This is a genomic window from Bifidobacterium sp. AGR2158 (assembly GCF_000424225.1).
GTDB lineage: Bacteria > Actinomycetota > Actinomycetes > Actinomycetales > Bifidobacteriaceae > Bifidobacterium > Bifidobacterium anseris.
The window spans coordinates 144,407-202,077 of record NZ_KE384151.1; the positions used below are offsets into that span (position 1 = coordinate 144,407).

The 57,671-nt window shown below is 62.3% G+C and carries 43 protein-coding genes and 1 pseudogene (2 of these 44 running past the window's edge); 11 read left to right on the forward strand and 33 right to left on the reverse strand.

Annotated elements, in window-relative coordinates:
• Nucleotides 1–898, reverse strand: the 5' portion of a protein-coding gene (locus G606_RS10530; protein WP_231371483.1) for a glycosyltransferase. 77 nt of this gene lie to the left of the window's left edge; the window shows 898 of its 975 coding nt (coding positions 1–898); the start codon lies at nucleotides 896–898; its stop codon lies off the left edge, out of view.
• A gap of 272 nt (nucleotides 899–1,170) precedes the next feature.
• Here G606_RS10530 and G606_RS0108910 point away from each other — a divergent pair, with 272 nt between their 5' ends.
• Nucleotides 1,171–2,319: a quinone-dependent dihydroorotate dehydrogenase gene (locus tag G606_RS0108910; RefSeq protein WP_026645651.1), complete on the forward strand. Its 1,149-nt coding sequence runs from the start codon at nucleotides 1,171–1,173 to the stop codon at nucleotides 2,317–2,319.
• Between the two features lie 252 nt (nucleotides 2,320–2,571).
• On the opposite strand, the gene G606_RS0108915 is transcribed toward G606_RS0108910, so the two are convergent.
• The 12 genes from G606_RS0108915 to G606_RS0108975 form a co-directional block, all read right to left on the reverse strand.
• Nucleotides 2,572–3,696 (reverse strand): NADH:flavin oxidoreductase/NADH oxidase, encoded by a 1,125-nt coding sequence (locus G606_RS0108915; RefSeq protein WP_026645652.1) that lies wholly within the window; start codon nucleotides 3,694–3,696, stop codon nucleotides 2,572–2,574.
• Between the two features lie 273 nt (nucleotides 3,697–3,969).
• Nucleotides 3,970–6,246 (reverse strand): transglycosylase domain-containing protein, encoded by a 2,277-nt coding sequence (locus G606_RS0108920; protein ID WP_442852250.1) that lies wholly within the window; start codon nucleotides 6,244–6,246, stop codon nucleotides 3,970–3,972.
• A gap of 136 nt (nucleotides 6,247–6,382) precedes the next feature.
• Nucleotides 6,383–7,093, reverse strand: a complete 711-nt coding sequence (locus G606_RS0108925; RefSeq protein ID WP_051198812.1) for a Crp/Fnr family transcriptional regulator — start codon at nucleotides 7,091–7,093, stop codon at nucleotides 6,383–6,385.
• A gap of 134 nt (nucleotides 7,094–7,227) precedes the next feature.
• Complete coding sequence (locus G606_RS0108930; RefSeq protein ID WP_026645655.1) at nucleotides 7,228–8,451, reverse strand: lipoate--protein ligase family protein; 1,224 nt, start codon at nucleotides 8,449–8,451, stop codon at nucleotides 7,228–7,230.
• Nucleotides 8,452–8,463: 12 nt separating this feature from the next.
• A complete protein-coding gene (locus tag G606_RS11455) occupies nucleotides 8,464–9,291 on the reverse strand; it encodes a TM2 domain-containing protein (protein ID WP_051198814.1) in 828 nt (275 codons plus the stop codon).
• A gap of 842 nt (nucleotides 9,292–10,133) precedes the next feature.
• Nucleotides 10,134–11,171, reverse strand: a complete 1,038-nt coding sequence (locus G606_RS0108945) for a 3-isopropylmalate dehydrogenase (RefSeq protein ID WP_026645656.1) — start codon at nucleotides 11,169–11,171, stop codon at nucleotides 10,134–10,136.
• 141 nt (nucleotides 11,172–11,312) lie between these two features.
• Nucleotides 11,313–13,748: a S9 family peptidase gene (locus G606_RS0108950; protein ID WP_026645657.1), complete on the reverse strand. Its 2,436-nt coding sequence runs from the start codon at nucleotides 13,746–13,748 to the stop codon at nucleotides 11,313–11,315.
• A 433-nt stretch (nucleotides 13,749–14,181) separates the two neighbouring features.
• The gene (locus tag G606_RS0108955; protein WP_026645658.1) at nucleotides 14,182–15,615 is read right to left on the reverse strand and encodes an App1 family protein; all 1,434 of its coding nucleotides are present in this window, start codon (nucleotides 15,613–15,615) and stop codon (nucleotides 14,182–14,184) included.
• Between the two features lie 58 nt (nucleotides 15,616–15,673).
• Nucleotides 15,674–16,075: a glycine cleavage system protein GcvH gene (gcvH, locus tag G606_RS0108960; protein ID WP_026645659.1), complete on the reverse strand. Its 402-nt coding sequence runs from the start codon at nucleotides 16,073–16,075 to the stop codon at nucleotides 15,674–15,676.
• A 99-nt stretch (nucleotides 16,076–16,174) separates the two neighbouring features.
• Nucleotides 16,175–17,245 (reverse strand): NAD(+) diphosphatase, encoded by a 1,071-nt coding sequence (gene nudC / locus G606_RS0108965; RefSeq protein ID WP_026645660.1) that lies wholly within the window; start codon nucleotides 17,243–17,245, stop codon nucleotides 16,175–16,177.
• A gap of 182 nt (nucleotides 17,246–17,427) precedes the next feature.
• The gene (locus G606_RS0108970; protein ID WP_026645661.1) at nucleotides 17,428–18,297 is read right to left on the reverse strand and encodes an alpha/beta fold hydrolase; all 870 of its coding nucleotides are present in this window, start codon (nucleotides 18,295–18,297) and stop codon (nucleotides 17,428–17,430) included.
• A 107-nt stretch (nucleotides 18,298–18,404) separates the two neighbouring features.
• On the reverse strand, nucleotides 18,405–19,040 hold the full coding sequence (locus G606_RS0108975; RefSeq protein ID WP_026645662.1) for an NUDIX hydrolase family protein: 636 nt from the start codon (nucleotides 19,038–19,040) through the stop codon (nucleotides 18,405–18,407).
• A 169-nt stretch (nucleotides 19,041–19,209) separates the two neighbouring features.
• On the opposite strand from G606_RS0108975, the gene G606_RS0108980 reads away from it, so the two are divergent.
• Nucleotides 19,210–19,608 (forward strand): thioredoxin family protein, encoded by a 399-nt coding sequence (locus tag G606_RS0108980; protein ID WP_026645663.1) that lies wholly within the window; start codon nucleotides 19,210–19,212, stop codon nucleotides 19,606–19,608.
• A gap of 357 nt (nucleotides 19,609–19,965) precedes the next feature.
• Complete coding sequence (locus G606_RS0108985; RefSeq protein WP_026645664.1) at nucleotides 19,966–21,021, forward strand: G5 domain-containing protein; 1,056 nt, start codon at nucleotides 19,966–19,968, stop codon at nucleotides 21,019–21,021.
• Nucleotides 21,022–21,154: 133 nt separating this feature from the next.
• Here the strand turns inward: G606_RS0108985 and G606_RS0108990 are convergent, their stop codons facing one another.
• From G606_RS0108990 to rfbB, 5 genes are all read right to left on the reverse strand, one after another.
• Nucleotides 21,155–21,628 carry a hypothetical protein gene (locus tag G606_RS0108990; protein ID WP_026645665.1) on the reverse strand — a complete coding sequence of 158 codons (474 nt, stop codon included), beginning with the start codon at nucleotides 21,626–21,628 and terminating at the stop codon, nucleotides 21,155–21,157.
• A 318-nt stretch (nucleotides 21,629–21,946) separates the two neighbouring features.
• Nucleotides 21,947–23,875 (reverse strand): DUF4012 domain-containing protein, encoded by a 1,929-nt coding sequence (locus G606_RS10540; RefSeq protein ID WP_051198816.1) that lies wholly within the window; start codon nucleotides 23,873–23,875, stop codon nucleotides 21,947–21,949.
• A 167-nt stretch (nucleotides 23,876–24,042) separates the two neighbouring features.
• Nucleotides 24,043–24,933, reverse strand: coding sequence for a glucose-1-phosphate thymidylyltransferase RfbA (rfbA, locus tag G606_RS0109000; RefSeq protein WP_026645666.1), 891 nt, complete (start codon nucleotides 24,931–24,933; stop codon nucleotides 24,043–24,045).
• Nucleotides 24,934–24,944: 11 nt separating this feature from the next.
• Nucleotides 24,945–26,393, reverse strand: a complete 1,449-nt coding sequence (locus G606_RS0109005; protein WP_026645667.1) for a sugar nucleotide-binding protein — start codon at nucleotides 26,391–26,393, stop codon at nucleotides 24,945–24,947.
• A gap of 90 nt (nucleotides 26,394–26,483) precedes the next feature.
• Nucleotides 26,484–27,503, reverse strand: coding sequence for a dTDP-glucose 4,6-dehydratase (rfbB, locus tag G606_RS0109010; protein ID WP_026645668.1), 1,020 nt, complete (start codon nucleotides 27,501–27,503; stop codon nucleotides 26,484–26,486).
• A 108-nt stretch (nucleotides 27,504–27,611) separates the two neighbouring features.
• Between rfbB and G606_RS0109015 the strand changes: the two genes are divergently transcribed.
• A complete protein-coding gene (locus G606_RS0109015; protein WP_026645669.1) occupies nucleotides 27,612–28,580 on the forward strand; it encodes a glycosyltransferase family 2 protein in 969 nt (322 codons plus the stop codon).
• 2 nt (nucleotides 28,581–28,582) lie between these two features.
• Here the strand turns inward: G606_RS0109015 and G606_RS0109020 are convergent, their stop codons facing one another.
• The 9 genes from G606_RS0109020 to G606_RS0109060 form a co-directional block, all read right to left on the reverse strand.
• Complete coding sequence (locus tag G606_RS0109020; protein WP_231371484.1) at nucleotides 28,583–30,001, reverse strand: flippase; 1,419 nt, start codon at nucleotides 29,999–30,001, stop codon at nucleotides 28,583–28,585.
• Nucleotides 30,002–30,084: 83 nt separating this feature from the next.
• Nucleotides 30,085–30,978, reverse strand: a complete 894-nt coding sequence (locus G606_RS0109025; protein ID WP_034524157.1) for a glycosyltransferase — start codon at nucleotides 30,976–30,978, stop codon at nucleotides 30,085–30,087.
• Nucleotides 30,975–32,063, reverse strand: coding sequence for a glycosyltransferase family 2 protein (locus G606_RS10545; RefSeq protein WP_051198818.1), 1,089 nt, complete (start codon nucleotides 32,061–32,063; stop codon nucleotides 30,975–30,977). Before G606_RS10545 ends, G606_RS0109025 begins: the two co-directional genes overlap by 4 nt.
• Nucleotides 32,060–32,956 (reverse strand): glycosyltransferase, encoded by an 897-nt coding sequence (locus G606_RS0109035; protein WP_026645672.1) that lies wholly within the window; start codon nucleotides 32,954–32,956, stop codon nucleotides 32,060–32,062. Before G606_RS0109035 ends, G606_RS10545 begins: the two co-directional genes overlap by 4 nt.
• Nucleotides 32,957–33,005: 49 nt before the next feature.
• Entirely contained in the window at nucleotides 33,006–33,770 is a 765-nt protein-coding gene (locus G606_RS0109040; RefSeq protein ID WP_026645673.1) for a DUF4422 domain-containing protein, read from the reverse strand.
• 11 nt (nucleotides 33,771–33,781) lie between these two features.
• The gene (locus tag G606_RS0109045) at nucleotides 33,782–34,666 is read right to left on the reverse strand and encodes a glycosyltransferase (RefSeq protein WP_026645674.1); all 885 of its coding nucleotides are present in this window, start codon (nucleotides 34,664–34,666) and stop codon (nucleotides 33,782–33,784) included.
• Nucleotides 34,667–34,933: 267 nt separating this feature from the next.
• A complete protein-coding gene (locus G606_RS0109050) occupies nucleotides 34,934–35,848 on the reverse strand; it encodes a capsular polysaccharide synthesis protein (protein ID WP_051198820.1) in 915 nt (304 codons plus the stop codon).
• Nucleotides 35,849–35,948: 100 nt separating this feature from the next.
• A complete protein-coding gene (locus tag G606_RS0109055) occupies nucleotides 35,949–37,193 on the reverse strand; it encodes a nucleotide sugar dehydrogenase (RefSeq protein ID WP_026645676.1) in 1,245 nt (414 codons plus the stop codon).
• 46 nt (nucleotides 37,194–37,239) lie between these two features.
• Nucleotides 37,240–38,775: a sugar transferase gene (locus tag G606_RS0109060; protein ID WP_026645677.1), complete on the reverse strand. Its 1,536-nt coding sequence runs from the start codon at nucleotides 38,773–38,775 to the stop codon at nucleotides 37,240–37,242.
• A gap of 332 nt (nucleotides 38,776–39,107) precedes the next feature.
• Between G606_RS0109060 and G606_RS0109065 the strand changes: the two genes are divergently transcribed.
• Together G606_RS0109065 and G606_RS0109070 are read left to right on the forward strand one after the other, a co-directional pair.
• Nucleotides 39,108–39,590: a hypothetical protein gene (locus G606_RS0109065; protein WP_442852251.1), complete on the forward strand. Its 483-nt coding sequence runs from the start codon at nucleotides 39,108–39,110 to the stop codon at nucleotides 39,588–39,590.
• Between the two features lie 101 nt (nucleotides 39,591–39,691).
• A complete protein-coding gene (locus G606_RS0109070; RefSeq protein ID WP_442852252.1) occupies nucleotides 39,692–41,311 on the forward strand; it encodes an MDR family MFS transporter in 1,620 nt (539 codons plus the stop codon).
• A 40-nt stretch (nucleotides 41,312–41,351) separates the two neighbouring features.
• Here G606_RS0109070 and G606_RS0109075 read toward each other — a convergent pair whose 3' ends face one another.
• The 4 genes and pseudogenes from G606_RS0109075 to G606_RS0109090 all read right to left on the reverse strand — a co-directional run bounded on the left by G606_RS0109075 (nucleotide 41,352) and on the right by G606_RS0109090 (nucleotide 46,099).
• A complete protein-coding gene (locus tag G606_RS0109075) occupies nucleotides 41,352–42,704 on the reverse strand; it encodes an Nramp family divalent metal transporter (RefSeq protein ID WP_026645680.1) in 1,353 nt (450 codons plus the stop codon).
• 91 nt (nucleotides 42,705–42,795) lie between these two features.
• Nucleotides 42,796–43,542, reverse strand: coding sequence for an HNH endonuclease family protein (locus tag G606_RS0109080; protein ID WP_026645681.1), 747 nt, complete (start codon nucleotides 43,540–43,542; stop codon nucleotides 42,796–42,798).
• A gap of 49 nt (nucleotides 43,543–43,591) precedes the next feature.
• Nucleotides 43,592–44,702, reverse strand: a pseudogene (locus G606_RS10550) (LacI family DNA-binding transcriptional regulator).
• The gene (locus tag G606_RS0109090) at nucleotides 44,702–46,099 is read right to left on the reverse strand and encodes a Maf family protein (protein ID WP_026645682.1); all 1,398 of its coding nucleotides are present in this window, start codon (nucleotides 46,097–46,099) and stop codon (nucleotides 44,702–44,704) included. The pseudogene G606_RS10550 and the gene G606_RS0109090 overlap by 1 nt, the downstream one beginning before the upstream one ends.
• Before the next feature lie 189 nt (nucleotides 46,100–46,288).
• Between G606_RS0109090 and G606_RS0109095 the strand changes: the two genes are divergently transcribed.
• From G606_RS0109095 to pdxT, 3 genes are all read left to right on the forward strand, one after another.
• Nucleotides 46,289–47,725, forward strand: a complete 1,437-nt coding sequence (locus G606_RS0109095; RefSeq protein WP_231371485.1) for a flippase — start codon at nucleotides 46,289–46,291, stop codon at nucleotides 47,723–47,725.
• 160 nt (nucleotides 47,726–47,885) lie between these two features.
• Nucleotides 47,886–48,761 (forward strand): pyridoxal 5'-phosphate synthase lyase subunit PdxS, encoded by an 876-nt coding sequence (gene pdxS, locus G606_RS0109100; protein WP_026645684.1) that lies wholly within the window; start codon nucleotides 47,886–47,888, stop codon nucleotides 48,759–48,761.
• A gap of 12 nt (nucleotides 48,762–48,773) precedes the next feature.
• Nucleotides 48,774–49,424: a pyridoxal 5'-phosphate synthase glutaminase subunit PdxT gene (pdxT, locus tag G606_RS0109105; protein ID WP_026645685.1), complete on the forward strand. Its 651-nt coding sequence runs from the start codon at nucleotides 48,774–48,776 to the stop codon at nucleotides 49,422–49,424.
• A 74-nt stretch (nucleotides 49,425–49,498) separates the two neighbouring features.
• On the opposite strand, the gene G606_RS0109110 is transcribed toward pdxT, so the two are convergent.
• Nucleotides 49,499–53,083, reverse strand: a complete 3,585-nt coding sequence (locus tag G606_RS0109110; protein WP_026645686.1) for an ABC transporter ATP-binding protein/permease — start codon at nucleotides 53,081–53,083, stop codon at nucleotides 49,499–49,501.
• 249 nt (nucleotides 53,084–53,332) lie between these two features.
• Between G606_RS0109110 and G606_RS0109115 the strand changes: the two genes are divergently transcribed.
• The gene (locus G606_RS0109115) at nucleotides 53,333–55,153 is read left to right on the forward strand and encodes an AMP-dependent synthetase/ligase (protein ID WP_026645687.1); all 1,821 of its coding nucleotides are present in this window, start codon (nucleotides 53,333–53,335) and stop codon (nucleotides 55,151–55,153) included.
• A gap of 115 nt (nucleotides 55,154–55,268) precedes the next feature.
• On the opposite strand, the gene G606_RS0109120 is transcribed toward G606_RS0109115, so the two are convergent.
• Nucleotides 55,269–56,948, reverse strand: coding sequence for a DUF4012 domain-containing protein (locus G606_RS0109120; RefSeq protein WP_026645688.1), 1,680 nt, complete (start codon nucleotides 56,946–56,948; stop codon nucleotides 55,269–55,271).
• Between the two features lie 420 nt (nucleotides 56,949–57,368).
• Between G606_RS0109120 and G606_RS10840 the strand changes: the two genes are divergently transcribed.
• Nucleotides 57,369–57,671, forward strand: the start of a protein-coding gene (locus tag G606_RS10840; RefSeq protein ID WP_026645689.1) for a glycosyltransferase family 2 protein. Its footprint extends 672 nt past the window's final position; the window shows 303 of its 975 coding nt (coding positions 1–303); it begins with the start codon at nucleotides 57,369–57,371; its stop codon lies off the right edge, out of view.

The following is a 57,671-nucleotide window of genomic DNA, read 5'->3' on the forward strand; positions in this document are numbered from 1 at the left end:
CGGCGCGGCGTTCGAACTCGCGTTCGCGCGGGTCGTGCAGCTGCCGATGCATGCGCGAGAAGCCCCACTTGGTCACCTTGCGCATCGCCTCGTGTACGATCGCCCCATCCATCTTCGAAACGCCGAGCGCACGTTCGGGGAATACGATCGGCACTTCGACGACGACGCCGCCGGCCGCCACGACGCGGCGCGTCATGTCGATCTGGAACACGTAGCCGTTGTCGTCGATGCCGTCGAGGTCGATCCTGCGCAGGATGCGAGCACGGTAGGCGCGGAAGCCGCTCGTCATGTCGCGCACCTTGAGACCGAGCATGAAACGCGCGTAGGAGGAGCCAGCGCGGGAGATGACGTCACGGTACCACGGCCAGTTCTGTGTCATGCCGCCGGGGACGCGCCGCGACCCGAGCACGAGGTCGACGCGCTCGTCGCCGTCGATGCGCGCCAGGATGCGCCGCAGGTCGTCGGGGCGGTGCGAGCCATCCATGTCCATTTCACAGATGATGTCGTAGCCGCGCGCGAGCGCCCATTTGAAACCATCGATGTATGCCGAGCCGAGGCCGAGCTTGCCGGCGCGGTGCAGCACGTGCAGCTTCGAGCCGGTCGTCGTCGCGTTGACGCGGTTCGCGATCTTGAGGTCGGCGGTGCTCACGTTCGCATCGGAGAGCAGCGCCGCGTCGTCGCCGTCCTTGTAGAACGAGACGTCGTGCGCGATGTCGTTGCTCTTGGCCTCGACGCTCAGCCCCGGCGTCATATGCGTGGCCTTCGCGATGACGTCGGCGAGCTGGCCGGTGCCGTCGGGCGAGTCGTCGTCGACGATGAGCACGTCGACGTCGGGGTTGAGTTCGAAGACGCCGCTGAGCGTCGGTTCGAGGTTCTCACGCTCGTTGTACGTCGGCATGACCACGCATACACGACCCGTCATATCCGCCTCCCGTCCGTCGGCCGCCGGTCGTCTGCACCCGACTTTACCGCATGACGCACGGCCGCATGGCCGCACAGTCGGGTCGGCCTTCGGCTCCCGTACCGACTGTAGTCAGCGACCCCGGCGCGCGCACATCGTGCAGCCATCGGCAAAACCTGCCGGGCGTGTGTCTTCGGCCATATGCTTCGCGCGTTGCGGCGGCAAGCATGGGCACCAAGCATGGCCGGCGTGCATGGCACAATGGAACAATGGCTTACGTTTCCGAAAACAGCTTGCATGACGCGATCAACAAGGCGACGACCGACTTGTTCACCTGCGCGTACAAGCACGTCATCAAACCGCATTTCGTCTTCAACAAGCCGCCGGACCAGTCGCACGCCCAGATGATCGAGTTCTGCAAGGTCACGCGCAACATCCCGCCGCTGATGTGGCTGCTGCGCCAGATGCTCGACTACACCGACCCTATCCTCGAAACCTCGGTCATGGGCGTCGACTTTGCCAACCCCTTCGGCTTGTCCGCCGGTCTCGACAAGGACTGCGAGATGGCGACGCTGCTCGACAACGCCGGATTCGGCTTCGAGACGGTCGGCTCGACGACGGCGCGTCCCTGCGCCGGCAATCCGCGCCCGTGGTTCCATCGGCTGCCCGAATACGATTCGATGATGGTGCACGTCGGGCTCGCGAACGAAGGCTCGGACAAGATCATCGCGAAGACCGAGCAGGCGTGGCGCCGTACGCGCACGATGCAGATGTCAGTGTCGATCGCCCGCACGAACGACGATCTCGTCGGCGGTATCGACGAAGGCATCGAGGACTATTGCATCTCGATGCGGCGCGCCGCCGGCCGCACGGCGATGGTCGAAGTGAACATCTCGTGCCCGAACACGAAGGTCGGTGAACCGTTCAACGAGGATCCGAACGCGCTAGACCGCCTGTTCACCGAACTCGACAAGATCGAGCGCCCGCAGCCGACGCTCGTCAAGATGCCGCTCAACAAGACGTGGGAAGAGTTCCGCGAGCTCATCGACGTGCTCGCCGAGCACAACGTGCAGGGCCTGTCGATCGCGAACCTGCAGAAGGACCGCAGCGGCATGACGATCCCGCCGTCCTGGCTCGGAGGCCTGTCGGGAGGCCCCTGCACCGTCGAAAGCACCGAGCTGATCCGCCGCGTCTACCGCGACTACGGCAACCGCTTCGCAATCGCCGGCATCGGCGGCGTCTTCACGCCGCAGCAGGCGTATGAGAAGATCCGCGCCGGCTCGTCGCTTGTCATGTTCATCTCGGCGCTGATGTACCGCGGGCCGCAGCAGATCAGCGTGCTCAAGCGCGGGCTCGCCGAGCTGCTGCGCCGCGACGGCTTCGCGCATGTGGCCGACGCCGTCGGCGTCGACGCCTGATTCGCGCGTGAAGGGCGTATGCGAAGGCCCCGGCAACCGCCGGGGCCTTCGCATACGCCCTTCACAAGGCACCAGGCACCGTTTCGGCACCTGTCCACGTTGTATCTGCGTTGAGGGAGAGCAACATCTTGGATTGGGCCAAGTAGCGCCACGGTATTATGCGGGTTTCAGGCCCTGATACTCGGCCATATCGCCGAAGAGGCACTCCCTCAGTGCAGATAGGCTGGAGAGACGGCTGGAAATACGCCTAGCTCACCACTGTTCGCCGTCGCGCCATGCTCCGCGCACAAGCTGCGGCGGGTAGTCGATGCACTCGCGCGGCATGCCGAGCTTCGCGGCGGCCCGCAACGGCCAGTACGGTTCGCGCAGGGCTGCGCGGCCGATCTCGACGGCATCGGCCTGCCCGTGCGTAAGGATCTTGAGTGCCTGACGCGGCTTCGTGATCAGGCCGACGGCCGTCGTCGCGATGCCGGCTTCATTGCGCACCCGGTCGGCGAAGGACACCTGATAGCCGGGACGCACCGGAATCGTCACATGCGGCAGCACGCCGCCGGTCGAGACGTCGACGAGATCCACGCCATGCGCCTTGAGATTCTTCGCGAGTGTGACGGCGTCGTCGGCGCCGAAGCCGCCCTCGACCCAGTCGGTCGCTGAGATGCGCACGAACACCGGCATGTCGTCGCGCACGACGCCACGCACCTTGTCCACTATCTCGATGAGCATGCGCGCCCGGTTTTCCGGTGATCCGCCGTACTCGTCGTCGCGCACGTTCGTCAGCGGGTCGAGGAATTCGGACAATAGATAGCCGTGGGCCGCATGGATCTCGATCGCTTCGAAGCCGGCCTCCTGCGCGCGCCAGGCGGCGTCGCGGAAGCGATCCTCGATGTCGTGGATCTCGTCGACGGTCAGCGCTCGCGGTTCGGGGAAGTCGCCGAAGGCGATCGCCGACGGCGCCACGGTGCGCCAGCCGCCATCACTGGGGGCGAGGGCCTCCCCCGGCACGCCGATGCCGAAGCATCCGGTCGAGGCCTTGCGCCCCGCGTGGCCGATCTGGATCGCCGGCGTCGCGCCGGCGCGCTTCATGCCGTCGACGATCCACCGGTAGGCGCCGATCTGCCCGTCCTCCCACAGACCGAGATCGCATGGCGAGATGCGTCCCTCGGGAGTGACGGCCGTCGCCTCGACGATGATGAGCCCGAAGCCGCCGAGCGCTCGGGACACGTAATGCTGGTAGTGGAAATCGGTCGGCCTGCCGTCGCATGCCGTCACCGAATACATGCACATCGGCGGCAGCCAGATGCGGTTGCGTGCGCTCGTGCCGCGGATCGTGATCGGTTCGAACAGGATCGGCGTCTCCATCGAAATCGGCGTCTCCATCGAAGTGGAGGACGTCGCCTTCGAGGACGTCTTCGACTGTTTCGTTGAGGTCTTCGTATGCTTCTTTGCTTTGCCCATACCGCGCACTGTAGCATATCCGCGCAGAGGCGCCGGGTTTCGCTTCTCCCCGCCGCCCCCGCCGTACTCACCCCGCACACCTACCAACTCCGCGCCCCACCACGCCAAAAAGGACGCCCCTTCCAATCGGAAGGGACGCCCTCGTCTCTCGCGACGCGTCAGCCACACATCGGCCCCAGGACCGCCGCAATCCGTCTACCGCGTGGTCGTCGGATTCTGCTGCTGGCCGTTCTGCGTCAGCGTCTGGCCATTCTGTTGCGTCTGACCGTTCTGCTGCGTCGTGCCGTTGCCGCCGGTCACCCGGCCCGTCGACCGCATGTACTTGTCGACCGGTTGGCCGTAGTCGTTGTCCATCGGCAGGTTCTTCTTCTCCGCGTACTTGCTCACGGCCTGGCTGAAGGCCGGAGCCGCGATCGTCGAACCATCCCAGTAGCTGTGGTAGTTGCCGTTGATCGCGATGTTCTCAATCCGGTGGTTCATCGGGTCCTGCACGTCGCCGACGAGTACGAAGGTCGCAATCTGGTTGGGGATGAAGCCGCCAGTCGTCACGTACGTGTTCTCGTTCGTACCGGTCTTCGCGAAAGTCTTGCGGTTGTTCGCGAGCTTCGCCGAACCGGCCGCGCCGTCGGGGCGCGTCACGCCCTGGTTCATCGTGTACGCGAGCGTCTGGATGATGTCCTTGTCGACCGCCTGATGGCAGTTCGCCTTCGGCACATCGAGCTGCTCGCCATCGGTGTTCTCGACCGACTTGATCGCGATCGGTGTGCACTGCACGCCGTTGGCCGCGTATGTTGCATAGACGTTCGCCATCGTCAGCGGCGAAACCGAGGTCGTGCCGCCGATGAGCAGCGACGGGTGCATCGAGATGTCCGAATAGACGTCCTCCTGCCCGATCTTCGCGTTGTGGTAGCCGACGGCCTTCGCCGCGTCGGCGACCGCACACAGGCCGATCTGCGCGCCCATCGCCGCCATCGTCGTGTTGTGCGAGTGAACGAGGCCGAGGAACGGGCTTTCCGGCGAGACGGTGCCGTTCGTCAACGCATTCGTCACATGCCAGTTGTCGGTGCCACCGGCGTAGCCGTTGCAGTTGAAACGGCTCGTCAGGAAGTCGGTCGGCGCGACGAGCATCTCGTTGATCGACCGTCCCTGCTGCATCCACGCGACGAGGTTGATCGGCTTCCACGACGAACCGATCGGGAAGCCTTGGCCGCCGCCGTCCACCTGGTCCACTGCGTAGTTCATCGACGTCTTCGTCTGGTCGTTCGCCGCCGCATCGGTCGCATCATACGTGCGGTTGATGCCGAAGCCGAGCACTTCGCCGGTTCCCGGCTTGACCGAGGCCATGACGATCTCCATGCCGGAGGGATCGTTCGCCGGGATCGTCTGGTTCGCCGTCTCCATCATCGCGTTGCTCGCGTCGAGGTCGAGCGTCGTGACGATCTTGAGTCCGCCCTCCTGCAGCAGCTTCTCGCGGTCCTCCGCGGTCTTGCCGAATTCGGGCGAGTTTTCGATCTTGTGCACGACGTAATCGCAGAAGAAGCCGGTGTTGTATTTCGCGGCCATGCATCCGCGGCTCACGTCGGTCAGGTGCAGCGTGTCCTTGAGCGGCGTGTTGACCGCCTCGTCGTACTCCTGCTGCGAGATGAACTTCTGGTCGAGCATCAGCTTGAGCACGATGTTGCGCTGCTTCTGCGCCTCTTCCTGATTCTCGGGGATCGACGGATCGTATTTCGAAGGGTTCTTCGTAACCATCGCGATCGTCGCCGCCTGCACGACGTTGAGTTTGTCGGCGGTCGTGTTGAAGTAGCGTTCGGCTGCCGACTGCACGCCGTAGAGCGAATTCGAGCCGAATTGCGCGATATTGAGGTAACCCTGCAGGATCTCCTGCTTCGAGTACTTCTTCTCCATCTGCACCGACAGCAGCATCTCGCGCAACTTACGGGCGATCGTGTCCTCGGTCGCGTGGTATTCGCCGATCGGGTCGTCGCTTTCGCGCGCCTTCGTCGCGAGCACGTTCTTCACGTACTGCTGAGTCAGGCTCGATCCGCCCTGCTGGTCGCCCTTCTTCATGTACGTCTGCACGAAGGCGCGCATGACGCCCTGCACGTCGACGCCCGAGTGCTCCCAGAAACGCTTGTCCTCGCGGGCGACGACCGCCTGCATCATCGGTTTCGAGATGTCCTTGAGCGGCACGACCTCGCGGTTCTGCGCGTAGAACTCCGCGATGACGGTCTTGCCGTCGTTCGCGTACATCGTCGATTTCTGCGGCAGGTTCGTCACGTCGAAGTCGATGCCTTCGACCTCCATCGACGGCGACACCGCCCGCGCCACGTTGTTCGCCCCTATGACCGCGGGAAGGAACAGCAGGCACGTCGTCGCCCCGCCGGCGACGCACAACGTGATGAACGCCAGCGCGAGCGCAAGAATGCGCACTCCACTCAGGGTTTTCTTCTTCTTCGGCATGCGCACCATTCTATGTTGCCGGCTCTACCGACGCCAGAGACGAAAACCGTGTCCCGCACCACATTCCGCCGCCTTCGCGCGACACGCGTCCAGTGATTTCACACGTTGTTCACAGCGCATCGCCAGCATTCGCACGCGCAGCCGTTCATCGCTGCGACCTGCGGATGAGTTTGCCCGGCTGATAGATGATGATCGTGCGTCCTTCGCGCGCGATCCATCCGCGGTTTGCGAAGTCCATCAGAGCCTTGTTCACCGTCTCCCTCGACGAGCCGACGAGCTGTGCCATCTCCTCTTGCGTGAGGTCGTGCGGCACCTGCAGTCCCGCTTCGACCGGCTTGCCGAAGCGCGCCGCGAGGTTGAGCAGCGTCTTCGCGAGCCTCGCCGGCACATCCATGAACACAAGGTCGGCGATGCGTTCGTTGTTCGCGCGCATGCGGTTCGCGAGCACCTGCAGCATGTCGACGGCGACGCGCGGATATTTGCCAAGCCATCGGAACAGCGCGTCATGTTCGATGCACACAAGGCGCGTGTCATTCATCATCGCGATCGCCGACGCCGTGCGCGGGCCGCCGTCGGGGTCGAAGACGGGGATCTCGCCGAGCACTTCGCCGCGCGTGTGGATGCTGAGCAGCTGTACACGGTCGTCGATCGACTTACGAGTCAGCTTGACACGTCCGCGTTCGATGACGTACATCCTCTGGTCGGTGTCCCCTTCACGGAAGATGTAGTCGCCCTTCTGCACGGTCTCGTGGCGTAACGACGGCAGCAGCTCCTTGGCCTGCTCGGCGGGGACGTGCCTGAACAATGCCGTCTGCAGCAGCGGATTGCCGTCCTCCTGCATCTCGTTTGATGCCATAACCACCTCGTTTCACGGTTGTTTCACGCGGCCGTGCGGCGCGCACACCATCGTTTATTGTACCGTCGCGGCCGCGGCGACGCGAACGACGCTCCCCGTTGGCCGCACCCGTCGCATGTTCGATCGCGCGCCGCCTACCGTGTGCGTGTGCCGAAATCGGCCGCGACGCGCGCCATCGTCGCCACGATTTGCGCGCGCGTCATCGTCGTCTGCGCCGTCATCGGCTCGACGCGCCGCCGTGCCGATTTCACTGCCTTGTCCGACATCTTCTCCGGATCGGTGATGAGCACGTCGGCCATCGCGGACGCGTCGATTGCGTACGCGAGTGTGACGTGGTGCAGCAGGCAGCCGGGGCCGCCGTCGCGCGCCGGGACGCGCATCTGCGCGGCACCGCCGATCTTGCCGCCGATCTGCGCGGGGTCGGCGGGGTCGGCGGCGATGTCGTTGAGACCCGCATAGCGCGCGTGGACGCCGCATTCGACGAGCGCCTTGAGCAGCCATGCGTCGCACAGCTGATAGGCCTGCACGGCGTCGAGGCCGTCGATGAACCACAGCGGCGCGTAGAGCGAATAGGTGATCGTGTCGGCCGGCTCGATGAACATCGTGCCGCCGCCGGTGCCGCGGCGCACGATGTGCACGCCTCGCGCGCGTGCCGCGGCCACGTCCACCTCGTCCTCGATCGACTGGTAACGGCCGCAGACGACGGCCGGCGCCGCCCAATCCCAGATGCGGATCGTCGGTGCGCGTAGGCCGGCGGCGACCTGCCGCGCCCATTGTGGTTCGAGCGCCATCTGCTCCTCGGGCATTCGCGGCCGGTCGACGACGACGCGCGGACGCAGTGCCGCCCACCGCGCCTCGATCTCGTCGGCGCCGATGCGCATCGGCGTCGACGTGTACGGATGCTGCGCGGCCTGCCATGACCGACGCACCTGCGCCATATGACGCGCCTCGAACGCGCGCGCGACGGCGCTGTCCCCGGCTGCCGCGCGCAGAGTCGCCAACGCGATCGCGTCCGCGTTCGCCCCGACGAGTCGTCCCCCAAGCACGTCATCAATCCACCGAACCGTCTCCCGATACCACCCCTCCACCGCGCGCACAGTGGGTGCGTCGGGGTCAACGGAATCAGTAGATTCGACGGACGCAGTGGATTCGGTGGATTCGGTGGATTCGTCAGAATCGGCGGCGAGGATTGTGTCGAGGTCGCGGGCGGCGTCGGCGACGATTCTCTCGACGGAGGCGATGATGTCGCGCGCGTCGCCGTCAGCGAAGAAATCACCGTCGAGACGCGCGCCGGCGGCAAGCGTCACACGGACAAGCTTGCCGCCGGGCACTTTGACGGAGCCGGAACGGTCGGTCATCGGCGCGTCCCGTCAGTCCATCAGTTCGACGCCACGCGCATCGCGATGTTCGGGCGTGCCGTAATCGGAGGTGAGGATGCGCACGCCTTCGACCCACGACCAAATCAGCGCGGCGAGCGGTCCCAGGCCGAGCACGATCCAGCCGAGCACCGTCAACAGCAGCTGCGCGACGGCGCGGCCGGTGTAGCCGAGGTAGAAGTTGTGGATGCCGAACATGCCGAAGAAGAGCGCGAGCAGGCCGGCGAGGATCTTGTTGCGTGCGACGTAGTAGGTCGTCGGCGCGGCGTAGGCGCCCTGCGGATGGCCACCGTTCGGCACGGTGTAGTTCGGCTGCTGCACGATGTTCGGGGCCGCGTAGTTCGGCACCGCGCCCATCGGCATCGTCGACGTGGTCGCGTCATACGACGGCGCGTGCTCGTACGGGCTCGACGTTGGCGTCGTCATATACGGGTTGCCCATCGAATCGACCGCCGGCATGTCGGCGGGCGTCTGCGGGTAGGCAGACGCGTCATATGCGGACGCGCCGGCAGTGTAAGCGGACGTGGTGGTGCCGTAGGCGGAGTCGGAGGTCGGGGTCGCTGCAGTCGCATCATAAGCGGAGGCAGAGGCGCTCGCGACCGTGTCATACGCGGCATCGGCGGATGTGACGTCGGACGCACCGTCGGCGGTGTCCGCGACGGCTTCGGTGGTGATCGTCTCGGTCAGCGTGTCGCCGGTCGTCGGATCGGTCACGCTCGTCTGTTCGAAGGACACTGTCTGCGGATCCGTGTTCGTATCGGCCGGGTTGGTCGGCTCGTTCGGATTGACCGGTTCGTTCGGATTGATCTGTGGTTGTGTCATTGGTTCCTCGATTCCTCATGCGCAGCAGGCGCAGTCGTTGGTTCTAGAGCCAACGATAGCCATCTTCATTGGGAATTGGCTGCACGTTTCCCTCCTTTCAGCCTAACGCACCGCCCCAGCCCAGTCTCACCCTCCCCACCCATCCTGCGATGTTCTATCTCCATCCCTTCCGTGAACACCATCATCACCACCCATCTCCGCGATGATCTCACCCAGCCTCCTCGCGACCACCACTGCCACAACCCGTCCCCGCCATGATCGCAACCGTGTTTCCCCGCGAACACCATTGCCGCAACCCGCACCCATGATGATCGCAGCCACGCCTCCCCGCGACCATCACAGTCACGGTACGCGCCTGCGATGATCGCCCCTAGCCTCCTCCGCGACCATCACCAACACAGATGGCACCAGAGATAAGATAATCGGAAAGTGCCGGGGATGCGGCCGAACCAACCCACCCCAACGCGCCGAAAAACAAAAACGGACGCCCGCAAACCGATGCGGACGTCCGTCGGACGCTGTGTCGAATGCGCTCAGTCGACGTAGACCGGGCCGTATTCGCTCGGGACGTGGGTCGTCGCGATGTACGGGCCAGCCGTCGGACGCGCATAGGTCTGGAAGCCGTTGCTGTAGTTCATCGAAGCTTCTTCACAGTTGCAGCACATGATTACCTCTTTCGTACGGCACGAAGCCGTGATTTCGTTACCGGGAACCGCTTGCGCGGTTCGTTGCACATACGACGCCCAGTCTACCGCCGAGTGCCGAAGAACGGTCGCTGGCGTTTACGCGTCGCGCAAACCGCAAACACCACCGACCACATCGTCCAGTCATCCGGGCGACGCTCAGATGCGCGCGAGGATGTCGCGTCCGACCTCGTCGGTTGAACGCTGCGTCGAACCGAGTTCGGCGATATCCGCCTCGACGGCCGCGTCGATGCGCGCCGCGGCGTCGTCGAATCCAAGATGGCGCAGCAGCATCGCTGCCGACAGAATCGCCGCCGTCGGATTCGCGATGCCCTTGCCGGCGATGTCCGGCGCCGAACCGTGGATCGGCTCGAACATCGACGGATATTCGTCAATCGCGTTGATGCAGCCGGACGCCGAATAGCCGACACCGCCGACGACTGCGCCCGCCTCATCGGTGAGGATGTCGCCGAAGAGGTTATCGGTGAGGATGACGTCGAAACGCTGCGGATCGTTGACGAGGTATATCGTGGCCGCGTCGATGTGGTTGTAGTCGTGCGTGACTTCCGGGTACTCCTCGCCGACCTTGTCGACGATGCGCTGCCACATGTCGCCGGCGTTGACGAGTACATTCTTCTTGTGCACGAGCGTCACGTGCTTGCGGCGCTTCATTGCCAGCTCGAAGGCATAGCGCACGACGCGTTCGACGCCATACGCCGTGTTGATCGACACTTCGGTGGCCACTTCGTGCTTGGTGCCCTTGCGAATCGCGCCGCCGGCACCGCAGTACAGGCCTTCGGTGCCTTCGCGCACGACGACGAAATCGATGTCACCCGGCTCGGCGAGCGGCGACGTGACGCCCTTGTACAGCTTCGACGGACGCAGATTCACATACTGATCGAGCGCGAAACGCAGCTTGAGCAGCAACCCGCGCTCGAGCACGCCCGCCTTGACGCGCGGGTCGCCGACCGCGCCGAGCAGGATCGCGTCGGTCTTCTTGATGGCTTCGAGATCCTCGTCCGGCAGGATCTCGCCGTCACGCAGATAGCGTTCGGCGCCCAGATCGAAGGGTACGTAGTTGAATTCCGCCACGTCCGCGGCCGCCTTCTCCAACGCCTGCTGTGCCCACGGGGTGACTTCCTTGCCGATGCCGTCGCCGGGAATGACGGCGATCGTGTACTGCTTGTGTTCGCTCATGACATGCGAGCGTACACGCGCGCGGACGGCGTCCATGCGACGCCGTTCATTCCGTGGACAGCGTCGCCCATCGATTCCACATAGTGGAATTTCGATTGAGACGTGGTGCCGGCAACGGTTGCACCGGCACCACGCGCCGCATCAGCGCACAGCCGATTCGAGCAGTTCCTCGGCGCCCATCGCTTCCAGGCACCACGCGTTCTCATAACAGACGTCGCGCCACTGCTTGTACCGCCCGGTGCCGCCACCGTGTCCGGCTTCGACCTCGATTCTGATGAGCGCGTCGAGGCCGGCCGCTTGCAGCCGCGCGACCCATTTGAGCGGCTCGACGACGAGGACACGCGAATCGTTCATCGACGTCGTCACGAAGATCTTCGGATACTGCGCCACGGCTTCGCCGTCACGCCATACGGCGCGCGCCGCGCCCTCGGCCGCCGGCTCGGGCATCGGCGCGTTCTCATACGGCGAATAGTCGCGCATGTAACGGTAGGCTTCGGCGTCATGCAGCGGATCGCCCCACTCGTCCCATTCGGTCACCGTCAACGGCAGCGACGGGTCAAGCATCGTCGTCAACGCGTCGACGAACGGCACATCCGCCTCGATGCCGGCGTAGCGTTCCGGCGCCATGTTCGCGACGGCGCCCATCAGCAGGCCGCCCGCCGAACCGCCGTTCGCGACGGTGCGCGCCGGGTCGGCGAGTCCGCAGTCCTGCAGCGCCGCGGTCACGTCGACGAAATCCTCGAAGGTGTGCTTCTTGCGCAGCCTGCGGCCGTTCTCATACCAGGCGCGGCCCATCTCGCCGCCGCCGCGCACATGCGGCACCGCGTACAGTACGCCGCGGTCGAGCAGACTCAGCCGCGCAATCGAGAATCCCGGATCGGAACTGATTTCATAAGCGCCATAGCCGATGACGAACATCGGCATCCCCTTGCGCATCGCGTCACGCCGATAGACAAGGGAGACGGGGATGCGTTCGCCGTCGCGCGCCGTCACCCAGACGCGACGTTCGGCATAATCGCGCGGATTGTAGCCGCCGAGCACCGTCGCCTCCTTGAGCAGTACATCGGAGCCGTCGCGCGTGTCGAGCTCGTGCAGCTCACCGGGCCGCGTGTAGCTCGTGAACAGGTAGCGCATGCGCGGCGCATCATAGGAGGGGTTGCCGCTCGTGCCGATGGTGTAAAGCCGTTCGGCCGATCCGTCGAAGCCGTCCAATGCGGGGGCGGACACGTCCTGCGGCGTCCAATCGCCGTCGAGCGCCGGCGGCGTGACCGCCTCGAAACGCCACGGACGCCCGTGGAGGAAATCGTCGGCGGCCGCGTTCTTGCCCATGACGGCGAGGCGCGGCAAGCCGTCGGCGCGGTAGGACAGCGCAACGAAATGCCGGTGCAGCGCGATGCCGTCGATCGCCAGGCCCCGCACGCCGCGCAGCAGCTCCGGGTTGCGCGGATCGTCGAAGGGCGTGCCGACCGGCATCGCCGACGCTCCTTCGATGACGGCGTCGCCGAGCTCGCAGCCGTACGGCGAGCCGCATGCGATCATCATGCCGTCGCCGAACGTGTATGGGGCGGCGTGCTCTCGCATGTCGATGACGTCGATTTCGAAGTTCGGGTTTGTCGCGTTGTGGTAGACGACTGCGACCGGCACATCCTCGCCGTGTTCGCCGGCGCCTTCGAAGGTCGCGAAGCTCACGTCGTATTCGACGCCCTCCTTGCGCGGGATGAACGGCGTGAATTCGCCTTCCGGGTCGGTCAGCGGCAGCATGAGCACTTCGCTTGTCGTCTTCGAGCCGGTGCCGATCACCAGATGCCTCTCGTCGAAGGACACGCCGATGCCCGTCCAGAAGCGCTCGTCGTCCTCGCGGTAAACGTCCACGTCGTCGGCGATGTCGGTGCCGACCTTGTGCCGGCGGATGAGCCACGGCCGCTGCGCCTCGTCGAGCACCGTGTAGAACACATAGCGCGCGTCCGGTGTGAAGCAGGCTGCCGCGATGCCTTCGAAGCGTTCCGGCAGCTCACGGCCGGTCGCGATCTCGCGGATCGTGAAATCGTAGCGTTCGTCGCCGTTCGTGTCGACGCCGAGCAGCATCCACCGGCCGTCCTTGCTGATGTCCATGCCGCCGATGCGGTAGAAGTCATGACCTTGCGCCTCGACATTCGCGTCGAGGACGATCTGCTCGCCCTCGAGCGTCCCTGGGCGCATCGTCGCGTCGATCTCCGGCGGGTTCCAGTCGTCCTCGTCCTGCACCGGCAGCCGGCACTGGACCGCGTACTGCTTGCCTTCCTGCGTGCGCGCGTAGTACCAGTAGCCGTCCATGCGCGTCGGCACCGACATGTCGGTCTCCTGGACATGCGAGCGGAACTCCTCGAAAAGCCGCTCGCGCAACGGCCCGAGATGCGCCATGCGCGACTCGGTGTACGCGTTCTCGTCGGCCACGTATTGCTTGAGACGCGGCGACTCCTTGTCCCGCATCCACTCGTAGGGGTCGGCGAAGACGTCGTCATGGAAGTTGCGTTCGCTGTGGATCCGCGCGGCCTGCGGCGGCCGCATGGGCGCCTGCGCGTTCTGCTCGTTGGTCATGCGCCGATTATACGCACCCCCGGCCCGCCAGCTGCCCATACCCCTTCCCTTCGCCCACCAGCACCCGCATCCGGTCGTGCCCAGAGCCCTATCCGTGCTGAGGGAGAGCAACATCCCGAACCAAGGCGAGTATGGTGCTCCGTTTCCGCTATTTTCCAACGCCCCAAACCGCCGATACTTCGCCCCGACCGAGAAGACGCTCTCCCTCAACACAGATAGGGTTTCCGGGACGCCCTTGAGGCCGGATTCGGAGGCATCACACCTGCCACCACACACCGATACAGGACCGACCAGCCCCTTTCGGAGAGACAAACAGGACGAACACGACAAGGAAAAGAAAAAGAGAAAGCGGTGTGCTGTATGGCCCTATCGGCCATACAGCACACCGCCACAGGGATTCGGCTCACACCTACCGCAATGAACCGCTGCCCGCTCACCTGAACTGCTCGAGGTACGGCAGCATCGTCTTCATCATGTTCGCGCCGGTCGCGCCGGTGAACACCGGCACGTCGGTGTCCGGCACCGGCTGCGTCGTCGCGAACCCGGACATCGACACGAGCCCGGCGCCGGCCTCGCGCGGCGACAGCTGCCGGATGCCGATCGCGAGCACGCGCCCCGGATACCGCCGCACGATCTGCGCGTAGGTCGTCGGATCCTTCTGCCCATCGTCGCCGATCAGGATGAACTTCATGTCCGGGAAGTCCTCCATCAGCTGTTCGGCGTATTCAAGCTTGTGCTGCACGCCCGACGGCACGAAGGTCTTCGGCCTGGGGTCGAGGTCGCGCAGCAGCAGCGGCCCGTCCGGGAACCCGTAGTCGGTGATGAATCCGCGGATCTGGCTTTCGACGTTCCACGGCGACGTCGACAGGTAGAAGAACGGCGCGTTCGGGAACATCAGCCGGATCTTGTTGTACATCACCGCCATGCCCGGCACCGACGCGCGCTTGTGCGGTGACAGCAGCAGCATGTTGTAGGCGGCTTTCCACACGGTCGGCACCTGCGTGACCATGATCGTGTCGTCCACGTCCGAGATGACGCCGACCTTCGTGTCGCTCGGGATCGTGAACAGTTCCGCTTCGACCGCCGGCCGACGCGGCACCGTGCAGCTGATCGTGTGGATGCCCGGCTGCAGCCTGTGTTCTGCGAGCAGATCAAGGTATCCCGACGAGTCGGAGACCGAGTAGTCCATCGTCTGGCTGCGCGATGGGTCCATCGGATCGTAAATCTCCATCGTGCCGACCTGCACCGTCTTGAGCGGCACATCGTCGATGTCGATGCGCACGCGCTCATGCGCCGCCGGCACTTCGAGCATCGCGTGGATGCCTCGCATCGGCGTATGCGGCTTCGCGCGCGTCGGCGCGTATATCGTGCGGCAGACGAGGCGCGAGTATTCCTCGGTGCCATATCCGACGTAGGGTTTGACGCTCGGGAACCAGTTGAGGTGTCGCACGAGCGTCGTGGAGACTTTGATCCATACGCCGAACGCGGCGATGACGGCTTTCCTCATCACCGCTTTGAGCGGATTCGTCACGTGCAGCCGCCGTTTGCGCGCGAGGCGCTTGTTCGGCACGCCGGTCGCGATTTCGCCGAGCGGCACGGCGACCGTCGGCATGTCGTCGCTTGCCGTCGCCGCCGACGTCGTGCGCAGCGCGACTGCGGCGGGCGCGATGTCGCCGTTCTCCTGCGCCTTTTGCTGCGCGAGCGCCGCGTCGGCTTCGACGAGTTCGTCCGTTTCGTCCGTGGGTCGCGGCGTGCTTTGCACATGCCGCAGCCTGATGCGTCCTTCCCGCTCGATTTCGTTCAGCGCGTGGTCGAGCAGTCGTTTCGTCGTTCTCAGCCGTCGTTCCGATGCACCTGGATCGCTCATGGCCGCTTCCTTCGTTCTTCCCTCGCAAGGCTGCGGCATGTGGTCATGCCGCGCGCCGTTATTTCCTGATGACGGCCGCGTATTCGTCCGCGCTCAGCAGTTCGGGGACGTCGTCGTCGAGTTCGATTTTGACGAGCCATCCTTCGCCGTAGGGGTCGTCGTTGATGATCGCGGCGTCGTCTTCGGCTTCGTGGTTGACGTATTTGATGGTGCCGGCGACGGGGCTGATGACGGGTTCGACGGCTTTCGCCGATTCGACCTGCACGAGTTCGTCGCCTGCTTCGACGCGCGTGCCGACCTGCGGCAGGTCGACGAAGACGATGTCGCCCATCTGTTCGGCCGCGTATTCGGTGATGCCGAGGATGGCCGGTTCGACCGAATCGTCTACCCACACGTGGTCTTCGCTGTATTGCAGATGGCGCGGGATGTCGAGCCTGTCCGCCTGTTCCTCTTGTGCCATGGTTCCTCGTTTCCTTGATGATTCTTTGTTTGATGACGATTATCGTTTGATGACGATTATCACGCACCCGCGCAATCACCGCGCGACCCCGCCTCGTCCTCAGATCTGCCTGCCGTACCATTCCTCGATCATGACGCGCGCGATCGTCGCCTTGCCGGGCGCTTCGATCTGCCCGGTCACGAGCAGCTCGGTGTATTCGTCGCGTGTCACCCATCGCGCGTCGGCGACCTCCTCGCCGTCCACCTGCACGTCAGTGTTGAGCGCCTGCCCTTTGAATCCCATCATCAGCGACAGCTTATACGGCCACGGCTGCGACCCCAGATATTTGACTTCGCCGACGCGGACGCCGGTTTCCTCGAGCGTTTCGCGCCGGCATGCGTGTTCGAGGTTTTCGCCCGCCTCGACGAATCCCGCGGACACCGAGTACAGCAGCGGGTTCTGCCATGCCTTGTTGTGCTGGAGGAGCAGCCGGTCCTGCGCGTCCACGACCGTCATGATGACGGCCGGCTCGACGCGCGGGAACAGCAGCCGGAAGTCGTCTTCGGAGTTCGTGCAGCGCTGCGCCCATCCGCTCATCGCCTGCTCGACCGGGTATCCGCAGTGCGGGCAGTGGCGTTGGTAGGCGAACCAGTTCGACAGGGCGAGCATCGTCGTCGCCTGTCCGATCTCCCGCGCGGACGCGCGTGGCGCGAATCCGCGCAGATCGACCCAGTCGAAGCGTGCGATCGCCGTTGCGAAGATGCCGTCGTGCGTGTCGCGCGCGCCGGCCGCGTCGTCGAATTCGTCGTCGACGTGCCGTGCGTTGGCGTCCGCAGCCGGCATGGGTGCGACGTCGGTCAGGTCGAGCGCGACGACGTGCTGCGGCTCAGCGCCCGCGTAGGAGCCGAGATAGATCGCCTTGACTTCCGGATGGTGCGGCAACGAGTCGGCGACGTACCCTCCGGGCAGTGTCGCGAGTCGCATATGCGCGTTCGACTGCCGCGTGAGCGCGCGCTGTCCGAAGGGCACGGCGAGCAGTCCCGCACGCGTGAGGACGACGCTTGTGCCCGTTTCGCGCAGCACGTCATCGATGAGGCGCGGATCGGCGCGCCGTTCCACGCCGTAATCGATGTCGCCTTGTGCGAGCGGCAGGTACGGCAGTGCCTGCGTCAGTGCGAGCGATGAGAACATCGGCATCATCTCCTCGGGACCGTTTCCGGTCGTCGTCTGTTTCGTCGGGTGCGCCGACCCATCCGGCCGGCGCACCGCTCCCCTCCACTGTAGGGCACGGCGTGTGATGACGCCGCCGCGGTGGCTACGCGTTGCGCGATACCTTGTGCGCCACCGGCCGATTCTCTGCGCCCGATTCCCGCCTATCGATTCTCGTCGACGCCGCGCGGCACGCGCGCGATGAGGTCGAGCAGCGCGTCCGCCACGATCTGCGGCCGCTCCCACGCGCTGAAGTGCCCGCAGTCCTCAATCTCCGTGAAGGCTACGTCGGTGCGCGTCATCGCGTCCGCGATCGGTTGCATGACCTTCGGGCTGCTCGACGGATCGTCGACGCCGCAGATGACGGCCGCAGGCGCCGTGATGTTCGCGAACTGATCATTGAGGTCGGGCCGTCCCGCCGCCATCAGTTCGCGCCATGCGACGCCCGCCGGCTGCTGTTCGCGGATCCATGTGCCGAACTGCTCGATGTAGGCCGGCGACCGTTTGACGCTCGAATCGCCGGGGTGTACGTCGGTGAAGAACATGACCGGCTCCGTCGTATGCCGTTCGACGCATTCCTTCGCGATGCGCACGCGGCTCTCACGCGCCTGTTCGCTGTCGGCGTCGCCTTTCGTGTCGAGCAGCGCGACGCCGGCGACGACCTCGGGGTGGCGGCGCTGGATGTCGAGGACGACGTATCCGCCCATCGACAGTCCCGCCCAGATCGCCTGCTCGTAGCCGGCCGCGTGCAGCAGGTCGACGTAGGCGTCGGCAATCAGGTCCAGCGCCTGCGGATACGTGCCGTCGGCGGCGATTTCGCCGCTTTCCTGCGACGTCGGCACCGCAGATGCGCCCGCTCCCGGCATGTCGGGCGCCCAGATCGGGAACTGCGCGAGCTCCTGCGCGTCCGTCGTCTCCATCAGCGCCGTCGCGCAGCGGTCCCACATCCTGTGGTCGACCGGGAATCCGTGCACGAGGACGAGCGGCATCCCCTCGCCGTCCCTGTAGATGTGATTTTCGATCGTCAGCGTCATCCTTGCCTCTCCTTGTCCACGTCGTATGCGGCCGCCGCCGTCACGATCATTGCACAGTCACGATGACCGTGTCACAGTCCGCCAATTTCGACAGTCCGCCGATTTCGTCACAGCCCGGTCCATGCGAGCGCCTGCCGCACAATATAGTCGTGGCCGTCGCTCATCTGTTCGAGGAATTCGTTGAAGTCCGCCGAGCGCGGATCGACCCATTCGACGTCGAGCGTCTCATCCTGCGGCTTACAGTCGCCGGCGATCGGCACGATGTAGCACAGCGCGATCGCGTGCTGCCGCTCGTCGTAGTATGGCGAGACGCCAGGCGTCGGGAAGAACTCGGCGACGGTGAACGGCGTCAGCCCCTGCGGCAGTACCGGCAGCGCGATGTCGCCGAGATCTTTCGCGATGTTGCGCGCAATCGCCTCGCGGATCGTCTCGTGATAGAGCACGCGGCCTGCGATGAGCGTGCGTTCGACGATCATGCCGCTGTCGGAGACGCGCAGCAACGAGCCGATGCTCGTCACGCGTCCGAAGTCGTCGACGCGCACCGGCACGACCTCGACGTAGGCGACCGGCATTTCGCGGCGCACGCGATTGAGTTCGTTCGCGTCGATCCATCCGGGAGGCGTGACGCGTCCCGAACCGCGCGATCTGGTGAAGTCCTCCGGGGTGATGTGGTCGAATTCGCCGCGACGACGCCCCGCGTCGTAATCGTCGTCGTCCGGCACTTCGTCATTCAGAACTGGCATGTTCCCATTATCGATGCGCGGGCGCCGCGCGCGGAAGCGGCGTGTCGGCGATGTGATTCCCCCGCTGGCTGATTTGGTGCCGCTCCCGCGTGTTTGTGGAATGCTGGAGGGGTCGATGCGGTTGTGCATGACAGACCCATCGAGAACGAACGTCATTAAGGAGACCACCATGGCAGTTCAGGAAATCACCACCGAGACCTTCCCGCAGGCAGTCAAGGACCATCAGATCGCGTTCTTCGACTTCTTCGCCACCTGGTGCGGCCCGTGCCGCGCCTTCGGCCCGATCTTCGAAAAGGCGAGCGAAGCGAACCCGGACATCTTCTTCGGCAAGATCGATATCGACAAGAATCAAGATCTCGCCGCACAGGCGAACGTCCAGGCCGTGCCGACGCTGATGATCGTCAAGGATGGTCACATCATCTATCAGGAGCCGGGTGCGCTGCGCGCTCCGGATCTCGACGACATCATCGATCAGGCGAAGAAGCTCGACGTGCAGGCCGCGCTCGAGGAAGCGCAGAAGAACCATGAGGATCCGCACGAGATCCTCGAGGAGAACGAAGACAAGTAACCTGACTGTCCGCGTCGATTACCGCCCGTCCCGACCTGTGCGCCGGGGCGGGCTTTCGTTTGCCAGGATTGCGCCATTCCGCCGGTGGCTGACCCGCGAATCGACCACCGTATTCGGCCGCCGACTTCTCCGAGTTTTCCGATTGATGCCCTGCTCGATGGCTCGATGTGCGGACGCCAATGTCCGAACTGTGAAGATATCGATATTCCCAAGCCGTGCCGAAGGACGTGCGATATACTGTTGTTCAGTGTGCATGCCGGCGGCGGTCCCATGCGACCGCGCGCACCGCGGCGCCCTTGCGCATGACCGGGGCCGCGAATACCGCCGAGGATCATCGGACGTACGTTGAGGAGCACAATGGCTACCCATCATAAAGCAGACCAGCCGACGCTTCGTTCACTCACCAAGAGGCAGTGGATTCGCATCGCCTCCGTGTGCGCGGCAGTGGGTCTGGTCGTGGCTGGCGGTGCAGCCACGCGAAGCATCTATTCCCATGCGAGCGGCACCCCCACCGCACAACCGACCGCATACTCGATCTCGGATGAGCATGCGGCCTCCCGTGGCAACGCACGTGACGCGCTCGACGGCGAGCCGACCTACGTGAACGTCACGATCAACGGCAAGACGCGCACCGTGCTCGGCACGAACTTCACCGATGTGAAGTCGGTGCTCGACGCCGGCGACATCACGCTGGAAAGCGGCGACACCGTTGAACCGTCACTGAAGACGAAGGTCGACGAATCGACGACGATCACGATCAACCGCGCCGGCGCGAAGATGGAGACCGAGGAATCGAAGATCCCGTTCAACACCGTCAAGAAGGAGACTTCGTCGCTGCCGAAGGGCACCGAGAAGGTCGAGACGGAAGGCCAGGAAGGCATCCTCGAACGCACGAACCTCGTCGAGCGCAGCGGCGACAAGATTATCTCTTCGAATACCTTCGCCTCATGGGTCAAGAAGGCCCCGGTCGAGAAGGTCATCCTCGTCGGCACCGCCGATTCGCAGCCAGCCGCGCAGCCCACGACGGACAACTCGTCCAGCAATTCCTCGTCGGATTCGGCCAGCGAATCGAAGCCGGCGTCGAACAATAGCATCGGCACGACGGCCCCGGTCGGCGAGATGCAGCAGTGGGCGCATGACTACCTGCTCGCGAACGGCGGCACCGAAGCCGATTTCACGGCCACCGTCTTCATCATCTCCCACGAGTCCGGCTGGTCGGTCACGGCCACGAACCCGTCCTCCGGCGCCTATGGTCTGGCGCAGGCGCTGCCGGGCAGCAAGATGGCCTCGCATGGCGCCGACTGGGCAACGAACTACCAGACGCAGCTCAAGTGGTTCTGGGATTACTGCAAGGGCCGTTACGGCTCGATTCAGGGGGCCTACGCGTTCTGGCAGGCGAACCACTGGTACTGACCTAAAACGCTTGCGGCGCGGCTCATCCCGCCGCACAGCAAGCGCACTTTCACCTAGATTTACACATTCACCTAGCATTGAGCCCCCATGGTGCACACCATGGGGGCTCAATGCTTAGGACGCGCCAGAACAATCAGGCGGCATGCCTCGGGGTGGAACCCTGATCCGAAGCGCTGTAATCGACGCCCTTTTTGCGGCCGCGCTTCTTCATGACGCCCTGACGGCAGTCACGCACATCGAAGATGACGGTCTTGTCGTCTGGGAACGGCATGCCCTTAAGCTGCGCGAAGGCGACCTCGTCATCGGCGACCGGCGGGAAATTGAAGAACCTGAGCACGGCGTTGAGCACGACCGGGCTGTTCAGCGTGACCGAGGCGGTCTTGCGGCTCGGCTTGACGAATTCGATGGCGTTGGGGTCCGCCTCCGAGCATTCACGGATGGCGATCTGCTTGGTATGGGGGTTCGTCAGGATCTGCACATAGTTGGGAGCTTCCAATTCCTGCACCGTGTTCTTGTTGAACCGCATGTACCGAGGCGTCACCGTGAGCACGGCTTTGCCTGCGGCGCTGGCAGGATTGACGGGCTCAAAACCTTGTAAAACCGACATATTCGAACTTCCTTACGTCGAGATTTTGGACACTTGCTCTTTGAGTATATACCATATATCGTATTTTAAAAATCGACGTGCCGCGCATTGCCGGGAGGAGTCGCCGTCGAGCATACGCGAATAAGCGAACAGGGATGGCACGAATATTCGTCCCATCCCCGCAGCTGGCTGTCATAACCGTTATTTCATGCGGAAAACGGCATTGCCGCTACATGTGACGTCAGCGTGACGTCACATGTGGCGGCGGCATCACGGCGGCCGTCATCGCGACACGCCGTCACCGCACAGTCTCTCGATCATTCCGCAGTCATTGCATACTCACTCCACGCGGCACAGCTTCTCATAGGTGACCTCCGGCTTCGCCGACGCCGTCGGCGTCTCGTCGACGCCGAGCTTCTGCGTCGCGTCCGGCGACACCGTCACATCGAAGGAGTAGGTGACGGTGCTTTCCGGCTGCACCTGCGTGATCGTCGTGTAGATGAGCCTGAAGTTGAGCGAGTCGGCGACCGGATCGGCGCCGTTGCCGGTGACCTGGAAGTTGCTCATCGTGCCACCCGCCGGCGGCATGAACATGATCTTCTCGAAGCTCGTGCCGTGACTGTCGGGATATTCGGCCCTGATGCCGGTGATGTACTGCGGCAGCGTCTTCGATTCCTCATCGGTCATCGTGTTCCGGATCGTGTACTCCACATGGTACTTCGCCGGGCCTTCCTCACCGCAGTCGAGCTGCGTGATCTTCGTGGAGCGCTTGATGTACCAGCCCATCTTCGACGGGTTGTTCTCGGTGATGTAGATGCCGAGCTCCGGCTTGGCCTCGTTGAGCGGCACCGTGGACGTCAAACCACGTTCCCACAGAATCTGCTGCAACGTCGGGTCGAAGGAATACACGGACAGATGACGGTCGTGCGCGAGCGTCAGCATCTCGGAGACGAGGCCCACCATCTTTCCCGCACTCAGATCGCCCATAAGCCGCTTGACGCAGGCCTTCGCCACGGTGCCGAACATCGCGTCCGTGTCCTCGGGCGCGTACTCTTTGTAGGCCGTATTCAGCAGGAAGTCGGCGGTGTTCGTGCCGGTCAGCACCGTTCCGTCGGCGAGCTTCACGTCCCCGAGGACTTTGACGAGGCTCTGCACCATCAACGGATCCGCCAGGATGACGCCGTCGAGTTTGGTGTGCTTGCCCATATCCGTCTGATCCCAGATGTCCTTGAAGTACTCGGCGACGCGCGCATTGTCCGGCGAATTCGCAATATCGCGCACGTCGTAGTTCAGCTGCATCGGCCCATCCTGCTTGTACAGACGGTTCTCATCGACGCTGAGATTACGGGCGGTAACTGAATACTTGGCGAACTGTGCATTGCTCTGGAAATCGCCGATCTCGATTTTGCCGTCATCGATCATGACTGTGCCGACAGCGCCGACGAGGCCGCCGCTCGCACGCATCTCGCCGGGAGTCATCGCGAGAATCGCGTAGGTCTGCTTGCCGTCGTAGCCGAGCCATTCGGACAGTTTCGGCAGATACTCGTGCACGCCCTGCTGCAGATACCGATTGGCCTTGTCGAGCATGCTGCGGCTGCTGTTGAGCGCGTTCGCGACGACGCCGATGCCCGGTTCGGGGATCTTGTCGAATTCCTCGGTGTACCGCTGCAGCGACTGCGCGGCCGTGTCAAGCTCCGGCAATGTCTTCATGATGGGTTCGACGTTGATGCGTCCGTTCTTGTAGATCGATTTGACGTCGATTCTCTGCGCCACATCGACGAATTTCGGCGCCGTGTCCTGCGCCATTTCGTCGGCGACGTCGGTCATCATCCGCACGACGCGCATGCTGCCTTTGATGCCGGGGATCTTCTCGGTGAACGACCACAGTCCGCCGTTCGTGATGTCCCTCGCGGCGCGTGTCTGCTTCTGCACGTCGGCGACGACGCCGTCGAGGTCGTTGAGGCGATTGTTTTTTACGGCGTCCTTAACGACGGCGATCGCCGCCTCCTCATGATGCTTGACGAGCAGCGCCTGCGTGCCGACCGTGCCGGCGAAGGCGACGATGGCCGCGGCGATCGCGATGAGGATCCAGCCCCACCAGCGCATACGCCGGTACCATGCCAGCTTGTCTTGCCGCTCGACGCCGTTCGATGCTGCGCCATCTGTTGTCTCAGTGCCGTCTGTCGATGCGACGCCGCCGTTGTCCTTCGCCATCACGTCGTCCTGCGCGGCTTCGATACGATGCTCATCGTCGTCATGTGTGGGCATAACGATTCCTCTCGGTGATAAATCCTCAACATCCAAAAAACGCATTGGGATGCCGCCCACGATGAATCCAACGGACGGCGTGCCACCGGCGTCGCGCGCAGAGGGCGCGCACGCCGGTATGCCATTGTAGCCATGCGCGGCGAACTCGCCGAGCTCAGCGCATCGCCTCAGTCGTCGTGGCCGAGCATGATCTTGTCGTCGGCCACGTCGAGCAGATGCCTGCCATAGGGGCTCTTACCGTACTTGTGTCCGGCCTCGAGCAGCTGTTCCTTCGTGATCCAGCCGTTTTCGTAGGCGATCTCCTCGATGACCGAGATCGGCATGTTTTGCGCGCGCTGAATCGTGCGAACGAACTCGCCCGCTTCGAAGAGGCTGTCCATCGTGCCGGTGTCGAGCCACGCATAGCCGCGGCCGAGCGTCTGCACATGCAGGCTGCCGTCGTCGAGGTACATGCGGTTGAGGTCGGTGATCTCCAGTTCGCCACGCGGCGAGGGCTTGACCTGCTTCGCGAAGTCGACGACGCGGTCGTCGTAGAAATACAGCCCGGTCACCGCGTAGTTCGAGGTCGGATGCTCCGGCTTCTCGACGATGCTCACGGCCTTGTGATCCTTGTCGAATTCGACGACGCCGTAGCGTTCCGGATCGTCCACATAGTAGCCGAAGATGGTCGCGCCGTGTTCGAGCGTGGCGGCGCGCCGCAGCTGACGTCCCAGACCGTTGCCGTAGAAGATGTTGTCACCGAGCACGAGCGCGCAGGCGTCGCCGCCGATGAACTCCTCGCCGAGTAGGAAGGCCTGAGCGAGGCCGTCGGGGCTCGGCTGCACCTTGTAGCTCAGCGAAACGCCGTACTGTGAACCGTCGCCGAGCAGCCGTTCGAAGTTCGGCAGATCCTTCGGCGTCGAGATGATCAGGATATCGCGGATGCCGGCGAGCATCAATGTGCTCAGCGGATAGAAGATCATCGGTTTGTCGTAGACCGGCAGCAGCTGCTTCGACGTGACCGTCGTCAACGGGTACAGTCGCGTGCCGGATCCGCCGGCGAGGATGATGCCTTTCATGTCTTGTCCTTTCAGGCCTTCGCCGCGCGCACGTAGTCGTGCAGCGACGTACGCCAGTCGGTCGTGACGAATCCGGCTTCCTCGATCTTCGCGAGGTCGAGCGCACTGTAGGTCGGACGCGGGCTGACCGGCGCCTTCGCGTTCGCGAAGTACTCCTCGGTGCTGATCGGGCGTACATGCTCGCCGTTGCCGTTCGTTTCGGCGAAGACCTCCTTCGCAATCACCGCCCAGCTGACCACGTCGCCGGAGCCGGTCAGATTGTAGGTGCCGTAGGCGGCGTCCGTGTCAAGCAGGAAGAAGATCGCCTTCGCCATGTCGTCGGTGAAGGTGAGGCGTCCGAACTGGTCGTCGACGACCGTCACCTCGTTCAGCGCATCGTCGGCGTCGGCGACGCGGTCGGATAGCGCCATCATCGTCTTGACGAAGTTGTGGCCGTCGCCGATGACCCAGCTCGAACGCAGGATGTAGTACTTGTCGGTCATCGCCACGGCGATGTCGCCGGCCGCCTTCGACTGCCCGTAGACGCCGAGCGGTGCGAAGGGCTCGTCCTCGCGGTGCATCTCGGTCGTGCCGTCGAAGACGTAGTCGGAGCTGACATGGACGAGCGTCAGATGGTAGCGCTGCGCCGTCTTCGCGAGCAGCGCCGGGCCTTCGGCGTTCGCCTTCCATGCGAGCGCACGCCCTTCGAGGGTCTCGGCCTTGTCCACGGCCGTGTAGGCGCCGGCGTTGATGATCGTGCCGTACAGGCTCCAGTCGATCTGCGCGTAGGCGTCCGGATCGGAGAAGTCGAATTCGTCGATGTCGGTGAATTCGTAGCCCTTGAGGCCGTGCGCCTCGACGTAGGCGCGGATCGCGCGGCCGAGCTGGCCGTTGGCGCCGGTCACAAGCGTGCGCTTCGGTTCCATCGGCTTGGCGTCCTTGAGCATCGGATGGCGCAGATCCGCCTCACTGCGTTCCGATTCCTCAAGCGGGATCGGCCACTGGATGTCCAGTTGGGGATCGGCGAGATTGACGAAGGTGTAGGTCTTCTTCATCTCGAGCGACCAATGCGCGTTGACGAGGTAGGTGTAGGCGGTGCCGTCCTCGAGCGCCTGGAAGCTGTTGCCGACGCCGCGGGGCACGAAGATCGCGCGCGAGGGGTCGAGGCGCGTCGTGAAGACCTGTCCGAAGGAATCGCCGGGACGCAGATCGACCCATGCGCCGAAGATTTCGCCGGTGGCGAGCGAGATGAACTTATCCCACGGCTCGGCGTGGATACCGCGCGTCACTCCGCGCTTGGCGTTGAAGCTGATGTTGTTCTGCACCGGCTCGAAGTCTTCGGGCAGCCCGAGCGCCGTCATCTTCGCCTTCTGCCAGTTCTCCTTGAACCAGCCGCGATTGTCACCGTGCACCGGCAGTTCGAAGACGAGCAGTCCGGGGATGTTCGTCGTCGTGACCTTGAGTTCCTTTTCGAATTCCATATCGTTCCTCTTTACGCTGTTGCTGACGGTTGTCCCATTGGTCGATGATGGGGGCTCCATCCACATCGACGGAACCCCATCATCGCCATATCACTGCCCCTGCGCCTTGTACTTCGCCTCGGTGGCGGCCTTCGCCGGTTCCCACCACTGCGGATTGTCCACGTACCACTGCACGGTCTGGCGCAATCCGGATTCGAAGTCGGTGTGCGTCGGGCGCCAGCCGAGTTCGGTCTGCAGCTTCGTCGAATCGATCGCGTAGCGGCGGTCATGGCCCGGGCGGTCCTTGACCCAGTCGAAGGCGTCCTCCGGCTGGCCCATGACGCGCAGGATGTCCTTGAGCACCGTCAGGTTGTTGCGTTCGCCGTTCGCGCCGATCAAATAGGTCTCGCCGATGCGGCCGGTCGTCAGGATCGTCCACACGGCGCTCGAATGGTCTTCGGTGTGGATCCAGTCGCGCACGTTGAGGCCGTCGCCGTACAGCTTCGGGCGAATGCCTTCGATGATGTTCGTGATCTGGCGCGGGATGAACTTCTCGACATGCTGGTACGGGCCGTAGTTGTTCGAGCAGTTCGAGATCGTCGTGCGCAGCCCGTAGGTGCGGTGCCATGCGCGCACGAGCATGTCCGAACTCGCCTTCGTCGACGAATACGGGCTCGACGGATGGTACGGCGTCTCCTCGGTAAACTTCGCCGGATCGTCGAGCGCGAGGTCGCCGTACACCTCGTCGGTGCTCACGTGGTGGAAGCGCACGTCGTATTTGCGTGCCGCCTCGATGAGGCGGAACGTGCCTTCGACGTTCGTCTTGAGGAAGGGCTCCGGATTGGCGATCGAGTTGTCATTGTGCGATTCGGCTGCGTAATGTACGATCGCGTCGTGGCCCGGCACGAGTTCGTCGAGCAGCTGTGCGTCGCAGATGTTGCCGTGAACGAACTCCACCTGGTCGCCGAGCAGCGGCTTGATGTTCTCGAGATTGCCGGCGTAGGTCAGCGCGTCGAGCACCGTCACATGGGTCTCGGGATGGTTGTTCACCACGTAGTGCACGAAATTCGACCCGATGAAGCCGCAGCCTCCGGTCACGATGATGTTCTTGGGTTCAAACGCATCAGTCATATCGACCAGCTTAGCAAGCGGGCGCTATCGTGACGTCCGCCGCTATCCCCATACTGTGGTGCCGGAGTATCGTGGGTATCACCACTCACCGGAGGAAAGAACGCATCCATGCAACCTGACATCGAAATTCTCATGGCCACCTACAACGGCGAGGAATACATCGAACAGCAGATCGCGTCCATCCAACAGCAGACCTTGCGCAATTGGACGCTCAGCATTTCCGATGATTGCTCCACCGATGGCACGCTCGACATCATCACACGTCTGGCAGCGCAGGACGCGCGCATCCGCATCGTCTCCCACGATGTGCGCCATGGTTCCCCGCAGGCGAATTTCAATGCGCTGATGGCACAGGCGTCCGGGCGATATGTGTTCCTTGCCGATCAGGACGACCTGTGGCATGCCAACAAGCTGGCGCTGTTCATGCAGCGCATGCATGCCGCCGAAGCGCAGTACGGGTCGGATACGCCGCTGCTTGCCTTCTCCGACCTAGTGGTGGTGGATGCGCACAATTATGTCATCGCACCGTCGTTCCTGCGGTTCATCGGCCGTGATCCTCACCGCACCCAGCTGAATGAACTGCTTGCGCAGAATCTCGTCACCGGCTGTGCGAGCGCGATGAACTCCACATTGCGTGACGTCCTCCAGTCCATCGTGACGCACGGCGACGGCGACCGCATGATCATGCACGACTGGTGCTACGCGCTTGTCGCCGCGGCATTGGGCCATGTGGTGTATGTGGATCAGGCGACGGTGAATTACCGGCAGCATGGCGACAACGCGATGGGCGCGCACGGCTATTCGGGTCTCAAAACGCTGATGAGCCTTATCGTCCATCGCGCCCCGATCCGTCGGCGCCGCGTGGCGCGCATGCATCGCATGATCGATCAGGCAGCCTATGTTCGCGACGCATTGGCCGCATATGCCCGACCGTCCGGTCTCGAGACGCTCGACGCCTACTGCGCACTGCCGCAGCTGCCGCGGCGCCGACGTGTCCGTACGGTGTTCAGGTACCGGTTCTGGCCGAAGAAGCTCACTGACCGCCTCGTCGAGCTTTCGACGGTACGTGCACTGTAGTCTCAGCGCTTGCGCTTCACCATCGCGGTGAGGAACGATTCCTTCGTCAGCATCAGTATGCCTCCATCGGCACCGCAGAACACGAGCGCCGTGAGGATGATCTGCGCGAACGGATTCCATGTGCGTATCAGGTAATACACGCCTGCGGCGAGCAGGAACGCCACCACCCAGGCGAGCACAATCTTCCCGTAATCGGTGTATCGACGCACTTGTTTCATGAAATCACGCAGGATATATGTGCGGATGCAGTAGACGGACAGTTCGGTGAGCACCAGTCCGAGCGCCGCGCCGTCGATGCCCCACAACGGGATGAGGATGCATTCGAGCACAATCGCGATGACCAAACCGACCACATTTGTATAGGTGTAGGTTTTTTCCTGGTCGGAGGCGACCATGTACTGCGATTGCATCGATCCGATGGAACCGAGCAGAACCAGCGGCGCGCCGATCCGCAACGCGGCGTTGCCGGGAAGGTAATCGCCGCCGCCAAGGATCATGATCAACGGGTCGGCGCAGATGACCAAGGCGGCAATGATGGCCAATCCGAGCATCAGCAGAAAATTGAAGTTCTTCGCCATTAGCCTGGTCGTATGGTCATGTCCTTCCTGCGCCTCGTAATACGAAAGCCTTGGAAGCATGACACCAGTGACCGATCCGCCTACACCGGTGCATATATTGCGGATTTTGAATACGAGCTGATACAGGCCCAATGCATAGTTCGAGCTGAAGAAGCCGAGCAGCAGCATGTCGATCTGCCCATACATGCCCGACGTGATGCTGGAGACACTGAATGCGAACATCGGTTTGAAATGCCGGCGGATACGCATCGGACGGTGCCGGGAGAACGTGACGAAGGAACGCAACCGGAGGATGTTGAGGATGTTCGATCCGGTCGTGCCGAGGACGGTGACCGCCGCATAGGCCGGATAATCGTTGGTCCGACGCACGAATATGAACAGCAGCACAATGCTGGCTATCTTGAACAGGATGTTGCGTACGGTGATGTATTCGTATTGTTCGATGGAGCGGTAGAACCATTCCGCACCGCATGCCGAAAGCCATATCGAGGTGCCGACGATGAACATCAGCGGCAGCTCGTCGCGTGTGCGCGGCAACGCGAAGACGAAGGCGATGAACGCGATGTATACGATCGTCGTCGAACAGATCAGAATGACCAGCAGCTCCTGAACGACCGCGCTCAACCGTTCGCGGTCGTCCCTGAGCTTCGCGCATTCCCTCGTGCCGTACATGTTGAATCCCAATAACGCCACCAGCGAGAAGTAGCCGACGAACGTAAACGCCCACGACACGATGCCGTTGTTGTCCGGTCCCAACACGCGGGACACGTATGGCACCGTGATCAACGGGAACAGGAATGTGGACGTGGTCAGGATCGTGTTCATAACCACGTTGAATTTCACGGAACGTATCTTGGGTTGTTTAAGCTGTGTATCCATACGAGCACCGTTGGTATTTTGGTATGTTGATGGGCAATCCGTTCGGTTCATCGCGCCGGAACGTAGCGGTCCAGCACGTTCAGCGAGCGCACGTAGTTGCGCAACGTGAAGATCATCCTGCGCCGTTCGTCCTGCGGCAATGAGCGGTCGGTGGAGACGTCCTCGGCATGGCGCACCGTCAGACGCTTGTCGTAGAGCATCGTCAATCCCTGTCGACGGCAACGCATCAACAAGATGTCCTCTTCGAAATACAGGAACGTGCCCGGATCGAAGGGGTGCTCGAAACGCCGGACGAAGACCGGCGTGAACACCAGACATGCACCATGCAGTTTGTATGGCCTTCCCTCGATGGCGTCCGCGGTGCGGTTTACATGTTCGGGAAGCGCTTCGGTGTCCGCATGGGTCAGTTTCGCCTTCAGTCGGGTGAGCGGGCCGAACAGATGCAGATGCAGCAGCAGCAGGATCACACGGAACCGTCTGATCTGCCTGCGCACTTCCGCGCGCGTATCGACCATCGCATAGATCGGGTTGGAGTGCGATCCGTTCCTGCCGGAGACGATGTCCGGGCCGATGACGCCTGCTTGTGGGTGGGCCTGCGCGTCCTGAACGCATACCGTCATGAAATCATCATCTACCACCGTCGCATCGTTGTTCATCGTTACGATGAAGTCGCAGTGCAGCGTATCGCGCGCATAGGCATACCCTACGTTGTTGCCGCGCGCGAATCCGGCGTTCATCCGGTTGTGCAGCAACGTCACGGCCGGATCGTCGCCGTAGCGTTGCTGCAGCCGCTGGTAGCTGCCGTTCGCGGAGTTGTTGTCCACGACGATGATGTCGGCTCCCGCACAGTGCCGTCTGATGGATTCGATACATTGCCCGGTCGCGTCGTCGGCAAGATAATGCAGCACAACGAAGCCGAATCGAGGCGTGTCCGTGGTCATGATTGCCCTCCTTGACATTGACGCAGACCGATGGCGCTCGCAGCCGCGGCACGCAGCACGGGATTGCGCATCATCGTGTATTTCAATCGGATCGGCGCACTGAGCACCGATGTATCGATGTCAGTGAGCCGCTGGCGCAGCTGCCGCACACGCTTGTTCGCCGCCGCCACCCGCTTCCCGGACGGCGCCAGCATGATCGCAGCCTTGTATTCCTGGAAATACAGATTGACTTGTTCTTCTTGCCATGCTGCGTAGAGTTGCCGATCCTTATCCAATCCGTATGCATGCATGAGCCGCGCACGCGCGTCGATGGCAGGATGGTAGAGCCCCTGCGCATGGTTGCGGTAGGTGCGCTCCCCCAATCCGCCCACGCGGTAGCGGTATTCGGCCGCGTCGATGTAGACGATGCTGCGCGCCGCGGCGAAAGCCTGCATATTGAAGATGTTGTCCTGCATGCGCGGCAGTTGCGGGTCGAAACGTAGCCGCTGCGCTTTCAGGAACGACCGGCGGTACAGCTTTCCCCATGGCACACCGATCGCCGTGACGAAGCCTTTCGGTTGCGCATACGAACCATCGATCAGCTGGTGGTACAGTGGTCGTTTGTGTTCGGCATCGGAGGCAGTGAAAGGCTGCGGGAAGAAATGCTGCCGTTCCTCGCCGCCCGTGCCGCATGCCACACACGCGCTCATGACGATGTCGGTATCCTCATGTGCGGCCGCCATCAACGTCTCCAGATACCGCGGTCCGACGGTATCATCCGGATCGATGAAGCAGACCCACTCACCTCGCGCGTCGGCGAGACCGTGGTTGCGCGCAGCCGACACGCCCGCGTTGGGCTGTGCGAGCAGCGTGATCCGCGCGTCCCGTTTGGCGTATTCCACGGTCTCTGCGGCCGATCCGTCAGTGGAGCCGTCGTCAACGACGATGATTTCGACATCGTCATAGGTCTGCCGTGCGATTGATTCCAGGCAGTCGCTGATATACGCCTGCTGGTTGTAGACCGGTATGACGACCGACACCGCCGGCGCGGCCGCCTGATCATCCGGATGCGTCGCGACATTGGCGTCGACGTTGCCGTCGGTCATTTGCGATACTCCTCGATATGCATGCGCACGCCATCGCGGATGCCGCGGCAGTATGCGCTGAGTTTGGCGACGCGGTGGCCTTCGAACACCAATGACAGCACCATCAGCATCGGAATCTCCGTCAGTCCTTCCAAACCGGTCCACCGATGGTACTTCTTCCAGAAGATGATGCGGTTACGCGCCTGATAGTAGCAGCGTATCGGACCGTAGCCTAGCTTGTACAGCGGCTGCCACACGATCTTGCCGCCGGGACCGCGTCGCGGCACCCTGACGAAGGTCTTCTCCGATTTGCCTTTCTCATGGATCAGGCAGGCGCGGTTGTCCTTGACGATCGTGTATCCGTTGAGCAGCAGCCGTTCGTTGAAATCGAAGTCAACATAATCGATGAACAGTGCATCGTCGAAACCACCGACGGCGAGCGCCGCCTCGACGTCGTTGAGCGTGCCGGAGGTGATCGCGCCGTGCTTGGCCGCGTGCGTGAGCCGTTCGAGCGGCGGCATCGTCATCGCGCGGTATTCCTCCATCGTCATGCGGTTGCGGTCGAGGATGAAGGGGCTGACCATCGCCACGTCGCCGCTCAGATGCCGTTCGAGTTCGTCGCACATGCCTTCGGTCGGCACGCTGTCCTGATCGAGCATCAGGATATGTGCGTATCCGCCGTCATGCGCGGCCGCAAGCAGCTGGTTGAGCGCGAACGCGATGCCGCGGTTCTCGGTGTCGGCGATCACATGCACATTGTCGAATTCGCCTTCGCACAGCGCATGCACGTCCTGCGCGTTCGCGGAGCCGTTGTCGTAGACGAACACCTGCCGCACCTGCGGCGCGGTGGCGCGCAGATTCGCCCGCAACCGTTCGATCTCGGGGTTGAAGGCGACGATTCCAGCACAACGCATCAGCGTGGTTCCTCGATTCTGTGAAGACTGTTTGGGCCGCTCGCGGACATCAGATCCTGTGCAGATACATGAGCGATTTGACGCGCGACCTCAGATTCGCCTTCCATGCCGTTTCGTCCGGCATGTACACCGGGTAGCGTTTGACGTTCAGCTGCTGGGCGTCCACCCAGATGTTGAGCAGACGTTCGGCGAGGAAGCCGTACAGACGCCTGTTGTAGGCGTCGTATCCGGAGACGTCGAGCATCGCTCGTGCCTCGTCGAGAATGCCGAACAGCCATGTCATGTAGGCGTCGAAGCGCGGTGCGGACATGACGAACATGTTGTAGCAGCTCAGGTCGTGCCTGCGCATCAGCGCGTCGAAGGCTGGCACGAACTGGGGCGTGCGGCGGTTGACGATCGCGCGGACTGTCTTGAGGTCGTCGATGTTGTGGAACTGCGCGAACTGCGTGCCGATCGTCTTCGTCAGCACCCACGGCTCGGGCAGTATGATGTCATACCGCTGCAGATCCTGCGAGAGCACCGATGCGGGGACGATCCGTGTCTTGTGGTGGTCGGTGTAAAAGTAGCGGCGGTAATGCACGAATCCGACGTTGTCGTCGCCCAGATTCGCGTTCTTCCACACCCAATACTGCGCCGTCAGTTCGCAGAACTCGGGATTAAGCGCGGAGATGTTGTCGCCCGTGTCGTCGCGCACCGCGATCGACGCAGTGTTGTTTGCGGCGCCGGCCAGGATCGGCGTGTAACCTTCCAGGTTCGGGGCGTCGAAGTCCTTGTGGGAGACGATGTACATCTGGGTGGGTTTCAGCTCCTGCATCGGTTGTCCCCTCATGCGCGACGTGCCGCGCGTTTGGCGTCGATCTTGCCTTTGCGGTTGCCGACATAGCGGAACACGCAATCGATGAAGAACGAGCCCATGTCGATGATCCTGCCTTGGGCGAGCAGTCCCTTCATCGTATGGCCCACCATCGCGAAGCCTTCGCCGGTGATCGGCGCCGAGCCGAGGATGTCGCGGTGCTTCTCCATCTCCACGCCCTGCAGATAGTTGCGCTTGTACTGCTGCCGCCATGTGAAATTGTGCGAATGGATGACCGCCGCCTGTGCCTCGTAGACGACATGCCACCCGGCATGCAGCAGGCGCGCCGCGATGAACATGTCCTCGTTCGTCAGCACCGGGTTCTCGAAGCCGCCTACCTCAAGATACGCGGTGCGCCGGTAGGCGGCGCAGACGTCGGAAGCACGGAACGCGTTGATGCCCAGACGCCGCACATCCTGCGGCGTAATGGTGAAGGAACTCGGCCCATAGGTGAATTCCCTGACGAGCGTCTCCGCCGGGCGCGCGTCGGCGCGCGGTATCTGACGGCCGTAGACGAGCGCGACACGCTCCTGCTCGAACGGCGCGAGCACGGCATCGATGTATTGGTCGCTTTCGGGAAGTGCGTCCTGCGTAAGGAACAACACAAAATCGCCGCTGCTTTCGCGCAGAGCCATGTCCCTCGTGCCGCCGTGGTTGAAATCCTTACGGTCGATGACGATGAGACGCACTTCGGGATGACGGCGCACGAGGTCACGCGTGTCGTCGTCGGAGGAGGAGTCCACGACGATGATTTCGTCGGGCACCCTGCGCTGATGCTCCAAGCTGGTCAGCAGATCGTCAATCATCGTTCCCGCATTCAGCGTGGGGATGATGACTGAAACATTCGTCTGAGGCATCCTGGATTCCTTTCGGGAGCACCTATCACTTCTGCGCGCACCGATTGCGTACTCGGCCTGTACGTCACCAGTGTAATCAACGCACGGTATGCAGCCTGCGTATCGCCATGAGCATGGCGGCGCGGCATGGCGACGAGCCTTTCAGGCGATGATTACGAGTGGCCATCGTAGCACACGAAGCTCGAATGCCTCCATGCCGGCGGCTTCGTCGGCATATCCTTGGCATATTGTGGGCACATCGTCAGCACATGGGAAGCGCCGTATCGTTCACAGCGTGCCGTCGAGTACCGCGCCGTACACGGTATGCGCGGCGGGAATCCGCTGCACGTTCTTATAGGAGAGCTTGTACGCATAGGTGTCGGCCGGCAGGTCCACGCTCGCATCGGCGAGCTTGCCCGCAAGATACAGCCGATGCAGATTGTTGACCGGCTCCGCGTCGATCATCGCGCGCACCTGTGGGATATGCGTATACGCGGCGGAGAGCATCACGTCGATCATGAAATAGTCGGGGATGTGGTCGGTCAACCCATACAGCGTGACGAAGGCCTGCAGCATATAGGAGAACAATGGATTCCCCTGCTTGCCTCCCATGAAGTAGCCGGTCCAGTTGCGCGTGGGCGCGCTCTGATGGTTCGGAATCGAATAGAACGTGTATCGCCTGACGTTGTCGGACAGGTCGGCGGTCAGATACATCGTCGCGTCCATCCACATGCCGCCATGCTCCTTCAACACGGCGAAACGGACGATGTCGGACAAGGTCGTGATCGTGATCTTGCCGTCGTGCACCTTGCGCATGATCGACGGATCCAGCGACGCGTACTGCTCGACCGTGTCCTTCGTGATGAGGCGGACCTCGCGCCCGCTGGCGTGACGCTTGATGCTGTCAATGCAGGCGCGGACGATCGGGGGCTCGGAGCCGTCCAGACCCTGCCACCACATGACCCATATGGGTCCGTCATTGGTCACGGGCATCGTGGCGAGCGCGTCGGCGTCAAAGGGGATGTCCTTCATGAAGCGCTTCCATGACGCCTCGACGAGCTTGGCATAATATGCACCGATATTACGATGTGCCAGATGATGCATCAGGCTCGTCATCCCCATCCGCGGCCCGAACAGGCGAGTCGCGCTGCACACGTACTGCAGCTTCGTGCGGATCTTCCCCATCGTCGACGACCATCCCATCGCGTTCCCTCGAATTACGTTTACATTCCAACAGCAAGATGCAAGATGGATGGACGCCACGCGTTGACCAACACTCGACGTCCATCAGCTGAATCACAGCTCAATCGCGCTTGAACAGGTCTCGCGTATAGACCTTGTTCGCGACGTCGGTGAGTTCGTCGTTCCAGCGGTTGGCGACGATGATCGTCGCCGCGTCCTTGAACGCGTCGAGGTCATGCGTGACCGGGCTGCCGAAGAACTCGGCGTCCTCGAGCGTCGGCTCGTAGACGACGACCGGAACGCCCTTCGCCTTGATGCGCTTCATGATGCCCTGGATGCTCGACTGGCGGAAGTTGTCCGAACCGGACTTCATCGTCAGGCGGTAGATACCGACGGTCGGCTTCTCGACGCCTTCGATTTTCGCGAGGATCTGTTCGGCGATGAAGTCCTTGCGCGTGCCGTTGGACGCGACGATCGCCTCGATGAGGTTCTGCGGCACATCCGCGTAGTTCGCAAGCAGCTGCTTCGAATCCTTCGGCAGGCAGTATCCGCCGTATCCGAAGGACGGGTTGTTGTAATGGCCTCCGATACGCGGATCGAGGCAGACGCCGCGGATGATCTCGGACGTGTTGAGGCCGCGCGATTCGGCATAGGTGTCCAGCTCGTTGAAATAGGCGACGCGCAACGCCAGGAAGGTGTTGGCGAACAGTTTGATCGCCTCGGCCTCGATCGTGCCGCACACCAGTTCGGGAATGCCGGTCGTGCCGTCCGCATTCACGCGCTCATGCTCCTCCGGCGCCGCGCCCTGCGCGAGCAGATTCGCGAAGACGTGCGCCGCTTCGACGGCCTGCTCGTCGTCCATCGGCGCGCCGACGACGATGCGCGACGGATGCAGGTTGTCGTACAGCGCGTGACCCTCGCGCAGGAACTCCGGGGAGAAGATGATCTTCTCGTCGCCGGTCTTCTCGCGCAGCTGCGCCGTGTAACCGACCGGAATCGTCGACTTGATGACGATCCAGCAGTCCGGGTCGTATTCGCGAATCGCCTTGATCGCCGCTTCGACGCTCGAGGTGTCGAAGTAGTTCTTCTTCGGGTCGTAGTTCGTCGGCGTCGCGACGACCGCGTAGTCGGCGCCGGTGTAGGCCACGGCCGGATCGGTCGTCGCCTGGAAGTCGAGTTCCATCGTGCCGTCACGCTTGCCATCGAGGAAGCGCGTGATCTCCACGTCCACAATCGGGCTCGTGCACTCGTTGAGCATCTCGACCTTCTTCGGGACGATGTCCAACGCATGCACCTCGTTGTGCTGCGCGAGCAGCAATGCCACGGACAGGCCCACATAGCCGGTGCCGGCAACCGCAATCTTCATCATGTTCTCGATTCTTCTGGTTTCGGTTTGGTTGGTTTATTGTTGCTCAGTACGCGCCGTGCGGATGCACGACGATGCCGATCGTGCGCAGGATGTAGACGACGTCACCAAGGACGCTCCAATCCTGCACGTAGCTCACATCGAGCTGACGGCTTTCCTCTTCGTTCAGGTCGTTACGGCCGGAGACCTGCCACGGACCGGTGATGCCCGGCTTGACCAACAGGCGCGTCGCATAGACCTGATCGTATTCCTCGACTTCGAAGTCACGCTGCGGACGGGGGCCCACGACGCTCATCGAACCCGTGAACACGTCGAAGAACTGCGGCAGCTCATCGAGGCTCGTCTTGCGGATGAAGTTGCCGACCTTCGTGATGCGCGGATCATGCTTGAGCTTGTAGCGTGCGCCCATCTCCTGACCATTCGCTTCGAGCACTTCCTTGAGATGCTTGTCGGCGTCCACACGCATCGAGCGGAACTTGTGGATATAGAACGGCTTGCCATGCAAACCGATGCGTTCCTGCTTGTAGAAGATCGGGCCGCCGTCCTCGATTTTGATCGCCAATGCGACGATGAGCATGATCGGCGACGACAGGATGATCGCGATCGACGAGACGATCAGGTCGAAGATGCGCTTCTTGATGCGCGACGCCGGCGAATACTGCGGCAGGCTGATCGTCATGATGCTCATGCCCTGGATGTTGCGCATCTGCGTCGCGTGCTCGGCGATGTCGAGCGCCGACGTGATCAGCGCAATCTCCAGATTGAGGGCCTCCATCTGCACGGCGAAGGTGCTCAGGTTGTCGGAGAAGCGGTCGAGCACATCGGTGACCATGACGGTCTGCGCGCCGGTCTGCGCGATGCGCGCGGCGAGGTCGTCGCCGTAGGTGATTGGCTGGATGAACTCACCCCAGGCCTCCTCCACCTCGGCCTTGAGCAGATTACGGTCCGGATCTGCCTCGATGAGGCCGGTGGCCCGGTTCACGCGAATCGGGCAGACACGAACCGGCTTGTAGTTGAGCTGCTTGCGCTGGTTGAGGAACTTGAGAATCTGTCCGATGCCCTCCGGAGAGCCGACGATAACGGTCGGATAGGCGTATTCGCCCTTGCGGTGGCGTGCCGTCAGGAACATCCTCGCGACCATGCGCACGATCATCTCAACGATCCAGACACACAGGCAGGTCACAGTGACATCGGCCAGCGAAATCGTCGTCTGCATGATGTAGTTGACGGCGCAGATGCTGATCCAGCTGATGCACGTCGCCTTGAGCAGCAGGACATTGAGCTGGTAGCCGTCGGCGAACACATGACGGTGGTAGACGCCGGCAACGCGCGCGCAGAACACCCAGATGATCGCGCATACCGCCGCGTACAGGTACGGATTGATCGTGACGTTCCACTGCAGGCGCGTTGTGAAGACGCGCATCTCTCTGTACATCGCCATGACACCCAGATTCACGCAGAAGAACACGAGCGCGTCGAACACCATGAGCGCAAGGTTCATGACGAATCGCCATTGCAACACCTTGGCGGATTGGCGGTCGACCTGCTGAGCCAGTTGCGCGTCGCTCTGCGTTCCGCTCATCATTCTCCCTCTGATGAAATGACATGGTCATCTGATGCGTAAACGACGTCGCATCACGGCACGGATCACAAGTCCCCGCGCATACGAACATTCATCATAACGCGAACCATGTTCAGGCCGTCCCCGTTGCGCACGCGTCCATACATCCGCGTAGACACCTCCGTTCGTTTCTCGAATAGTGAATAGGGAATGCCCCCTGTCTAATATTGTGTCGAGGTATCTCAACTACGCCGAGCATCCCACAGCATCCATGCGACCACACCGAGGCCACCACCGACACGCCTTGCACCGTTGCACGCATGACGACGGATGCCGATTCGAAGGAGGCCACGATGGCAGAACATACGGAATACGTCGAGGATGGGGCCGACGACGTGATCGAGGAGACGACGACCGTCACGCCGGACACGCAGGACGACATCCAGACCGGCGAAATCGACGCCGTCACCACGCAGGACGAAAGCGACGACACAATCGAGGACGACGAGCTGCATCAGTTCGAACGCCGCATCGACGAGATCCTCGCCACCGGCGAACTCGACGAGACGCTGCGCGTCATCGACGAGAAGGGCGTCGCGCAGGTGCTGCCGGTGCTCGACACGGAGCCGATCTCGCATCTGCTCGAGGGCATCGAGGAGATCGGAGGCCGCGCGAACGTCTTCGTGCGCACCGCAGACGGCATCGCCGTGCTCAGCGTCGCCGAATACAGCCCGCAGAATCAGGACGATGCGCAGTCGGCCGACGACACCCCCACCGGCGAGACGCCGGTCGTCGACGAAGCGCAGGCCTCCGTGACGACTACCGAAGAAGACTGAGTGAAGCAGCGGCCACCGGCGCCGCGATCCCGATAAGAACCTAGGAACGCATGGCAGCACACGGACAACAGGAGCATCCACAGGACGAACGACCCGGCGGCATGCCCGCACCGCACGGCGGACGTCCGTACACGCGCGAAGTGCATCACGAACCAGAGCCGGAGGTGGCCGCACACCGCGGCATCGCCGCCCTGTCCACGGTGCTCACCCGCGAGCGCGCGTACCGCAATGGCCATCTGACACGTCCGGCGTTCATCTCGCTCGCAATCCTGACCTTCATCACCTTCGTCGGCAACTTCACGCAGCTGCAGCTGAGCGCCGCACTCCCGACGCTTGTCGACGATTTCGGCATCTCGGTGACGCTCGGCCAATGGATGACATCGATCTTCCAGCTGACGATGGGCGTCATGGTGCCGCTGACCGCGTATCTGACGCGACGTTTCTCCACCCGGCAGATCGTCATCGCGTCGATGGTCGTGTTCACGGTCGGATCGGTGCTCGCATGGCTCAGCCCGACCTTCCCGCTCGCGCTGTTCGGCCGTTTCCTCGAGGCCGCCGGCACCGGCGTCATGTGGCCTGTGTTGCAGATCACCGTCTTCTCGATCTTTCCGCTTGACCGGCGCGGCATGGCGATGGGCGTCGTCGGCATGGCAATGGCCGTGGCCCCGGCGATCGGCCCGACGCTCGGCGGCCTGCAGACCGATATGAACGGCTGGCGCTCGATTTTCTTCACGCTGACCGTCATTGGCTGCATCGCGATCGTGCTCGCCGCCTGCGGACTGCACAACTTTGGGGCATCGGACAAGACGGCGCATGCGGATTTCTTCTCGGTGGGTCTGTCGATTATCGGCTTCGGCGCCCTCATGTTCGGCTTCACGAACATCCAGGCCTATCCGCTTGCGGCTCCGGTCGTCTGGCTGCCGATGGTCATCGGCGTCGGCGGCATCATCTGGTTTGTGCTACGGCAGATCCATAGCGAGAAGCGTTTCAAAGCCGGCAAGGCGAACCGTCCGGCGCTGCTGGATCTGTCGGTGCTGCGCAACGCGCATTTCTCGATCGGCACGCTTATCGCGTCGCTGAGCTTCTTCGCGTTCAGCTCTCTCGTCGTGCTCATTCCGCTGTATATCCAGAACTGCCGCGGCTATACGGCCACGATCAGCGGTCTCGTCATGCTGCCGGGCGCCATCGCGCAGGCGATCGCCCAGTTCTTCGGCGGACGGGCGCTCGACCGCTTCGGCGCGCGTCCGGTCGCAATGGTCGGCACAACGCTGCTGTGCCTCGGCACCGTGATGATGAGCATGATCGGCATGCACACCTGGATCTGGTACATCTCGATCTGCCAGTTCATCCGGCAGATCGGCATGGGCTTCGTCATGATGCCGGTCACCACCTGGTCGCTTAACTGCCTGAAGCCGGCCGAGGTGTCCGCCGGTTCAGCGGTCACGAACACGGTGCGGCAGATCGCCGGCGCGATCGGGTCGCCGGTCATGATCCTGACGATGTATTCGATCGCCGCAGCGCAGATGTCCTCCGGCCGCACCGAAATCGCCGCGAACATCATCGGCATCGAATGGGCGTTGCGCATCAGTGCGATCATCAACTTCATCATGATTCTGCTGGTCGTCTTCGGCGTCAAGGGCGAAGATGCCGGCTCTACCCGCGAAGCGGTGCGCCGCGCGCTGGGTCGTCAGAAGGACGCGGCAACCGTCACAGCGAAGTAGCTGTCATGCCTTGCCCATCACCGTCACAGCGAAGTAGCTGTCATGCCTTGCCCATCACCGTCAGAACGATGAGCACCAGATTGAGCAGCACGATCACGGCGCATACGGCGAGGCAGATGATGTGCTTGACCGTGCCATCGGCGTATTTGCCCATGATCTCACGGTCATGGGTGTAGCGCATCAGCGGGATGATTGCGAAGGGGATGCCGATCGAAAGCACCACCTGACCGATGATCAGCGCCTCGGTCGGATTGCTCGCGAACGCGAGCACGACGAGCGCTGGCACAAGCGTCACGATGCGGCACGCCCACATCGGCACCTTCACCCGCAGCAGCCCCTTCATGATCTCCGAACCGGCGTAGGTGCCGACCGACGTGGAGGACAGCGAGGATGCGAGCAGCCCGATCGAGAAGATCGTGCCGACGGTCGGCCCGAGTACCTGCGTAATCGCGTGCTGCGCGCCTTCGATCGTGTCGGTGCCACCCATGCCGTGCAGTGAATTCGCGGCGATAACGAGCAGCGCGATGTTCACGCTGCCGGCGATAGCGAGCGCCCATACGACGTCGATGCGGCTGCCGCGCATCATCTCGGGCACACTCGGCCGGTCGATGCCTTTGCCGAAATGGTCGTTGACGAGCGTCGAATGCAGGTAGATCGCGTGCGGCATGACGGTCGCGCCGAGCATCGACGCGGCCATCAGCACCGAGGCGCCGTCCGAGAAGCGCGGGATGAGCCCTTCGGCCACTTCGAGCGGGTTCGGCGGATCCATGAACAACCCTGCGATGAAGCCGAAGGTGATGACGAGCAGCAGCCCGATGACGAAACGTTCGAAGATCTTGTGCGTCTCCCCTCCCTGGAAGAACAGCAGCAATGTGGAGACGGCTCCGATGATGCACCCGCCGAGCAGCATCGGTATGCCGAACAGCAGGTTGAGCGCGATCGCACCGCCGATTACCTCGGCCAGATCGGTGGCGATCGCGATCACTTCGGCTTGCATGAAGAACAGGAAACGTCCGGCCGCGCCCATGCGTTCGCCGAGGATCTGCGGCAGGCTTTTGCCGGTCACGACGCCGAGTTTCGCTGCCTGATATTGGATGAGCACGCTCATACAGTTCGCCACGACGAGCACCCAGACGAGCATGTAGCCGTATTTCGCGCCGGACGTGAGATTCGCGGCGACATTACCGGGGTCGACATAGGCGACGGCCGCGACGAAAGCCGGTCCGAGCATGCTGGCGAGCGCATGTGCCGCCTTCTCCGGCAGTCCTTCGTCCTTGCGTGCGATGGCGATGTCCTGCGCGGCTTCCACATCGAGTCCGAGCGTATCGATGTCCACCGGCTCCTGAACACCACCCGCCGTGCCATCTGGTTTCGTTTCACTTCGCCGTGCCATCGCCGCTCCTCGTCGCCTTGTCCTATCAAGCACTCCTAGAAGGCCAACGTAACGAATCGGTGCCTGTTCGCGGCTCGCTCAATCGTCGTCGTCATTCCTCGGGCACCGCCTGACCCGGGCAGCTGCGCAGCACGGTGAGCATCGCCCTTTTCTCCTGCGTCGTGACGCTCAGCCCGTATTTGTCCTTGACGCCGATCTGCCGCGCGACGTATTCGCATCGGTAGCCGCTGTTCTCCGGCAGCCAATATGCGGCTGAGGCCGATGATTTCTCCTGGTTGGCCGCACCGTCCACGGCGATGAGGTTGTACATGTCGTTGCCGAATTCGTAGCGTTTCTTCGCGCTCCATGTGTTCGCACCCGACTGCCATGCGTTCTGCAGCGCCACGACGTGGTCAATCTGCACGGCGGCACTCGTGTCCCGTCCGCGTTTGAAATGGATCTCGTCACCGGTGTAGGGGTCTTCGAGGACTCCGGACTGGACTTTGCAGCCGCCGCGCTTCGTGTAGCGTACGTCGTCGAGGTCGCGGTCGAGCACGTCGTCGCGCACGTCACAGCCGTTGCCGTCGACGTCGGTCTGCCGGTAGCCGAATTTCTCGCGGTCGTATCCCTTCGACGACGGATGGTCGTTGACGACGAGTCCGTCGAGCGTCTGCGCGGCCGAGCCCGTCGCATGGTATTCGCCGGTCATCTCGGCGATCTTCGGACTGAGACGGGGCAGCACAAGCCCGATCGTGACGCCGATGACGACGAGGACGACGAGCACGATGAGCACACGTTCGAACAGGCCCGCGCTGTTGATGTAGTTGCGGCCGAAATGCTGGGAGCGTCTGCGTGTCATGCCATTACGTCTACGCGTTCGCGCCGCCGAACGCAAATCGTCGGCATTGTCATCGCCGGGCGGCGGCGCGCACCGACTGCCGCACAATCAGGTCGGCCGGCGCAAGTCCGACGCCGTGTCTGGAGATCGCATATCCCGGTTCGTCGCGTTCGCCGAGCAGATACAGGATCTCCTTCATCGCCATCGTGCCGAGGTCGTCGAAATCGGGCCGCACCGTCGTCAGTGGCGGATAGAGGTTGTCGACGCCGGGCATGTCGTCAAATCCGGTCACGCTCACGTCGTGCGGCACACGCAGCCCGTGCTCGTACAATGCGCGCATGACGCCGATCGCCATCACGTCGTTCGAGCAGACGACACAAGTCGGCAATCTGCCGCCGTTCGAACCGATGTTGTCGAGGATGTGGTTCATCCGGCGGTACGCGGACGCGGATTCCCACGCCCCACACTGCACGGTGATCGAGTTGACGGCGCGCGCGACGCACAGCTTGTTCCATGCGGCGAGCCGCGTCGCCGCGTCGCGCCAGTCAGTGTCGCCGGCGAAGAACAGCACGTTGCGGTGACCATAGTTGACGATGAGTTCCATCACCGACGCCATGCCGCCCCACTGGTCGATGCCGGCGATCGAGATACGTCGGCGCTCGCGCACGCCCGGCATCCGCAGACCTTCCTGGATGCTGACAGCGCCGTGCGTCGACGTGACGATGACGCGCGGGCTGCGTACGCGAGCGCGGCAGGCCGCCTCAAACATGCCGTCGGTCGGCGTGAACATCAGGAACGCGTCGACGTCCTGCTGTTCGAAGCCTCCGCACAATTCGTCAAATTCCTTCTGCGTGCACGCGGCCTCATGCACGAGCGCGACCGAGATGAACATGTCGTGGGCGCGCGACCGTCTCGATCGCCGACATCGCGCTGACGGTGCCGTAGAAGCGTTGGCCTCCGGCGATGAGCCCGATCGTGCGCGAACGATGCGAGGCGAGCGCGCGCGCCGAATTGCTCGGACGGTAGCCGAGTTCGGCGATGGCGGCGTTGACCTTCGCGCGCGTCGCGTCGGCGACATTCGGTGAATCGTTGATGACGCGCGAAACCGTCTGGTGACTCACGCCGGCGAGTTTCGCCACGTCGAAGATCGACGGCCGTTTCGCCCGTGCGCGCGTCGTCATCAGCGTCCTTGGTATTCTTCGGCGAGTGCATCGAGCCGCGTGCGGAAGCGCGGCCAGTCGGTGCGCATCGCCGTAAGCAGCTTATGGCCGGGTACTTCGTCGATCGCGACCCATTCGATCTCCATGCTTTCGTCGTCGTTCGCCTTCGGATGCACGACGTGTCCCGGCTTTTCGAACGCGAATACCGTCGTGTAGGACCATGGGCCGTGGTCCTCGCAGTAGGAGCCGACGACTTCGATGTCCTCGGGCGTGATGTTCGCCTCCTCGTTGGCTTCGCGCAGCGCGCCCTCGAGCGTCGACTCGCCGTCGGCGATCGCGCCGCCGGGGATGCCCCACGTGCCGCCTTCAGCGCTCCATTCGGCGCGGTGCTGCATGACGATGTGTGTGACCTTGCCGGTCTCCGCGTCGCGGCGTGCGAGCAGCACGCCGGCGGCGCCGTTGAGTCCCCAGTGGCGGCGGCCGCAAGCGCATTCGACCCAGCCATCCCCCGGCTGACGCACGTTCGTCTTCGGCGCCTTCGCCGAGGATTCCTGGAATCGTTCGTCACGCGACACGTTCCACAGGTCGGTCCATTCGATGCCCATGCGTTCGACAAGTTCGCGCGCCAATGGCAGACTCAGGCCGATGATGCCGCTCGGCGCGCCGGTGATCGAGTCGATGAACGCGCCGCCGAGGCCGTCGAGCGTGAACGAACCGGCCACTTCAAGCGGTTCGCCGGATGTGATGTAGCGGTCGATCATCGTTTCGGTGAATTCGCAGAACGTCAAGGTCGCCCTGCTCGCCGCAGTTTCGACACGCCCGGTGGCGAAATCGATCAGCGTGTGCCCAGTCCACAGTTCGCCGGTCGCGCCGCTCATCTCCTGCAGGCGTTCGCGTGCGATGGCTGCGGCGTGCGGCTTGCCGTAGGCGTGACCGTTGAGCAGGAACATCGAGTCGCAGCCGAGGATGAGCGGCCCGACCTTGCGGTCGGCGAGACCGCCGGTCGTGTCGATCGGTTCGCGTTCGGTCGGGATGTCGATATTGGAGAAATCGCGCGTCTGCGCGGACGCGATGGTCTGCGCCGTGTATTCGGCAGCGGACGATCCGGCATCAACCACCGTCTGCTCGGCGGCAACTTCGAGCGGACGGCCGATGACGCGTTCGCCGGTGGCTTCGGCGGCGGTGCGCACGACGTTGCGGTAGATCTCGTACACGACCGTCGCCTTCGCACGGGACAGCGTGCACACCTTGTCGGCAATCGGCAGCTCGTCCACGCTCACGCCCTGCCGCTGCGCCGCCTGTTCGAGCACGGCGTCCTCGTCGACATGCGACACGCGGATCGTCGGGCAGATGCCTGCATTGAACAACACATCACGTCGCGGCTGGGACTTGGAGGCAAGAATCAACGGAATGCTCATGCAGTCCACCTTACCTCACGCCATCGCTGCTCCTCATTTGAACGCAATGGTCTCGGCATGCATAGGTATAGCATCATATGGAAGACAATGTTCACAGAAACCGCTGCGCGCGATTTCGCTGCCACCTTTTGTTAACCGACTATGACAGAGCAGAAACCGAAGATACGATCAGTCAAATTCAACGTCATTATGAACATGATTCTGACAACATCATCGTTCATTTTCCCGCTCATCACTGTTCCCTATGTCTCACGTGTACTCGGACCGAGAGGCATGGGCGCAGTTGCATGGGCACAGACCTTCGTCTCATATTTTTCACTGGTTGCAATGCTTGGCATCAGTGCATATGGCATACGTGAGGTCGCCCGGGCGCGAAACAATCCAAAAGAGCTCAGCGCTGTTGTACAGGAGCTCATGGTCATTTTGCTCATCTCCACCACCATTGTGAGCATCGTCTTCCTCATCTGTATCTTCACAGTGCCCAAAGCTCATGAAGACGTTGGCCTCATGCTTATCTTCGGTGTGAACCTATGGCTGTCCGCTTTCGGAGTCAACTGGTTTTACCAAGGCATTGAGCAGTATGGATACATCACCATACGAAGTCTTGTGTTCAAGGTTCTTGGACTGGTGCTCATGTTCCTTTTCGTTCGACACGCCACAGATTACCGCATCTACGCTGCTATCACCGTGCTGGGAAGCGCTGGATCGAATATACTCAACACCATCCGACTTCATAAATATGTACATTTCAGCTTCCATCGCAATCTCAACTTGCGCCGCCATTTCAAACCGATGATGAGCTTCACTATCTCCAGTATCTCCTCCGGTATGTATGGGCAGCTGGACATGCTTTTCCTTGGATTCTTCGGCACAAGTATCCAAGTTGGTCTCTATCAGCTAGTTGTAAAAATCAAAAATCTTGCCGGCAATGCCGTGAACTCAGTCGGCTCTGTCATGCTGCCACGCCTCTCCTATTACGAATCACAAGAAGGCGGTCATAAAAAGACAGCCGCACTCATCGCCAAGAACATCAACTTTTTGTTCATCACCGGCATCGCCTTCATCGGTGGCATCATCATATGCGCACAACCACTCATCTTGATCCTTGGCGGCAAAGAGTACATCGGCGCAACACACGCTTTGATCATTGCATCCGCAGGCATTCTGTTCTCACCGATGAATACCGTCCTGTCTCAGTACATGATTGCCGCCGGTCAGGAGAAGATGTACGCAGGCATCAACTTCCTAGGACTTGTGCTAGGTACTCTCTACTGTGTAGCACTCATCCCTCTTTTCGGAATAGAAGGTGCAGCAATCGCCTATGTCGGATCAGAGCTCAGTACTTTGATTGTCCGCTTGATCGTATTGCGACACTTCATCAAAGAGCTCGCCAGCATGCTCGACCTCGGAAGATCTTTTCTTGCTTTCACCATTGCATTCGCCACAGGATTCACGATTTCACGTACAGTACTAAATATGAACATGTTCTTCCAACTTATAATTGGCTCCATTTCTTTTGGCATACCCTATCTCATCCTCCTCATTCTACTTAAGGAATCGTTCGCTGTTTCAATACTGAACTCCCTACTGAATAAACATGGACACAAGACCCTAAATGTTAAATGAACACGAAAACGTGCGTTCAACAAACGAACATCACATGCCTCATTAACGTTCGTTGTGGTATCTCTCTAAATCAATGCGCGGTGTAGCCCGCGCATTGAGGAGAAACGAAACGCTCGGCGATGGCATGCACGTCGCCGACCCACACGAAAAGGCTCTCTGTATGGAAAACACGAGAAACGAACTCAACAAGAACCTTGCGCAGATGCTCAAGGGCGGCGTCATCATGGACGTCACGACGCCCGAGCAGGCGCGCATCGCCGAGGACGCAGGCGCGTGCGCGGTCATGGCGCTCGAGCGCATTCCGGCCGACATCCGCGCGGCCGGCGGCGTGAGCCGCATGAGCGATCCCGCAATGATCAAGGGCATCCAAGAGGCCGTCTCGATTCCCGTCATGGCGAAGGTGCGCATCGGCCACATCGCCGAGGCGCGCATCCTGCAGGCCATCGAGATTGACTACATCGACGAGTCCGAGGTCCTCTCCCCCGCCGACGACGTCTACCACATCGACAAGAACGAGTTCGCCGTCCCCTTCGTCTGCGGCGCGAAGAACCTCGGCGAGGCGCTGCGCCGCATCGAGGAGGGCGCCTCGATGATCCGTACGAAGGGCGAGCCGGGCACCGGCGACGTCATCCAGGCTGTGCGCCATATGCGCACGATGAACAAGCAGATCCGAGAACTCGTCTCGCTGCGCGACGACGAGGTCTACGAGTTCGCCAAGCAGCTCGCCGTCCCGTATGAGCTCGCGAAGTTCGTGCATGACAACGGCCGTCTGCCGGTCGTCAACTTCGCCGCCGGCGGCGTCGCAACCCCGGCGGACGCCGCGCTGATGATGGAGCTCGGCGCGGAGGGCGTCTTCGTCGGCTCTGGCATCTTCAAGTCCGGCGACCCAGCGAAGCGCGCCGCCGCGATCGTGCAGGCGACTGCGAACTGGCAGGACGCCGATCTGCTCGCCCGCCTGTCCGAGAACCTCGGCGAGGCAATGGTGGGCATCAACGAGGACGAGATCGAAACGATCATGGCCGCCCGCGGCGAGTGACGGGCGGCCTCCATGGTTGTTGACGTTTCCTACATTTCCAAAGAGCATTCCGACGGCGTGGACGCCGTGGCGCATGGCGTCACCGGTATCCTCGCCGTGCAGGGCGCCTTCGCCGAGCACGCCGCGATGCTCGACCGTCTCGACGCGCCGTGGAAGCTGCTGCGCGCGGCCGAGGATTTCGACGCTTCGATCGACCGCGTCATCCTTCCGGGCGGCGAAAGCACGACGCAGGGCAAACTGCTGCGTTCGACGGGGCTCTTCGAGCCGATCGCCGCGCACATCGCGGCCGGCAAGCCGACCTTCGGCACCTGCGCCGGCATGATCCTGCTCGCTTCGCGTCTCGACAACGATCCGAACGTCTATTTCGGCGCACTCGACGCGACGGTCCGTCGTAACGCGTACGGCCGTCAGCTCGGGTCGTTCGCTACGACCGAGGATGTGCAGACCTTCGCCGCCAATGGCGATCCGAGCGGCGTTATCAGTGATTTTCCGCTTGTGTTCATCCGCGGCCCCTTCGTGGCCGAGGTAGGTCCGAAGGCCCATATCATGGCGAGCACCGGCGGCAACGCTGTCGCGCTGCAGCAGGGCAACATCCTCGCGACCGCCTTCCATCCAGAAATCACCGACGACACCAGCATCCACGACTATTTCCTGAGTCTGTGATTGCAGAAAGTGTAAGCGGTGGGTTGGCTTGTGAATTCACAAGCCAACCCACCGCTTTTCCCGTTATTTCGTCCTCACACCACGCGCACTTCGTCGGCGATCTTCATCGTCGATTCCCGGTGCGAGACAAGGATGACGGCGGCGCCGCTTTCCTCGACCAGACCGTTGATTGACTGCAGGATGTACGCCTCGTTGAGCGAGTCGAGACGGCTCGTCGGTTCGTCGAAGAGGTAGAGCCGCGCGTCGCGCAGGAACATGCGCGCCAAACCGATGCGTTGGCGTTCGCCTTCGGAAAGTCGGCCGCCGAGTTCGCCGACCGGCGTCTCTACACCTTGCGGCAGGCTTTCGACGAGCCGCAGCGCCGACGCTTTGCGCAGCGCCTCGCGAATTTCGTCATCGTTCGCCTCCGGCGCCGCGATCCGCAGATTGTCGGCGATCGTGCCGTCGAACAGATACGTCTCCTGGCTCATCATCGTCTGCAACCGGCGTCGTGCATGCGCGTCCACAGCCGGCAGCGTGTCCCCAGAAAGCGTGACGACGCCCGATTGCGGATCCCAGTAGCGCATTAGCAGCTTGAGCATCGTCGACTTGCCGCGCCCGCTCGGCCCCTGCAGCCCGAGGATGCCCGACACCGGCACGTCGAGCGTCACATCGTCGAGCACCGGAGCGGCGGCGCTGTCGTACGCGAAGGTCACATCCTCCATCCGCATGCCGTCGTACTGCGGCGCGAGCGTGCCATGTTCGACGACCGCGGGCGTCTCGTCCATCAACGCGAATAGACGCCGCGCCGACGCGAAGGTCTGCGTCAGGCTCGCCGGCAGCGCGCTCAATGCGAGCGTCGGCCCGAAGGAACTGACGACGAGCACGAGCGCCGTCACTGCGGCAGCCATGTCCGCGTGCGTCGTCATCGCCAACGCCAGCGTCAGGAACGCCGCCACCGCAGAGACGAGCACGATGATGACGTGGTCGAGGCCGCCGTAGGTCGCGTTGCGCGCGCTGAGCTCGACGCGCTGCGCCCACAGCGCACGCGAGCTGCGCTCGATCCGAAACAGCCGCTCTTCGCCCTGACCGAAGCGGATGATCTGCTCCAGACCGTGCATGTCGTCGAGCACCATGTCATCCAGACGTGCCGATTCCTTGCGGATACGGCCGCCGACGCCATGCAATGAGTCGGCGAACAGTTTCGGTACAACGACGCCGATGAGCAGATGCGCGGCGACGAGCAGCAGCGCGAACCACGGGCTGAGGAACAGCAGCGCGACCGTGTAGATGAGCGTCGTCGAGATCGCGATGACGGTCGGCGAAATCGTGTGCGCGAAGAAGATCTCGAGCAGTTCCACATCGGTCGTGACCATCGAGACGAGATCGCCTTTGCCTTTGCCGGCGAGCTTCGCCGGCGCGAGCCTGCGGAGCGCCGCGAACATCTTCGCGCGGAACAACGCGAGCAGCCGGAATGCCAGATTGTGGTTCATGTACTGTTCGCAGTAGCGCATTGCGCCGCGGATGAGCGCGCAGACGACCATCAATGCGAGCGCCCAGCCGGCGCTCATCCCCCACACCGGCCGACCATAGGCCGCGAACAGCGCCATTGTGCCGAATACCGGCAGGAAGGTCGCAGCGACGTGCCCGAGCGTGCCGAAGACGCAGGCGACGATCATCAGCGGCCGCAATGAGCCGACCTGACCGAGCAGCCGTCCGATGAGTCGCATCGTCGACGTCCGCTCGTGTGGCGCGTCCTGCTTCGCCGCCTGCGTCGTCACCGCTGGAGAGTCGGAACTGTCGGCGTCTGCAGCGCGCGACTGCGGCGTCAAGTTCTGCGCGTACCGGATGCCGGCGTGCTCCTTGCGTTTGCCGACCTGTTCGACATCCTGCTGCGTCCGGAACATCGTTGCATACACGCCGTCGGCGGTGATGAACGCGTCGTGGGTGCCGGTCTCCACGCAGCCGCCGTCGGCGAACACGGCGATGCGGTCGGCGGCAATGGCGTCGGCAAGCCGGTGCGTGATGAGCAACACCGTCTTGTTTGCAGCGAGCTTGTGCACCGTCTTCATGATGAGCCGTTCGCTGTCCGCGTCTACCGAGCTCGTCGCCTCGTCGAAGATCATGATCGGCGTGTCGCGCAGCAGGGCGCGTGCGACGGCGATGCGCTGACGCTGCCCGCCCGACAGGTTCGCCGCGCCCTGTTCGATGCGCATGTCCAAGCCGTCAGGTTGTGCGTCGACGAAATCGAGGATATGAGCGTCAGCGAGCGCGCGACGCAGTTCCTCGTCGGCCGCGTCCGGCTTCGCCATCAGCAGGTTGTCGCGCAGCGTGCCGGCGAACAGATGGCTGCGGGCGCCGACGATCGAGACGGCGTGCATGAGCGCGTCCTCGCTGCAGTCGCGCAGCTCGACCGTCGCGCCGCCGTCGACGAACCGCAGCGAGCCCGTGTAGCCTTCGAGTTCGCCGGCGACGAGCGCCGCCAACGTCGATTTCCCCGATCCTGATTCGCCAACGATCGCCGTCAGCGAGCGCGCCGGCATCGTCAATGTGACGTCGCGCAGCGCCGGCTTGGCGTCGTCCTCACCGTACGCGAATCCGAGCGATTCGGCGCGCACGCCAAGGTCGGCGCCGGCAGGCAGCGTCCGCGTGCCATATCGCGGCTCCGGTACGTCGAGCAGCGCGAAGATGCGTTTGCTCGACGTCATGCCGTTCATCGCGACGTGGAAGTAGGAGCCGAGCTGACGCAGCGGCAGGAAGAAGTCGACGGCCATCAGGATGACGAACAGTACGCCGAACAGGCCGAGCAGCGGATCGGCGAGGTGCGGGCTCGAGCCGAGCAGATTGCCGAAGGCCTGATTGCCGCCGTGCATGAACTGCCAGACGGCCACGAAGATGCCGGCCGCCGCGCCGCCGTAGGCGACGACGTCCATCGCCGTCAGCGAGCGTAGCTGAATCTGCAGCACGCGCATCGTCATGACGCGGAACTCCTCGGCCTCACGGTTCATTTTTCCAGCCGCGCGTCCGTCCGCGTCGAAGGTCTTGAGAGTCTCGAGTCCCTGCAGGTCGTCAAGGAACACGGATCCCATGTCCGTGTATTTGTCCCAGTATTTGCGGAAGGTCTTCGCCGTGCGCATCGCGATGAGTCCGACGATGATGACGATGAGCGGCGCACAGACGAGCAACGTGACGGCCGTCGGCATATTGATCGGCGCGATGACGGCAAACAACGTCAGCGGCGCGAGAATCGCGAAGCCGAGTTGTGGCAGGAACAGTTCGAAGAAGCTCTGCACCTGGTCGACGCCCTCGCCGGCGAGCTGCACGACGTCCGATGTGCGCGTGTGCTGCGCATATGACGGCCCGAGCGAGAGCATCTTCCTGTACAGCGTAGAACGCAGGCCGAGTTTGACGCGCTCGGCGGCCAAGGTGCCGAGTTTCGTTGCGAACCTATGCGCGACGAAGCGCACAACGGCGATGACGACAAACACGGCGACCGCCGTCCAGATCTGCGCGGCGAGCATATGGTCGTCGCCGGCGTAGCGGACGAGCGGCGCGATGATACCGACAATACTTGCCGCAAGCGCGATGTCCGCGAGCAGCCCAATCCACAGGAAGACGATCTTGCCTATGACGAGTTTCCTGACTCCCGGCACAAGTGTGAAGAGCCGCTTGTCGACCATCGTTCCTCCTGAGCTTCGATTGTTCGTTCCTCGGCGTGCGATGCGAAACCATTCGCCAATCTAGCAGCATCGCGCCGTGCTGAACAGAGGTGCGCGGCCGTTTTTTCGTGACCGCGCCCACGTTCGCCGCTTGTCCATTCACACAAATCAGCTTTCGCGATTCTTGTCCCTTCGTACAATGCCGCGCCGCGGCCGTCATGGTTACGATGACGTAGCTTACGCGAACGTTTCCCAGAACAGGACCCTCTCATGCTTACCGAATACACGACGCCCGGCGCGGCGCTCACCGTCTCCGATTCCGCGACCGTCTACTCGATGCTCACCGACCGCATCACCAAAACCGGCCCCGATCTTGCGCTCGCGGAGTACAAAAACGCCGCCGACGCATGGACGACGATGACCGCCGGCGATTTCAACACCCGTGTGCGCGCGATCGCGAAGGGCTTGATTCAGTTCGGCATTAGCAAGGGCGACGCCGTCACGATCTTCTCGGCGACGCGCATCGAATGGGGGCTGCTGGATTTCGCACTCGCCGCAATCGGCGCTGTGACGGTGCCAATCTATGACACCGATTCCGCCGCGCAGGCGCAGCGTATTCTCAACGACGCCGACGTAAAGCTCGCAATCGCCGACAACCAGCAGCGTTTTGATGCGCTCGACTCGGTGATCGACGTCTGCCCTGCACTCGAGCGCATCCTGATGCTCGACGCGAAAGCACTCGAAGCGCTCGAAGGTCTCGGCGTCATGATCTCCGACGAGGAGCTCGACATGCGCATCGCCGCCGTGCGCGCCGACGATCTGGCGACGATCGTCTACACGTCCGGTTCCACCGGCACACCGAAGGGCGTTGAGCTGACGCATCGCAACTTCACGAGCATCACCCGTTCGGCGCAGCAGTGCATGCCGAAGGTCATCGAAGGCGAGGCACGGCTGCTGCTGTTCCTGCCGCTCGCGCATTGCTTCGCGCGCATGATCCAGTACTTCACGATCGCCTCCGATGAAGGCGTCGTCGGCTATCTGGGCGACACGAAGACACTGCCCAAGGACATGCACGTCTTCCAGCCGACTTTCGTACTCGCCGTGCCGCGCGTGTTCGAGAAGGTGTACAACGCGGCATCGCGCAAAGCCGGCACTGGTTTCAAGGGGCGCATGTTCCTCAAGGCGGCGGCCGCGGCGATCGATTGGTCGAAGATGGAGCAGGACGGCGTCAAGCCGACGCTCAGGCAGCGCGCCGAACATGCGAAGTATGAGACGACCGTCTACCGCACGATCCGTTCGGCCTTCGGTCCCCGAATCAAGTATCTCGCGTCGGGCGGCGCGCCAATCAGCGACGACCTGCTGCATTTCTTCAACGGCATCGGCATTCCGATGATCCAGGGCTACGGCATGACCGAAACGGCGGCGCCCTTCGCGTTCACGCGCGTCGAGGATCTCGCGATCGGTTCGGTCGGCCAGCCGGTGCCGGGTTCGTCGGTGCGCATCACCGCGGACGGCGAACTCGAAGTGCGCGGCATGAACGTGTTCCGCGGGTACCATAATCTGCCCGAGAAAACCGCCGAGGCGCTCACCGAGGACGGGTGGCTGCGCACCGGTGATCTCGCACGGATCGACGACGACGGCCATATCACAATTACCGGTCGCGCGAAGGACATCATCATCACAGCCGGCGGTAAGAACGTCTCCCCGATTCCGATGGAACAGCAGATCAGCACCTGCCCGATCGTCGAACATGCCGTCGTCATCGGCGACGGACGCCCATTTGTCTCCGCCCTCGTCACGCTCGACCCGGAGGGCGTGGCGCAATGGCTGCCGACACAGAAGCTGTCCGCCGACCTGACGCTGGAGGAAGTGGCATCGCTGCCGGAGACGGCCGCCGAAATCCAGCGCTACGTCGACCTCGCGAACGCCGACGTCTCACGCGCCGAATCGGTCAGGAAGTTCGCCGTGCTCCCCACCCAGCTCACGCAGGACAACGGCTGCCTGACGCCGTCGCTCAAAGTTGTGCGCCCGAAGGTGAACGAGGTGTTTGCCGACGTGATCGGCGGGACGATCTACGCCGGGAAGCGGTGAAAATGAACAAGTCCATGAGGAGACGGTCACTCATCAATGTATGTCCAAAACAACATGATGGTATCCTTAAGCGCTCTTACGAAACACGCTCCTGCAGCCTTTCGAAGATAAAAGCTCATCCGACCGGGCAAAGATACGCATAGCGGATATCATTGGTTTCGTTGCCACTTGGAGTCTCATCCACTTCGAGCTTCTGCACGGCATCCTTAGAGACATTCACGTCAAAGGAATACGTCACCGTCTGCTCTGGCTGCAGTTCCACGAATGTGTGATAAATCTGCCTCCATTCGAGTGCACCGGTCGTCGGAACCGAACCGCCACCTTCCACGCTGAAATTGCTGAGCCTGCCTCCCGCAGGTGGATAAAAGACTATGGTCTCCATGCTCATGCCCTTACGTTGAGGATACTTCTTGGTGTAGCTAGAGATATACGGCGGCAGCGTGTCCACTTCATCCCACGTGACCGTATTGGAAATAGTGTATTCAACATGGTAAGCGGCCGCATTTGACTCGCAGTTGATCTGCTGAATCGTAGTGGACCGCTTTACATACCAGTCCATCTTGGATGGGTTCTTCTCCGTTGTGTAAATGCCGATTTCAGGCTCCGTTGTCTTGTTCGGTACTGTGGCAGTCAGACCGAACTCTGCGAGCACCTTCTCCAAAGCTGGATTGAACGAATATGCCGCAAGGTGCCGATACCGCGTGAGCATATTCAAATCCTTGAGGAGCGTCTTCAGCGTTCCCGTATTGAGATGACTGGTCAAACGACTCACACAAATCTTTGCGACTTCACCAAACACCTGATTGGTCTCCGTGGAGGGACGCTCGAGATACACAGTATTCATCAAATATTCTGCGGTATTTGAACCAGTAAGCACTTTGCCATCAGTCAGCACCACATCTCCGCTTGCTTTGACAAGTGACTGTACGACCACCGGGTCGGCAAGTATCACACCACTAAGGTCCGTATTTTTCCCCATCTCACTTTGCTTCCAGATGTTCTCGAATAACTGCGCCACACGTTGCGTACTTGGCGCGTTCGTTACGTCACGCACGTCATATCTGAGATGAAGCGGCCCGTCTAACTGATAGAGCGCGTACTCATCTTTATTGACATTCGTTGCCTTTTTCTCCGAGAAGTCAGAATTGTTTTGGAACTCGCCGATGTGAATTCGACCATGGTCAACAGCCACGGTTCCGACGGCCCCCACCAGCCCTCCGCTGCCCCGCATCTCCGCCGGAGTCATCGCCAACACCGCATATGTCTGCTTACCATCGTAGCCAAGCCACTGCTGCACATTCGGTAAAACAGTATCGGTAAGCATACTTGCATATCGATCGGCAGATTCCAACGCCTTCTCGCCAGCGCGGAATGCACTCGCGAGTACGCCTAGACGCGGGCAGGAGACGCTCCTGTATTCCCTGAGGCGCTGGCTGAGCGACATGTTCGCGCTCTTCAATGCGGGCGTCACATCCACCAGCGGCTGCGCGTTCAGTGCTCCTTCCGAGAACATTGATTTCACATCCACCTGTCTGAATGCGCGCGCATATTCAGGCAGTGTTTGCAGTGCTAGATCATTGAGTATATCGGTGACATGTTGGAGTGCGCCGATATCCGCCCCCAGTCCAGGCATCGACGCAAGTGCATTCCACCATCCGTTGTGCGCGATGCTCCGCGCTGATTCAGTCTCTCTCTGCACGTCGGCCATCAGCGCTTCCGGTTCGGAAAACCGCTCATACGTCAAGGCGCTCTTGACCACATTGATCGCAGCATACTCATGCTTCTTGATCTGCATGGCCTGTACTCCATACACGCCAGCAAGAGAAGCCAGTATCGCCGCTAATGCGATGAGCGTCCATCCCCACCAGCGAATTCTCGCGTACCAGCGCTTACTCTCTTCCGGCCGCATGGTGTCTGTGCCCTCTACGTGGCTTCGTTCTTCGCTGGCTGATTCGTCATATAGGGGCATGCATAGACCTTTCTTAGAATTGAGATGCAGATTCCCGAATACCAGGGAACGAACAGCGTGACCGTTCGCTCAACCGATTGTATCCGAACGAGTCTGACACCATGATGAATGCTCAGTACAGCCATATCCCTGTTCCACGCTATACTAAACATTCTGTAGGATGAATTCTTATAATACAGTAGGCATGTTGTAGAGGGGAAGTTCGCGAACATGGTACAGGACGGCACCACTGGTAACGATGCTTTTATGAGCATCATCATTCCCGTATATAACGTGCATTCCTATCTTCCCCGCCTATTTCGCAACCTTCAAGAGCAAGATCTGACCGGCACGGAGGTATTGTTTATCGACGACGGGTCGACCGACGGATCCGGAGATGAACTTGATCATCTTGCAGCAGGGACCGGATTCACAGTCATCCATCAGGACAACGCAGGCGTAGCAGCAGCCCGAAATCACGGCCTCGACGCAGCCCGTGGCGAGTATCTATGCTTCATCGACCCAGACGATGCCATCAGTGAACGCTACATTCACAATCTCAGAGAATGT

What these genes read in the sequence shown, in the direction of transcription:
- G606_RS0108990 (WP_026645665.1), bottom strand. Translation starts at nt 21,628, where the DNA reads ATGTCGGTTTTACAAGGTTTTGAGCCCGTCAATCCTGCCAGCGCCGCA.
- G606_RS0109090 (WP_026645682.1), bottom strand. Translation starts at nt 46,099, where the DNA reads ATGAGCATTCCGTTGATTCTTGCCTCCAAGTCCCAGCCGCGACGTGAT.
- G606_RS10540 (WP_051198816.1), bottom strand. Translation starts at nt 23,875, where the DNA reads ATGCCCACACATGACGACGATGAGCATCGTATCGAAGCCGCGCAGGAC.
- G606_RS0108920 (WP_442852250.1), bottom strand. Translation starts at nt 6,246, where the DNA reads ATGGTGCGCATGCCGAAGAAGAAGAAAACCCTGAGTGGAGTGCGCATT.
- G606_RS0109045 (WP_026645674.1), bottom strand. Translation starts at nt 34,666, where the DNA reads ATGCCTCAGACGAATGTTTCAGTCATCATCCCCACGCTGAATGCGGGA.
- gcvH (WP_026645659.1), bottom strand. Translation starts at nt 16,075, where the DNA reads ATGGCACAAGAGGAACAGGCGGACAGGCTCGACATCCCGCGCCATCTG.
- G606_RS0109035 (WP_026645672.1), bottom strand. Translation starts at nt 32,956, where the DNA reads ATGCGTTGTGCTGGAATCGTCGCCTTCAACCCCGAGATCGAACGGTTG.
- G606_RS0108915 (WP_026645652.1), bottom strand. Translation starts at nt 3,696, where the DNA reads ATGGAGACGCCGATTTCGATGGAGACGCCGATCCTGTTCGAACCGATC.
- nudC (WP_026645660.1), bottom strand. Translation starts at nt 17,245, where the DNA reads ATGTTCTCATCGCTCGCACTGACGCAGGCACTGCCGTACCTGCCGCTC.
- G606_RS0109025 (WP_034524157.1), bottom strand. Translation starts at nt 30,978, where the DNA reads ATGACCACGGACACGCCTCGATTCGGCTTCGTTGTGCTGCATTATCTT.
- G606_RS0109070 (WP_442852252.1), top strand. Translation starts at nt 39,692, where the DNA reads ATGCCCGCACCGCACGGCGGACGTCCGTACACGCGCGAAGTGCATCAC.
- G606_RS0108950 (WP_026645657.1), bottom strand. Translation starts at nt 13,748, where the DNA reads ATGACCAACGAGCAGAACGCGCAGGCGCCCATGCGGCCGCCGCAGGCC.
- pdxT (WP_026645685.1), top strand. Translation starts at nt 48,774, where the DNA reads ATGGTTGTTGACGTTTCCTACATTTCCAAAGAGCATTCCGACGGCGTG.
- G606_RS0108945 (WP_026645656.1), bottom strand. Translation starts at nt 11,171, where the DNA reads ATGAGCGAACACAAGCAGTACACGATCGCCGTCATTCCCGGCGACGGC.
- G606_RS0108975 (WP_026645662.1), bottom strand. Translation starts at nt 19,040, where the DNA reads ATGCCAGTTCTGAATGACGAAGTGCCGGACGACGACGATTACGACGCG.
- G606_RS0109060 (WP_026645677.1), bottom strand. Translation starts at nt 38,775, where the DNA reads ATGAGCGGAACGCAGAGCGACGCGCAACTGGCTCAGCAGGTCGACCGC.
- pdxS (WP_026645684.1), top strand. Translation starts at nt 47,886, where the DNA reads ATGGAAAACACGAGAAACGAACTCAACAAGAACCTTGCGCAGATGCTC.
- G606_RS0109120 (WP_026645688.1), bottom strand. Translation starts at nt 56,948, where the DNA reads ATGCAGATCAAGAAGCATGAGTATGCTGCGATCAATGTGGTCAAGAGC.
- G606_RS0109080 (WP_026645681.1), bottom strand. Translation starts at nt 43,542, where the DNA reads ATGACACGCAGACGCTCCCAGCATTTCGGCCGCAACTACATCAACAGC.
- rfbB (WP_026645668.1), bottom strand. Translation starts at nt 27,503, where the DNA reads ATGACTGATGCGTTTGAACCCAAGAACATCATCGTGACCGGAGGCTGC.
- G606_RS0109110 (WP_026645686.1), bottom strand. Translation starts at nt 53,083, where the DNA reads ATGGTCGACAAGCGGCTCTTCACACTTGTGCCGGGAGTCAGGAAACTC.
- G606_RS0108925 (WP_051198812.1), bottom strand. Translation starts at nt 7,093, where the DNA reads ATGGCATCAAACGAGATGCAGGAGGACGGCAATCCGCTGCTGCAGACG.
- G606_RS0108910 (WP_026645651.1), top strand. Translation starts at nt 1,171, where the DNA reads ATGGCTTACGTTTCCGAAAACAGCTTGCATGACGCGATCAACAAGGCG.
- G606_RS0109005 (WP_026645667.1), bottom strand. Translation starts at nt 26,393, where the DNA reads ATGGAATTCGAAAAGGAACTCAAGGTCACGACGACGAACATCCCCGGA.
- G606_RS11455 (WP_051198814.1), bottom strand. Translation starts at nt 9,291, where the DNA reads ATGACACAACCACAGATCAATCCGAACGAACCGGTCAATCCGAACGAG.
- G606_RS0108930 (WP_026645655.1), bottom strand. Translation starts at nt 8,451, where the DNA reads ATGACCGACCGTTCCGGCTCCGTCAAAGTGCCCGGCGGCAAGCTTGTC.
- G606_RS0108985 (WP_026645664.1), top strand. Translation starts at nt 19,966, where the DNA reads ATGGCTACCCATCATAAAGCAGACCAGCCGACGCTTCGTTCACTCACC.
- G606_RS0109055 (WP_026645676.1), bottom strand. Translation starts at nt 37,193, where the DNA reads ATGAAGATTGCGGTTGCCGGCACCGGCTATGTGGGCCTGTCCGTGGCA.
- rfbA (WP_026645666.1), bottom strand. Translation starts at nt 24,933, where the DNA reads ATGAAAGGCATCATCCTCGCCGGCGGATCCGGCACGCGACTGTACCCG.
- G606_RS0109075 (WP_026645680.1), bottom strand. Translation starts at nt 42,704, where the DNA reads ATGGCACGGCGAAGTGAAACGAAACCAGATGGCACGGCGGGTGGTGTT.
- G606_RS0108955 (WP_026645658.1), bottom strand. Translation starts at nt 15,615, where the DNA reads ATGAGCGATCCAGGTGCATCGGAACGACGGCTGAGAACGACGAAACGA.
- G606_RS0109015 (WP_026645669.1), top strand. Translation starts at nt 27,612, where the DNA reads ATGCAACCTGACATCGAAATTCTCATGGCCACCTACAACGGCGAGGAA.
- G606_RS0108970 (WP_026645661.1), bottom strand. Translation starts at nt 18,297, where the DNA reads ATGACGCTGACGATCGAAAATCACATCTACAGGGACGGCGAGGGGATG.
- G606_RS0109065 (WP_442852251.1), top strand. Translation starts at nt 39,108, where the DNA reads ATGGCAGAACATACGGAATACGTCGAGGATGGGGCCGACGACGTGATC.
- G606_RS10545 (WP_051198818.1), bottom strand. Translation starts at nt 32,063, where the DNA reads ATGACCGACGGCAACGTCGACGCCAATGTCGCGACGCATCCGGATGAT.
- G606_RS0108980 (WP_026645663.1), top strand. Translation starts at nt 19,210, where the DNA reads ATGGCAGTTCAGGAAATCACCACCGAGACCTTCCCGCAGGCAGTCAAG.
- G606_RS0109040 (WP_026645673.1), bottom strand. Translation starts at nt 33,770, where the DNA reads ATGCAGGAGCTGAAACCCACCCAGATGTACATCGTCTCCCACAAGGAC.
- G606_RS0109115 (WP_026645687.1), top strand. Translation starts at nt 53,333, where the DNA reads ATGCTTACCGAATACACGACGCCCGGCGCGGCGCTCACCGTCTCCGAT.
- G606_RS0109050 (WP_051198820.1), bottom strand. Translation starts at nt 35,848, where the DNA reads ATGGGATGGTCGTCGACGATGGGGAAGATCCGCACGAAGCTGCAGTAC.
- G606_RS0109095 (WP_231371485.1), top strand. Translation starts at nt 46,289, where the DNA reads ATGAACATGATTCTGACAACATCATCGTTCATTTTCCCGCTCATCACT.